The organism is Methanobrevibacter sp. (assembly GCF_036307625.1).
Lineage (GTDB): Archaea > Methanobacteriota > Methanobacteria > Methanobacteriales > Methanobacteriaceae > Methanocatella.
Genome location: NZ_JAXJXF010000141.1, coordinates 1 through 48,754 on the forward strand (window position 1 = coordinate 1; position 48,754 = coordinate 48,754).

Sequence of the window (48,754 nt, forward strand, 5' to 3'; positions counted from 1 at the left end):
AAAAGTATACTGAATAAAAATTCATGACATAAAATAGCCTCAAAAAAAACGCAAATAAAATAAAACACAATAAAATTAATTAAAAAAGACAGTACACCCCATAGTGCAATTCATCCACAACTTGCAGAAGTTGTGGTATTCTTGCATTTTAAAGATAAAATAGTTTCGATAAATACTATTATATATAATATTCAAAAATTATGAAAAAAATATTATCTATCAACCATAACTTAAATCACATTAACATACCATAAGTTAACTAAAACTTGCTTTTCAAACAGTTTTATGTATATTCCTATTTAAAAAACAAATTGAATTGTGAAATGGTCTGCGTTAATGTTAATTTTGACCAATAAAATTAAATTAAAAAAAGCAAGTATTGATTTTATAAACCCTACCTTTTCGAAAAACGCATCATGATGAAAACATTACAGACGATAGTTACGAATGTAAATCATTAGAGTGGTTAAAAAGAAAACTATCAGAGAAAATCTGATTAACATTACAAAAATTCGTAAATAACAGTTTGATATGAATCAAAAAAAGAAAATAAAAGGAATTTAAAATTACCCTTTATTTTTTAAACTTTATGGATTTTATCACCTTATCCTTAATGTAGATGACCTGGTAAGCGTATTTCTTGCCAACCTTAAGTTTACTGTAGACGTTTTTCTTAATGGTAAAAGTCACAACACCCTTCTTGTGGGTTTTAGCCTTGAAAGTCTTCTTGTTAAATTTCAGGTAAACCTTCTTGTTTTTCAGGTATTTCTTGTTAACATTTTTAAGAGTTACCTTGATTTTTCTCGATTAAATTATTGTCTTCTATTATATTAGCTGCTGATACGCATTAAATTCTCAAAAGCGCCAATACCAACAAAAATGAAATAAAATACTTCATTTTCCTAATTATATACATGAGACAAAATAGTGATACTTTGGCAAAAAAAAAACAGTTAAAATATAAAAATAGCTATCAAAGATTAGGAGAAATAACTTCAATAGCTATTGTAGACAGTGAATGAAACCTATATTTATATCATACAAATTTCGTCTTTTAATTAATTCTATATCGATGGAGAAATTAATAACTAAGAATTGTTATGCTCTCAATTAATAGTTATTGGCTAATGATGATTTAATCAACATAGAATAATTAATTTGAAAAATAATCAAATATCTCTATTCGACTATCTTTCTAACATTAGTAACGCATTACTAATCTTAGAAAGACAATTAGAAGAGAAGAATAGTTATTTAATAAATAACTATTCAACTATATGGCCAGATATTGATAATATTCGATGATTACAATTCTAATGGACCGAGTTTTGTTAAGGTATTATGAAATTCCTCCATTGTCTTTTGGAATTTTTCACCCTCAGAAGCTGAGATCCATTCATGGCGGAATCTTTCCTTTTCGATTCCGAACTCTTCAAGAATATCTTCAACGATTTTTGATCTTCTGGACCATTTGTAGTTACCCGCATCATAGTGGCAGTCTCCAATATGGCATCCTCCTACAAATACTCCGTCTGCTCCTTCCTGGAATGCTTTGAAAATCATTGAAGGGTTGATTCTTCCAGAGCACATTACACGAATAATTCTGATGTTTGGTGAGTATTGCATACGTGCGGTTCCTGCTGTATCTGCTCCACCGTAACAACACCAGTTACATAATAAACCTACTATTTTTAAATCATCAGACATCAAATCACCTCATAATTCGGTTTTTTCTGGACTGTATAATGGAGGTTTAATATCATCTGAAACTCCAGCTACATAACCAGTTCTATTGTAGTATTTTTTCTGTAATTTGTCAAAGATTAATGAAACAGGAATGTCCATTGGACATACGTCGTCGCATTGTCCACAGTCTACACAGCTGAAACTCATGTGAGACAGCCTGACACCCTGGAACGCTATTGGTGTTGGTGGAATGTTCTGTTCATCCTTGAAGTAAGGCTTGTTTAGTTCACAGTTTTCAAAGCACCAGCAAATCGGACAGACATCACGGCATGCATAACAGCTGATACAGCGACTCCATTCATCCATTTCACTGACTGTTGGATAAGTTGCATCCTGGACCTTTTTGGCCATTTTAATCATGATACCCTCTACTTTTTCCCTGCCGTCAATGGCTGGCTGAGCAGGATTTTTAGTTTCCAAAATTCCTGCTTTTTTAGCACCGTCGATCATTTCTTGGCCTTTTTCATCGTTGATTTCGATGAATGTCCAACCGTCTTCAGCACCCCAGTTTCCGCAAGCGATGTTTGCTTTTCTTGGGATTTTTACATCACATCTTTGACAGTTGGTACGACGTCCGTATCCTTCGTTTTCGAGGTCGTGGATTTTTACAGCTTCTTCGGAACCGTCTGCAAGTTCAATTATGAACTGTCCTTTATCTATTTCTTCGCTTACAACGTCGTCAGGGTCTGCTTCATAGAATAAGTCAATCATTTTTCTGCCTGCGACAGGTGGAACGGTTCCACCGCAGTTTAATCCGATGACATAAATATTGTCCTTATTGATTTTGTGTCTTGTAATGAGCTCTTCGATAGCCCTCATGTCACAAGGTTTTGCTGTTACTGCAACTTTTTTGTCAAACAAGTATTTTTGAACAAGGTCTCCAATCATTGTTGGAGCACAGTGATAGGAACCAGCGGTTTTCATTAAATCTTCTGAATTAGTTACATAAGTTGGTATTCCGTCATAGACGTCATCACAAGGACTTATCGCTAAAACTCCGTCAACTATTTCCTCATCAAGTAAATATTTAAGAATACTTGTTACAGCTCCCCCACATTCGCCTGCACTGTGAATATCATCATTTTGGGATTTTGCTAAAACATAACTCATTTAAATCACTATCCGTTTAATTTTTCAATTATCTCAATTTCACTTAATGCATCTGATTCGACTGCCGCTGTGAAAGATTGGGTTTCACCCATTGCATTTACAAATGATCCATCTTTTTCAAGCCATGTTTTGATTGGAACAACAATATCTGAAATCTCGGTTGTTTTGTTTGAACATGGAACGAAGCTGATAATTTTTGATATTCTTCCGAAATCAAATTCCAGTTCATCAGCAATATCATCGTTGAATACCAATAGAACTTTAGTATTTTCCAACAATTCAAGCATTTCATCTAATGATTTAGCTTCAATTATGCCAAAAGTGCCTTTTGAATTTGATTTGCTGAATACAGGCAAGCATTTACAATCCAATGCTTCGATTTTATCCAAGTCATCCTGTGAATCAACATAATTGAACACAATTACGGAAGCATCATCAATATTTCCCTTATTATTCTCTAAAAACTCCTGAACTGTAGAATTTGATGTTTCATCGGCAATATTGAATGTGACTGAGTTTTCGGTTTTTCCCAGCGCATAGATTTTTGCACCGTTTTGTTTTGCATGAACAATTCTTCTTCCGATTAATGGATTTTCATACAACAAATCCCCAATTACGAAGACTTTGTCTGCACCTGCAACTTCATCATATGAAGCAACATCACCAAAGTCTTTCAAATTATCTGCATAAAAAGCAATATTATAACCTTTAGATTCTCCAAATTTCTTTATTGCTTCAATTTCTCCAATATCATTATTACCAGAACAAATTATAGTTACGTCAGAACTATCAGCAGAGTTCAGCTCTTTTGATACCTCATCAATTGCTTTATCAATATCCACTTCTGATTTTGACACAATTGCCTTTTCAAATTTGTTTTGATAACAGTCAATTGAGTTCCTTCCATTTAGACAATTTTTTCCAGCATTTACCGGATGTCTTTTATATGGAAAGGTTCCCACAATTTCTCCATTGTTTATAATAACATTAAGTCCGCAGCCAACACTACATGACGGACATAATGTGTGCTTAATCTCCAACATATATTCATCACCACAATTTAGTTATAGAGAGTATTAGAAGTGTTTTCACTGCCTAAATTTGAATATTCTTTCTTTGAGATAATATGAACGGATTCCCGTGTTATAGAAATCATATCCATTAGAACATTAAATGCATGATAAAAGATTACTTGAGATAACTCCTCTTGATTGAATTCCTCAAATAAGTCCAATTTTACAATTCCTTCAACTTTAAAATTTAGATTAAAATTTCCGCATGATTTTAAAATAATGTTGAAATTTATCATCTTCTGATCCGTATTGGTATATTCAACAGACCAATCGATATCCAAATCCAAATTTGTATTTTTAGGATTTGTATCTTCTCTAATCAATCCAATTTTCTGCATATAAATTTCCATTATACTCCCCAACCATTTAATAACAATTATAAAACCAGGTACCCAATTAAATAATCTGATTCTTAGATTCTCCAAATAGTAATAACAATTATAAAAGGGGGCACCTAATCAAATAATCTAATTATCAATGGGAGTAATAACCATATAAATGTTTTTAAAGTATTAAACTCAATATTTGAAGTTGAATCAGAAAAATAAGCATTATCAGAAGTTTAATTTAGTATAAAATAAATCAGATTGTTGAAAATTAAATTTATTGAAATCTTATTAATTTTTTATAAAAAAGTATTACATTTTAAAAAATTTATAAAACTTAATAATTGATGCTCAAATTACCTATAGAGATATTTATTATGATTTAATTATAAAAATCAAATAATTATATAATTTTAAGATATAAAAATACCTTAAAAAAAGAATTGTAAAATATAAAACTTTTAACATTGATTTCTAAAAGTAATACTTTTTATAAAATTATTACTACCTAAAAACATAAGAAATTACAAAAAAGTAATATTATTGCCTGGATTTCATTTCATTCTTAAAGTTCAAAACCTTAAAAAAAACTTTCCATACCTAGATAATCCTTTGTCAGTTTATGATATAAATTTAACCAGTGATCAAAAAAGAAAAATTTCTTACCTGTATATTGAAGCATTAAACAAAATTAAAGATAGAGTAGTAAATAGCCTCCTACAGCTATTTACCGGAGCATATGATAAATTTTAAAATTGAGGTTTTTATCATATTAATTATCATGACCAATGATAATCTAATTACTAATCACCAGTAATAACATATATATAGTTTACTAAAGTAATACTTTATAATTTACTTAAAACGGATTAATAATTAATTAAATTCAAAAAACAATAAATTTCAATAATATTTACGAATAATTAAACTAAATATCTGAGATAAAAATGAAATTAAATAATTAGCGATTCCCAATTGTAATTTAAATCAAAAATCTAATAATTAAATAAAATTCAATGATTAAAAATTAAATCAAATCAAAATAGTAAAAAACTCCATTAAATTAAAAATGAAATAATTAAATTCAACAAAAGCATGAGAAAGATTATTACTACCCACTGATTAAAAAATAAAGATATAATCTATCTTCTTCATATTCAAATAACAACAATATGTTAAATGCATTGTATGCAAAATACATCTTAAATATTAAAATAAATAATTCAATAGCTCCCCATATGAAAATAAGAATAAAAAATCCATTTCATTAAAAATAAGCACAGATATACACAAAATTAAGCAAATAAATAAAAAGTCAATTAAGTAATACTTTTTTAAAAAATAATCCTATATAAATTCATAAAAAATAAAAAATAAGTATTACCAAAAAGTCATTATAAATATAAGAAAAAATACCTAAAATGCTCTAAACAATTGTTAAAGCATCAGGTACTTTCTTAAGAACATTTTCCTTAACAGTAATCATTGTAGAGGATGCTATTGAAAAGTCAGCACTCTCAGCTGCAATCTTATCATCGCTTTGGGGAATAATAGTCGCACTTAATGCATCCTGCAGATTATCAACCGTATTTTTCAATACCCATTCGTCAACATCGGAAATTATAATTTCATCAACATGCTTATCCAGCTCATTGGCAATTACCCATGATATGAATCTTCCGCCGTGAAGCGCGATAGTATTTCCTTCAGCCAGATTAACAATATCCTCCAAAGTGTGTTTTAATTCAATATTATGATACATTCTTGAGTTGACCAATGTTGCCCAATGCGCATCTCCAACGTGGAAAGCGCCTATTTTTCTTGGATATACATAATCTGGACCTGCAATTTTAACGGCAGTAGCCAGTGATAATAAGTCATGTTTTTGAACAGGAAGACCTCTGTTTGGGAATTCCTCATTGATGATTTGGATAATCCTTGGAAGTCCGAATTTACCTCTTCTTGCAGTACCAGGTTCATATCCGCACATGTATCCGTGATGATTTTTTGGAAAACCGGTAATTACCATATTTAAACCGGAACGCAATCCTGCACGAACCTCATGTTCATAAGCACCATTGGTTGCAACAACCTTTCCAGGAGACAATATCCTTGCAGCGGCAATTGTTTTTGCAAAGCTTTCAGTGGTGTTTTCACATCTGTTGAACGGACCCCCTTCAACCACAATGACATCAGCACCGATTTCAATGGACTTTTCAAAGCCTGTTATGACCTCATCATAACCGTCACCAACGAACATGATGGATTCCAAACCTCTGCCATATTTTTTAGCCAGCTGTGCAATGTCTTCAGCTTCCCTTAAAGGCGCTGCATGACCGTCCCCAGTCTGTTCAGAAGTAACATTGACTGCAACAGATGAAGATAGCTTAACCCATTCCTCCTTATCATCCTTCTGTTCCAGTTCCTTATCAATCAAACGTTCGTGAATCCTTTCTCTAGGACATTCAGTGAATGCAGGACCCTTATTATAACATTCACCACCACAACCACTGATATTTTTTGGAAGTCTCATTGCACCATTTTCTCCAAAGTGATCCAAATCAAGAGGAACGTCAACGATTTCATGGACCTTTTGCATCACTTCAAGACCTGTCATTCCGAATTTTTCTCCGATATCTGAAAATGCGTATGCACATATATGAATCGGGGCACCTATCATATCTGATAAACGACAGTTGCCAAGCAAATCCATTATCTCCAAATCGGATGCACATGTTCCAGCAACAACTTCAGTCAAGTCACAGCCTAAGGGAAATCTTTTAAACTGCATCCCCAATTTCATTGTCTCATCCGGGGAAAGTTCAGAAATTGCATCAACAACTGATGTCACATCCTTGTCCATTTTTGAAATTTGAATTGCAGCATCATCATCATAAACCGCTTTTCTTATTAAGTCATACATGAAATTTTACTCCAAAATTACTTTATCTAATAATATTTTCAGTGAAATCCTTAATAAATATCTTTCGATTTAGGCATACCTAAAATAGGTTTAAAATCGTTCATATAATAAAATAAAAAGTATTACAAAATGATAACATAATAAAGAAATAGTAATACCAGTATTACTAGAAATAAATATATACTAAAAAAATAATACCAAAAAAAGAGTAATAACAAGTTTTAAATAGTACTATAATTTAAATATAATTTATTACTGCATGGAATAATACTACCATAATTTGTAATACTGATGAGTCTCTCTCATTGAATCCATGCAGTAAAACTTTTAAAATAGATTAAGCTATTATAAAAGTTCATAAAATAAGGAGACAAAAAAAATGATTCTTTCTAAATTAAAGGAAAGATTCGAAAACGATAAAAAAGGAGACAAAAAAATGAAAGTAGCAATTTTAGGTGCAGGATGTTACAGAACACACGCTGCAAGTGGAATTACCAACTTCTCAAGAGCTTGTGAAGTTGCAGAAGCAACCGGAAAAGAAAACATTTCTATGACCCACTCCACCATCGAAATGGGTGCAGAATTATTAGAATTAGCAGGTGTAGACGAAGTAGTCGTATCCGACCCTGTATTTGACGGAGATTTTGTTGTAGTGGATGATTTTGATTACACAGAAGTGATTGCAGCACACAAAGCAGGAAACCCAGAAGATGTAATGCCTGCAATCAGAGCAAAAGTTAATGAATTAGCAGAAACTGTACCAAAACCAGCAAAAGGTGCAATTCACTTTACTCACCCAGAAGATTTAGGAATGAAATGTATTAACGATGACTCTGAAGCTGTAGCTGACGCTGACTGGGTAATGACCTGGTTACCAGAAGGAGGTATGCAACCGGACATCATCAAAAACTTCGCAGATGACATCAAAGAAGGTGCAATTGTAACTCACGCATGTACCATCCCAACCACAGGATTAAACAAAATCTTCGAAGACTTAGGAACCAATGTAAATGTAGCTTCCTACCACCCAGGTGCTGTACCTGAAATGAAAGGACAAGTATACATTGCTGAAGGTTTCGCTGACCAAGCTTCCATTGACACCTTAATGGAATTAGGTCAAAAAGCAAGAGGATCTGCATTCACATTACCTGCAAACATGGTAGGTCCTGTATGTGACATGTGTTCCGCAGTAACTGCTATTACTTACGCAGGTATTTTAGCTTACAGAGACACTGTTACTCAAATTTTAGGTGCTCCTGCCGGATTTGCACAAATGATGGCTAACGAAGCTTTAACCCAAGTAACCGCATTAATGCAAGATGAAGGTATCGACAAAATGGACGATGCTTTAAACCCAGCTGCATTATTAGGTACTGCTGACTCAATGAACTTCGGTTCCTTAGCAGAAATCGTACCTACCGTGCTCGATTACTTAGGTAAAGACAAATAAACACAAATAAGTTATAATTGTTGATTCTTATCAACAATTCTTTAACTTATTTTTTAATTGCTGTGAAAAATAGCCATTAAAAAATAAGTTAATGATTAAAGATAAAAAAAAAATTAAGGTTAGGTGTTAAATTGATTGATGAAATCTTAAATAAAGCAAAACAAGGACAAGAATTAAGCGATGAGGAATTTTTAGAATTGTTGAACATCGAAAACGATGAGGATTTGGAAAAGTTGTTCATGATAGCTTGCAATATAAGAGACAATCAATCAAAAGTAATCAAATTAACATCTACAGTCCATCTTACCAACAAATGTCAAATCCAACCTAGATGCGAATATTGTGGATTTGCAGAAGAGACTTCCAAAAAAGGATACTACAACGCATTTTACAAATCCAATGATGAAATATTGACCGCTGTAAAGTCTATTCAAAAGGCACATATTCCTCGCGTAAGCTGTTCTGGAGGATACGGATACAAAGGAAAGCAAGCAGTAAATGCATGCAGAATTGTGAAAGGACAATCAGATTTGGAAATTCTTGTAAATGTCGGTGGAGATTTGACCGAAAAATCCGTACAAGAATTGGCCGAACTGGGTGCCGATACCATTTGCTGCAATTTGGAAACAATTAACGAAGAAGTATTCTATAAAAGAAAACCTGGAGATTCACTGGATCAAAGAATAGAAACCTGTAAAAGAGTAAGCGAAGCGGGTGTGGGATTGTCTTCAGGACTGCTTTTAGGTCTTGGTGAAAGTAAAGAAGATAGGATAAAACACCTGCGTTACTTATCCAACTTCAAAACCTTGGAAGAAATTCCAATAATGGGATTCAATCCATATGAAGGCACACCAATGGAAAATCATCCCGCATTTCCATTGAAAGAACAGCTGAAAATGGTTGCGATTACAAGAATAATGTACCCCGAAATCACAATTACAATGCCTACACCGACAGTGGGTCCTGAAAATGTTGAATTTTCACTAAAAGCCGGTGCAAATAACCTTGCTACAGTAATAGCAGACAATTACCCTCACGAAGTTAAGGGCGTGGGCTCTCCGGAATACGGTAATTATACTGAAGTTGTTAATGTTATTGAAAAATTAGACTTGATACCTCAAACTATTTAATCACTTTTTTTAAAATATGATAACATGGCATTTGAAAAGATGATAAGAAATGCATTTGAACAGTCAAGAGATGACTGCAGATTTGGAGACACTATTGAAGAAATCAGAGAGATTCAGGATTACATGAAAAATGCTGAAAAGATATGCATTCCAAATAAAAACGGAATAAAGGTTGAAGTTTTAGACAGAGTTTTAAGCGAGTATGGGCTGCCTCAAGCTGAAATGCTTCAAATTGACACAAATACAGCAGACACTAGTAGAATTCCAGCCCTAGCAAAGGCATATATGGCACTTGACCAAAGTGATGCCGATTTGATAATAGCCAGGGGACGTTTAGGAATTCCCGGTTCAGGATCACTGCTTATTTTTATAGACAACAAGGGAAGAATATTGACTGCTGGAACCTCCCCATCACATGCAATTCACAAAAAGCCAATAGAGGAAGCAGTTTATGAAGAGGCATCTGAAGCCCTTGAAAAAATCGGATTTAAAAAAATTGAAGGTTAAAACATGGATATCGATACTGGAATCACACCCGAAGTGCTTACAATCAAATCTGAAACTAAACTGATTGATATCTTTAATGAAATCATTTCAAAAAAGTCAGAGGCTGTTTTAAACTATATTGAAGGTTTAAATCTTTCCGCAGATACAAAAATAATTGTTATCGGAACATATTTTACAGGAGTAGGAATCGTTAAGAGATTAAGCGAAAAATATGAAAACATACTACTGATTGACATTTATCCCCATTTGGAAGGTCTTCTCTATACTGATGTTGGAGGAAAGCTCAAAAACAGCGTTGATTTTTCTTCAAATCTTGATTTGATCTATTCGGGAGATGTTGTGATTGATACAACCGGATTTGGAGGCATAAATGTTGAGCAGTCCTCAAAATTTGATGTTGACGCATTCATAATAGAAGACCCGATAGCTGAAGACAATGACCCGCTTTTGAAAGATAAGAACAACATTGATGAAAGACTAAATGCAGTCAAATCCCCTAATAAGGCAATAATAAAAACCGAAGGCATCAATACGAAAACATCCGGAACAATGACATTGACAATCGGCCTTTTAAGCAGAGCTTTGAACATATGCCTTGAAAAGAAAGGCACACTCTACAGCGCATGTGAAATGGGATTTTTTGAAGAGGTAATCTTTAAAGAAAAAAATATCGATAAGTTCATTGAACTCGCAAATGCAAATGCCCTTAAAGTATCCACAATAAGCCCATTCAATTGTGACGGAGTCATCAGCGAAGAGATGAAAAAAATTACCGCAAGGGTGATTTAAATGAAGCTCGGTGAAATAATTGACTTTTTGGATGAAAGGATACCCAAGTCATTGGCCTTGGAAGGTGATGAAATCGGATTCAAAAAAGATTACGATTTATCGAAGGATATTGAATCAGTAAAGATTTACATGGATTTGCTGCCGGAAGATGATGTTAAAAGCGAAAATACTCTGATAATAACCCATCATCCGCCACTGTTCATTCCAGAAACACCGACTTACACAATACATTCAAATTGGGACATAATGGATGGTGGAGCAAATGAAGCATTGGCAAAAGCACTGGATTTAGATGTTATTGATTATTTCGATGAAAATACAAAAATCGGAAGAGTCTGCAAGGTGGATGAAAAGTTTACAGAACTGAAAAACAACATTCTAATGAAATTCAAAACCGCAAGAATCGTAAACGACATGGACGATGAAAGGACAATAGAAAAGGTCGCAACTATATCAGGTTTTGGATTAAAAAACCCCGATTATATAAAATTAGCCAAAACAAAAAATTTAGATGTTTTGATTTCGGGAGACCTGACTCAGAAAACGGCAATTCTTGCCAAAAATTTAAAAATTACATTGATTGACTTAACCCATCATGAAAGTGAAGTTCCAGGACTCTATGCCCTTGAAAACATCATGAAAGAACTTGACATCAATACTGAAGTTATCGACAAAAACCCTATAGAAGTGATAAAATGACAAATGACGAAATTAAAAAAATGGAAGACAGGCAAGTCCCACACGGAAGAATTGATTTGATTGGATGCGGAAGATTAGGTTTAAGAATTGGAATAAACCTAATGCAGGTTCACAGAGGCGGACCAAAGACAATAGGTGCATTTGACGGTCCAAAAGTAGATGGTGGAGATGTAATTTTCACACTACTTGGAGCCAAAACAGGTCAAAACAAACCTGATTTTATTAAACAGCTATGTACCCACAAAAAGGAATTCAGAGAAGTTTTAAGCCATTCAGAATACATCACAGACGAAAATCTCGATTTGATTGAAGGAGATGTTGTAATCATCGTCATTGCCGGAGGAAATACCATACCTACTGCAGCCAAAATAATAAAGCATGCCCACGAAAGAGGTGCAAAAACCATAGGAACTGCAGGAATATTCGGATATGAAAATGAAAATATCGAAATAAAAGACATTTCAGAATATGATGACACCAATCCCGCTATTGAAGAGTTAAGAAAACAGGGAATAACTAAAAATCATTTGGTTTTAACAACAAACAAGTTAATCAGAGACAATGAGCCCGTAACACCATATACTTTAGATGAAGTTGCAAAAATCATTACAATGAATGCATTGAAGTTATTGGATGACAGAATATGATTAAAATAGCTACAGCAGAATGCTTTACACAAGGAAAAATCGGAAGGGAATTGCATGCATTGGCTCAAAGTTATGAAGGAAACTTTGGAGCAGAGTACATTGAAACCCCAAAAGAATATGGTGATTTCGATTATAATGACATTAGCGTAACCTGCAGCTTATTTATTCCAACAATTGAAGCAGTAAAAAAGGTATTGAATGTTGAAAATCCACCAAAACCCAAAAAATTAATCAAAGGCATTAAAGTCTATGATGAAGCCGGAGATAAATCCATGAGTAAAATCATGGCAAAGGCTGTAAAAGAATTAAGCGGTTGTGACATAGCCATTGGAACAACTGCAGGTATCGGACGTGGAGGAATATCAATAATTACAGACACCTGCGAAATTACAACAACAACCAATGTTTATGCCGATTTATGTGAAAATAACAGCGAAGAATTATACCAGCGCAGCGAAAATGGAATTGAAAAAGCATTGAAGATAGTGCTATTGCTTCTAAATGATGATTTAGATAAGATTAACTCTTTTGAAAACATAGAAATAACCGCAATTGGGTTTAATATATGAAGATACTGTTAAAAAAAAAAACCGTGAAAGTTTTAAAATAAAGATAGATTCATTCTATCTCATTATTCTTTTTTTATTCAAACAAAAAAGCCGTAAAACAAAACTTTATTATGATTGGACAAAGACGGCTTTAGAATTATATGAATCCAATTTTAGAAAAATTTCCCCCTAACAGGTCCCACAAAAATCTAAAACTATTAATTTATTCAAGACCAAAAATAAATTATAAAAAGAATTAAAGAAATTGGAGGAATGAATTTTGAAACTATATAAAATAACTATTATTATATTGTTCGTGTTTATTTTCTCAATAGGCGCCGTTTCAAGCCATGATGCAAATCAAACTGCATATTTGGATATTGGAACAGATGTAGAATTGGAATCCGGGAATCCCGATTTAGTTTCAACTTCAACAGGCACATTTATTGATTTGAACACAAGCATATCACAAAGCAGCGAGAAGATAGATATCTCTCAGGATTACGCATATGACAGCGAAAAAGACAAAAATCTCTCAAGCATTGAAATAACTAATAAAAATTTATCAATTAATGGCAATAATCATATCATAGATGGTAATGGCCTAACAAGGATCTTCACAATCGATTCTTCAAACATTGTAATGAACAATCTGATTATCAAAAATGCAAACTTATCAGCTATTTTCATTCAAAATTCAACATTAAGAACATACAATGTTACCTTTGAAAACAATATTGCTAAAGGTGGCGGTGCAATTTGCGGAGTATCTTCCATTTACAACAGCAGCAGAGATAGGTTTATCAATAATTACGCTATGCAGGGCTCTTCAATTTACCTATCCGATAAAAGTGAATTATATCTTAACGATGGAACTTTTAAAAATGATGATTACTTCGATTGGGGTTTAATATATTTGAATTCTTGTACAGTTGATATACAGAACACTTCTTTTTATAATTCAACATCAAATTATTGTCCTGCAGTGTATATTGGAGAGTGTGAAGGCAGAATTAAAAATTCCAAATTTGTTAATTTGCATGCGAATAAGACAGCAGGTGCTGTAGCTTTAAAAAAGATTTACAAGGAATTTTCCATCGAGGATTGTGAATTTATAAATGCCACCAGCGAAAAGAATGGGGGTGCAATTTATTCCGACGTAAATGGAGATGGAGACTTGCCACGGGGAAACCTGAATATTGTCAATTCCCGTTTTGAAGATTGCTCTTCTGAATTTGGTGGTGCCGTTCTTCATTTAGGAGGACTTTTAAATATAAACAATACAAATTTCACTTCAAATATTGCTGATTATGATGGAGGAGCTGTTTATACTTCAAACTCTTATGTTAGTATCTATAATTCCAATTTTATTTCAAATAAAGCTTTAACAGATGGATTTTCCAATGGTGGTGCAATATTTAATGATAAAGGATCATTAGAATTAATTGGCTGTACTATTGAAAATAATGTGGCAAGCAATGCATCTTCAATTTACAGCTATGAATCAGAATTAACCCTGAATGAATGCTACTTTAACAACCCTACTGTAAACAGTACCAGCATCTGCATGGTATTTGGCAGAGGATATTCACAAAATGGAACCAATTTCAACAATGATGTCCTATCCTTAAACAACACATATTTTGATACAAATGTAAAGAGCTCTCAAAAACCGTTTGTGATTATCAACAATAAAATCCATTATGATGAACTGCCGGAAAGGTTTGATTTAAGGGATTACAATTGGGTATCTCCAGTTAAAAAACAAGGGGATATGGGTGCCTGTTGGGCATTCGGTAATGTTGCCGCATTAGAATCATCATTGATGCGATACCTGAATATCACCTATGACTTTTCCGAGAACAATGTGCAAAACTCAATGCTGAAATATTCAAAATATGGCGTTTCCACTATTACGGAAGGAGGAGACTTATATACTGCAGTGGGATATCTGATTAGTTGGCTTGGAATATCACCTACAGAATACGATAGCTATGATGAATTGGGTAAAATTTCACCAATTATAGCTTCATCTAATGATGTTCACATATTCGATGCGGTTTTTGTCCCTGCAAGAAATAATGTAACAGATAATTATTTAATCAAAAAGGCAATTATTGATTATGGTGCTTTAGCCGTTTCATGCTTTGCAGTTGAGGATGGAATTTATTTCAATACAAACACTTCTGCACAGTACATAAATGAATCCTCAACCGAAAATCATAAAGTCTGTGTGGTCGGTTGGGATGACAATTACTCCAAGGATAATTTTGCAATCACACCGCCAGGTGACGGCGCATGGATTATCAAAAACAGTTGGGGTAGCGAATGGGGAGACAAAGGTTACTTCTACATATCCTATTATGATGGAAGCTTTGCATCCAAAAAAGAACTTACAGGATATGTTATTAAGAATGACGTCAATTATGACATGATTTATCAGCACGATATCGGCGGAGATTTAGTGTTGCTAGATGCGAAATATTATATGAACAAGTATATTGCAGAAGAAGATGCCCTAATTGCTGCTGTTGGAACTTATTTCGACAGCTCTAACTTAAACTATGAATTCACGGTTTTTGTCAATGATGTTGAAGTATATAATCATAAGGGCGCAAGTGAATTCAGGGGATATTCCACAATACCATTAAACAAATACATAAAAATCAAAAAAGGAGATGCCTTTAAAGTTATATTCAAAAATAAGCCCCCTGCATTAACTGACGGCAGGACACCTATTGACAAAGGTGTGACATTCCAAAGTGATGATGGAAAAACCTGGGATGATTTATCCAGCACCCAACGCGTAGCGGTTTTAAAAGTTTACACAATTCCTGATTTGAATATTGCTGATGATTTGGTGAAATATTATGGTGACGATACTCCATATACTGCTAATGTCCAGCCTGGAGATAAAGTGACCTTTGAGATTAACGGCATTACTGCAACAGTAATAGCGGATGAAAACGGAACTGCAAAGCTTGGCGTTGATTTGAAACCTGACACATACTATATAAAAGTGAATTACAATGGAACTAAGTATCCTTTCAATGTTATAATCAAAAGCACAATCGCATCCCAGGATGTGACCAGAGGATATAACAGTAACTATGACTATCAAATCCAATTGTTTGATAAAAAAGGCAATGCTTTAAACAATACTGCAGTCAGTGTGACCGTCAATGATAAGACTAGCAAATATACAACTGACAGCAACGGTTTTATCACCATTAAATTTAGCAAATTAACCACAAGTCAGAAAATTAGCATCATTAATCCATCCACTCATGAAACAGATGCCAATACAATCAAGGTAGTATCAAGATTCAGCGGAAATTCAAACATCAACATGTACTACTTTGACGGATCAAGTTATAAGTTCAAGGTTTATGGTAATGATGGAAAATTGGTTGGAGCAAACAAAGTTGTTAGCGTTAAACTTAACAAGAAGACATATAAAGTTAAAACAAATAACAAAGGTGTTGCATCATTAAAAATACCAAATACCATTAATCCAGGTACTTACACAATAACTGCGACTTATGCCGGTCAAACTGTTAAAAATACTGTAAAAGTAAAACAGGTACTTAAAACAGCTAAAAAGACAGTTAAAAAATCAGCTAAAAAATTAGTGCTTAAAGCAATGCTGAAAAACCAGCTTAAAGGTAAAGTTATTAAATTCAAATTCAATGGAAAAACCTATAAAGCAAAAACCAACAAAAAGGGAATTGCTCAAGTAACCATTAAGAAAAATGTCATTAACAAACTCAAAAAAGGAAAAACATATGCCTTTAAGGTAACTTATGTTAAAGACACAATAAAATCAACTGTTAAAGTCAGATAATAAGGAAATAATTATTTTCCTTATTTTAATTTTTTATACAGCCGTCCACCAAATTCATGCAAAATTAAGAAAATTCAATGTTTTATATAATTTTTTGTAGTTATTTACTTAGTTGGATGCCAATATTTTCATCAACCTCATACTGTACGTATCTCCTGAAGTGGTTAATGACATGTTTTCTAAAAAAAAAGAGGTAGATGCTGTTGCATCTACTGAAAATATTAATGAACTCCAGCCTGAATTGCTGATACAATAAAACCAGAAAAATCTATCATTAAATGAACAATATATGATACAAATACGTTTTTTGTTTTCATATAAGCATTCAAATTAAATATAGAACCTAGCCCCTGAATTAATAGTATTTCAACTGTCCGATATTTTCGGACGATCAATAATTTACAAACGAAATTTTATTGCTGTACTTTTTTCACCCATATATCAAACATAAAACATTTTAACACTTCAAAAGCAATTTTTACTTGAGTATAAGCCAAATAGAAATTATTTATACTATTTTATCTAATATTATAAGTAATCAAACTCTTGATCCAAAAGGAGGCGATATTATTAGGAACAAAATAATATTTCCGATGAGAGAATTTAGAACAACTGTTCTATTGAACTCTCCTCTTGGTAAATCTATCTATTTGAATGGAGGAACCCTTATGAGTGTCCAAAGGAAATTTTGGATTGGAGTGCTCATATACACCATAATCACGTGGTGTTTGGCATTCTACATCATATGGGTTACATATAACTAATCCGATGACTTAATTGATTTCTCCTTTAAACTGCAGAAAACATCAAATATTATAATTATTGTTTAGCGATAGCCTTAACGGGTTATTTTTGGGTTTGTTGGATTATAATCGACACTCTCTGCAGTTTATAAATTAAAAACAGTAAACTTTATATAAAATATATTTCATAATATTCAGTAGAGTTTAAAATCCACATTGGATACAATTAAATTCTAAACTATTTGAATAGATAGATTTTAATTCAATGTCTACTTGTTCCAACATGTGAAAACATGTTGTAGACATTGATTTGACTAATTTTTATTTGCTTTGTTCTTTTCTATTAGGGATTTTAATTCTTTTAATCTCCAGTCATGTTCATTTATCTCAGATGCTTTTATAAAATAGTATAACACCCCATCATAATCATTTAAATCAATTAATGTGTACGAAATGTTTATTAAATATTCGATATTATTGGGGTTGCCATCAACAGCCAATTTAAAGTAATGATATGCTTTTTCGTATTCTTCCAGGTTAACCTATGAACAACCTAAAGAATTATAAATAAATGGATCAGTGTTTCCTAATTCCTCAGATTCATTCAGATAAATCAATGATTCTTCAAATTGATTTAATAAACTTAAAATAGTACCTTTAGCAGATAAGATTTCTGGGTTTTTACTAAAAGGAATATGCGATAATCAACTAGTTTTAAAGATGCTTTCAAGTAATTATTTTCCAAACAAAAACTAGTCAATCTAGTCAACATCCATTCAAAAGGAAATATTAATAACAGAATAACAGCAAAAGAACATGCCAATAAAAATAGATTGGAATTTACCAGTCCTTCATAAATATTTAAAAGACAGCATCCAAACAAAGCAGCAAATAAAAACAAAAGAAGTTTATCGTGCCCCACATCTACAAATCTAAAAAATATAACGAGTATTAATAGAGAAACAAAGAAAATATCTCTTAGATAAAAATTATAATATGCACCAATCAACAAATTGACAAATAATATAATCAGAACAATGAAATACTTCCCTTGTTATTCATGTTAACATATTATTTAAAAAAAAATCATATAAATAGTTGATGATAACATTAAAAACCAAAATCTAAAATGTTACATTATGTTAATGTGCCCTAATTGAATCAAATCTAAAAAAGCGCCTGATTTTATCAATATTAACTAATTGGAATCATAGATTATTTTTTTAACATTAACATTGAAAATTTAACAATAATTCAATCAGAATTACTTGAATAAATACGAACAATTCGTATAAAACTTATAAAAAAGTTCTGATACTTATCGATTTCAAGCACTAAAACTCTAGTAAAAAATTAATTTTTTGATAATTACAAAATTTTTTGAAGTAGTGAATCATGCTCTAAATACTCATTAATAATTATATCTAGCTTATCCAAAAAAAACTATTTATTTGTTTGTCTAATAATGTTTCTTAATTTTTTAAATAAACTGATGTTTTTATTATTTTTATTGTTGAACTTATATTTTTAAAAAATATTTATATGATTATGTTTATTAATGAGATTTTTTTTCAATAGGATTTCCCATAATTTAAATTTTTTATATTTTATTATAACTATTTTTAATTATTTTAATAAATTTATTATTTTAATAGTAATTTAATTAATATTTTTATTAATTATAGAATATTATTCAAAAAAATCAACATATTTATATAATATTGTTTTCAAAATTCTATTCAATGGAGAGAAATCCGGATATGCTGACTATGAAGGATTTAGATGTGGAACACACATTCTAAAAGCCACATTGATAATGAAACAAACAAGATTGCAAGAAATGGTGCTGTATTCAATGTTGCAAAAGATACTCTTATCATCAGTTCAGAAATGTAATTGTAGTTAGGGAAGATGCAAATATGCTATTTAATGTATCTAACCACTAAAACAATCCTATTTCAAGTGATGCAATCGTGACAATATTTTGGTAGGGAAAAATTATACATAAACCTGCAAAAATTGTCAATGAAAACTGTGAAGAAACTAGATGTTAGATTAGATTTGAAATACTTTGATTCAAGTTTTGGATTATCTATTAACCTTTATGTTAGGAGCAATATCATTATTAATTATTTATATAATAACTAGGATTGAATTCTTCATTTTTATTTAATATTGAGGGATTAAAATGAAAAAATATATGATGTGCACAATATTTCTTTTGATATTTATTTTATCGATGGGATTTATCAGTGCGCAGGATTTAAATGATACAAGTCAATCGATTATTGATGATGTAAATGATGTCGCCATTGAGGATTCAGATTTACTTTCAGCTTCTCCCAAATCATTTACAGAATTAGAAAAAGATTTGCCAACATATTAATGTCATCTAGCTGAACCTGAAAAAGATTGATGTTAAATGACACTAGGAAAAATCAATTGTCATATTTGCCACCCTTACTTTTTTTAGCCCATTTCGGCGCAATGCGCTTGAAGAATCTTACGGTATTTTCATTAGGAACATGGTCATATCTGAATTTGCTGTAGAAAAGCAAAATTGCCGCAGATAAATTTAACAATAGACATATAAACATCATTAAGTTAGCTGATTGAATAAATAAATAATCAATATGTTCAGATCCCAATTGCTGGCCTCCAATGAAAATGGACAATATGACTGTGAAAATTCCAGAACTTAAAATTTTACCTAATTCTTTACTGGTGGATAAAACTGAACTTGCATCAGGCAGATCTTCCTCATCCACAAGAGTTAAAACATATTTATTATTTGGAGCTGAAAACAATCCATTGCCTATTCCTTGTAATGCGCATCCAACAAGAATAATATTAAATGGTATAAAATCAACAAAGAAAAATACGACTGATGATGCGAATATGAACATCATTGCAACGCCTGATATTATTCTTGAGTCAATCCTATTTGAAAGCCTGCCTGAAAAACCGGATGTTCCTATCATGATAATAGGTGCAATAAGAAGAATAAAGCTCACAATAATCTCTTCAACATCTAAAATATATTGCAAATGCAGTGACAGCACAGTAATGGTAATTGTTGTAGTGAAATAAGTTATCATAGCAGCATAATTTCCAATCACATATTTAGTATCCTTAAGCAACTGGAAGTTAAATATTGGTTCGGGGACATTTTTTTCAACTTTAACCAATATTATTAATAAAATAACGCTTATTACTACAAAAACAATTCCAAACTCATCCAGTATTGTCATTCCATAAGTAAATAGACACATCATAACAACGTAGATTAGTGAACCTTTATTGTCTACATGTTTCTTTTCGGTGGCCCATTCATAGTCAATCCCATTCAATAATATCAGCAGAATAGCTAATATTGGAAGTACCATTAAAAATGCCCATTTCCAATCTAATGCAACAATTGCCAATCCCATTACTACTGGAGCAATTAACAATCCAATATATCCTGCAGATGAAACTACCCCTAATGCAGAACCTATTTCACTATCCTCAAATTCTTCAACTACAATAACATATAAGCTAATGGCCAATATAGCAGCTGAAAATCCTTGCATTAATCTAGATAAAAGAAACATAATATCATTTATCGAAAATACTGAGATTAAAATAGAAAAAAACAGTAATAAAAGACTTACTTTAGTGGATTTTTTAACCCCATACTGTGAAGTGATTTTAGCAAAAGGCAGACTGAAAGCTACAAAACTCATCAGATAAATTATATTTACCCACAAAATTGCTTCAGCAGAAAAATTTAAATCAACAGCAATATTTGGCAGAGCAATAACAGTCATGTTAGCAATTAACTGTATGATTAATTGAGTTATCGCCACAACAATTAAAGTTGATTTTTTCTGTGAAATTTTAAAAATAATATCCCCACCATGGAATAATATATTTTATATTGCATATTCTTATTATATTTGCCTAACTCATCTCTAAGATAACAATATAAACACAAACAATCATATAAAACGTATGATATTGTTCGCATGCTTCGATTTGAATCACAAAACCTACTAAAAGATTTATTTATAAATTGAAGCTCCTCGAATAAGTCCATTAGACTCTTCAAAAACTTTGTGAAAACCTTGATTTTGTTTGAATTGAATCTTTTTTTGAAATATACGTTACCAAATATGAATTTAAGCAAAATAAACTACTTAAGACCTATTTACTCTTAAAAAATTAAAAAAAACAAGAAATAGACGTGGTGGGACTCGAACCCACGAAGCAACTAATGCATAAGACCCTGAATCTTACTCCTTTGACCACTCGGATACACGTCTAAAAGAAATATCTGAAAAAGTAATCCAAGTAATGGATTTTAACCATATTATAATAATATTTTTTTTAGTATAAATATGTAATCTTATTCGACCCATTGATTGTTAGGCCAACCGCCTTATATTCTTAACTTTCACCAATTTTTTAAGTAATGACACCTATGAAAACAACATTTACCTGATGAAGAAATATATTAAGAAGCATTCCAAAAAGGTGTAAAACTAGCTAAATCAATTAAAGGAGAGTATAAAATGGTTAATTTAGATGGAAGTATTGAAAAAGAAATTGAATCCATTATAGGCAAATATCAAAAAGAGAAGTAAAACATTTGCAGCATTATGATAAAGAACCCTCAAAAGAATACAATCAATTCGTATAAAACGTATGAAAAAGTTGCGATACTTATCGTTTCAAGCACTAAAACTACAGTATTAAAATAATTTTCTAATAAAATAAGAACTTAATAATAGGATAGAGTTAAAAATAACTCTAAACCATTATTAAAAATTGGAACCATAAAATGAATTCCAACGAATATCCAATAATACTACTTGCCTTTTTTAATATATAAAATTTTGTAAAAAAATAAAAAGTAATACTTTATATAATAAAAGTAATAAATAATAGTACTCTGGAACAGATAAAAATTCTATATAAAATTAGGAGTCATAGAATGATAAAGCGAATATCCAAAATATTTTATCCTCCTAAGGAAGGTGAGTTGATGGTAGAAATGCTTCTTGACTGCATTATTTTTTTAACAGTCACTTATATTCCTACCTTCATTGGTTAAGAATATAACAAGCATTTTTTCTGATTGACGATTGATAGGAATCAAAGCTAGGTTAACAGTTTTCAAGGTGAGGATTCTAAAAAACGAACTTCGATGAAGTGGAATTTTAATTTGTGACATTATTTGACAAATTGATTGAATTGATTAGTGTGGATTACCAATCCACTCTACCATCACCTCAAATATATCAAAAAATCATTAACTTTAATCAATCACATATTTACGAACATTTCGTATAAAACTTATAAAAAAGTTCCGATGCTTATCATTTCGGCACTGAAACTCCAATACAAAGTTTAATATCTACAATTAAATATTGGAAATGATTCCACACCTTGATATAATCATATATGAAAATCTAAAAACATTTTTTTTTTGCACTCTGAAAAAATACATTTTAAGGCAAGTATTGCACCAATATTAGAAAAAACTACTTTGGAAAGTAGATTTTAAAATTTTTTACAGCAAAAATTTAAAAAAATAAAAGAATAGCTTAAAATAATTTAAGCTATATCAGAATATAATAATCCCATTACTCTATTTTCATAGAATAACAACCATGCATCTAAAATTGCTGCAACGATTGAAACTACAGGAGTTATTAAATCCGCTGGAGCAAAATTAAGAATTATCGTGAGAATAATGGTTAATATAAATACTATTATAAATCCCACAATTGTTGCTGCGATTATGGTTATAATTACTTTACCTATTCCAATTGCTTTTAAATCAGCAACGACCCCTCCAATATCCAATGCACTTCCTAAATTGTCTGTTTTAGATAACCTGCATACTGCCATTGTTAGGGCAAATGCAAAGATTATAGCAACTATTAATCCGAGTATTGTAGCAATCCAATGCTGGAATATGGCTCCTAAAACCACTATGATAATTATTGGAATTATCATATAGACAATAGAAATGATAATGTATTTTAATCCGTTTGATATCTGTCTTGCCAGATCAATTTCTGGTGCATCTGCACTCCTTTTGATTGCAAATTTAATAACATCAAGGGAAAATCCTAACATTAATAATGCTATAGCAATTACTATAATTACACCTATTATTCCTAAAACTATTCCGGAATCAAAATTAAGAGACAATTTTGTAATGCTTGTTATTCCTGTTAATACTTCAACTACACCAATAAGAAGACCTAATACTAAATAAAGCAATAATGCCTTAATATTGGAAGTTGGATATTTTACTGCATCTTTGATTATTTCGCCTAACTCCATTTCATCACCTTTGAGATAATTAAACTCTATTACCCATATTATCTGTTGATTTATTTAAAAAAAGTATAATTTAAATAAATTAAGCCGATAATATAAATTCTAATTCTGAAGAAAGGATTTTAATTGTGGAATTATTACTATAGCAATAATCCGAACTAGGAAGATAACCAATACTAAGTCCACAACCAAACAATATTTTAAATCCTCATTCTTTTTTCTTAGACCATGCCCCAGCAACTATTGCAGCAATAGCAACTAATGCTATACAAATCCAAAATATATCACTCATATTTCCACATCCTAACGTTAATTATTTATAAATCTATCCAAGGGTATATATAAATGTTAAAGATTAAATATTTTTTTTAGAAATTTTATAATAAACTATATAACATATAGAAAAATATAACATATTTTATACAATTAAAAATTACATAATTTTAATGAATATTAAAAATCAACAATGAAAAAAAGTTTATTTTATACTAAAACAAAATCCATATGAATACGAACATTTCATATAAAACATTTGATAATTATAAAATTTTTGAAAGTTATCCCAAACCTTATCTATAGGTAATTTTCAGTTATTTTAGTTGCAGATTCAACCATTATTGGACAAAACTTTGAATAGATTATTATCCAATGCGTATTTAACCTTCTTCGGTTCTAATGTCACAATTAAGTAACTGTCTATAGATATTAATCCATTTCCTTTTCAAATTCATCTAAAATTTTTCACATACTTCATTACTTTTAATTTTACTTTCACCATATTTAAGGCCTAATGCCATTAGTGCACCTGTGCAAGCAGATACTTATCTATCATACACCACTAAAAACTCTTTATTTTATATAAAGAACCCCTATAAAAATACGAACATTTCGTATAAAACGTATGATATAGTTCGCATGCTTATCTTTTAACACCTCTGAACTCTAGGATACTTTATTTTGTAATAATTAAAAAACTTTTGAAAGCAAATCCAAAACTAATGCTAATTAAATACTTCTAAATGGATATATTCCATTCTTTTCATGACTATTTTGAAGCCAGTAGGTGAGTATTGGGTCAGTAATTTGGTATTTGTCATTTACATATTCAATTAAGTCAAAATCAAGCAGGCGATTCAATGGCCTATTAAGTGATCCGCTAGTAACCTCTAAAGTGTTTGCTATTTCAATTCTCCTTTTAGGGTTTCCAAGTAAAGAAATGATTATTTTTTGTTCTTGAAATGTTAATTTAGACCACATGAATATAAAATGTACTGCAAGATAATCAATCGAATCCTTAAATAACTCAATAATGTTATTTTCTGTTAAGGTTATGTTTTCTGGAAGAATTTTTGCAAATATGTTGATGTAATAAGGTATTCCTCGAGTGCATTTGTAAAATCTTTCAAATCCCCCATCATCCAGCAATATGTTTCTTGGAATTGATTCGATGTATTCCCTTGTTGTTTGTTTTGAAAATGGATGGATTTCAATTGTTAGCATTCTTCCTCCAAATGCACCTTCCTTTCCATTTAAATCATTGATTAAACTGTCTTTCAAACTCATACTTCCACAAAATAGGTATGCAACATTTTTTTGGTTTTGAATGAAACTACGCATATACCATAAAAATTTGTCTACATTGTCTAAATCTTTAATCAATTGGATTTCATCAATGAAAATGAATACTCCTTTTAATTTGTCACTATTGTCTTCGTAAATTTTTTGGGGCAATTCCATTACAAAATCAGCTAATCTTGCATAATTCTCCTCACTTTCAAATACCGGTACTGGAATGTGTTCATAAGATAAAATCTTATCTATCTTGAATTTATTTGTTTTAAAGTATTTTTCTATTTTCTTGTCAAGTGTTCTTAAGCCGAATTCTTTCGAAGCTTTTATTATTGCATCATAGATTATTTTGATTATGCTGCCTCGACTTAGCTTTTTTTGTTGGTATGCATTACTTCTTGACAGATCAATATCTACTACCAGATATTCCTTATCAAATTTATGTTTAATTTTTTTGATGAGTGCTGTCTTTCCTACTCCCCTAATTCCAGTCAATAGTATAGTGGGGGATGAATTGAATTCCGTGGTTCCTAATAGACTTGACAGCATATTAATTTCATCTGCCCTGTTGTAGAATTGTGTTTCAGTTAAATTTGTATCTGTAATGCTTGCAATTTCATCCATGTTTAACCCTCATGTAATGTAATTTGCATTATGTATTGTAACATAATGTAGTTTTAATTATATAATTAATTTTTCATTATATATTGTAATATAATGTATTTTTCATTACATTTAATCTTTATGTTATTGAAATCTTGTTTGATAATACTCATTGTGGATTGTGTAAGAATGTTTCAAAGATTAAGTCAAAATCTCCAATTCTTTGAATATTCTTAACACCAAAATGTTTAGTATCAGGCACAAAGAATTCACCACAGGAATTAATTATTTCAATTGAATAATCAATCATTTTAAAACATTAGACCAAATTTCATGAAACTATTTTAATTGCAGATATCTTTAAAAAAAAAAATGATGATTAATCACTATATTCTATCAAACAAACACTCTGTTTTTTCCAATAGCAGTTGTTACAAGTTTTACATTCAGATTTGCCATATCCATCAATTTTCCATTGAGTTAAAAAAGTAGGATCTTTTACAAAGGGTCTTTGCATTGAAATAAAGTCAATATCAGTATTATTTAACAATTCGATGATTTTATCCATATCTGACCTTCCCCCACCTAAAACAACGGGGATGGAAACATTCTTTGCAACTTTATCCGCAAAGCTCACTAACATGTCTTGATTTGATTGACCTTTTCTAAAGTATTGTGGAGATAAGAATTTAGTAATCTGTAAGCTATCTGCACCGTTTTCAGCAAGAATTTTGCAAATTTCCAGAGAATCCTCTTCATCCTGATACAAATTAACCTTACAGTGAACATGCAATCCTGTTGTTTTTTTAATCAATTTAATTATCTCCAAAACCATTCTCACACGATTGTAAGTATTTCCACCATAATTGTCACTGCGTGTATTTTCAAAAGGATTCATGACACGTGATAAATAAAAATTATTGCCTATGCATAATTCTATTCCATCAAATCCTGCAAACATTATCTTTTTTGCTGCAACAATATAATCCGCCTGAATTGTCCTTATATCCTCCAAAGTCAAATCATTGACTTCCATCATCTGTTTCCCATTTACATTACAGTTGACAAAGCCTATTTGGGCAAGAATTGGAGTATTATTTTCATGGGCTATGCTGGTAACCTCTTTAAAGTCCCGTATGAATGAAGGAGCATTAATATAATCAGTAAAATCACTGAATCTGTCATGACTATATAATGAAATCAACTCGGAGACTATTACGCCAACATTATTTTTTGATAATTTTTCATATCTGTCAAATACATCCTGAGACAGATTTTTACTGGAATCGTTTTGGGATTCCCACAACCCATTTCTTATTATACGACTGGAAACCTCAAGACTGCCGAATTTAGTGTTGTCAAATATACTTTTCATAGTTACATATTAGATAAAAGGAATATAAAAAGGAGAAAGTAATTCACAAATTACCTAAAATTAACTGATTCAATAATTAATCTCAACTTTTGCTTCCTTAAATTACCCTAATAATGGTAACATGTGCTGGTCTTTGTCCTATAACAATTATTGCATTTCAAACATTTGGATTTACCTTCACCATTGATTTTCCAATTATTTAAAAAATCTTCCTTCGCAACAAAAGGCCTGTACATTGACATGAATTCAATATTAGTACTGTTCAGCAATTCATTCATATGAATCATATCATTAAATCCCCCACCAACAATGACCGGAATGTCAACAGAATCTATTAGTTTAGAAGTATAATCTATTAGTTCATCTTCTCCAGATACTTTGTTGGTGAAATACAAAGGTGAAAGAGGTCGTGTTAACTGAAGACTGTCAACTCCAACTTTTTCAAGTAATTTACAAGCTTTAAAACTTTCAGTTGAATTAAATCCATTTTTCCTCTCATCAAACGTGTTGATTTTGCAGGAAATATGTAAATCCAAGTTATCTTTCATTACTTTAACCAATTCCAAAACCAAACGTGACCTATTAAATAAATTTCCACCATAATTATCTTCCCTTTGATTATAATATGGATTGATGAATTTAGATAGGTAAAAATTATTACCTATTGACAATTGAATCCCGTCAAATCCTGCAAATTGCAACTGTTGAGCTGCAGAAATAATATCCGCCTGTATTTTACGAATATCTTCAACAGTTAAATCATTGACTGAAATATCCAAGTCAATTCCACGGTTGAATTTGATGAATTCAACTTGCCCTAAAATTGCAACCCCATAACTATGGCAAATTTCAGCCAATTTTCTTGCCACAGTCATGAAATTCCGATTGCTCATTTTAAAGGAATGTTCACTAAACTTATCATTAGGATATATTGAATACAGCTCAGAAGTAATTAGACCAACCCCGCTTGAGGCTATTTTTTCATATCTATCATAAATTGCGTTTAAATCATCTTGTTGGGATTCCCATAAACCTGTTCTGATGATTCTGCTGTTAAGTATTAAGTCACCGAATTTACATTTATCAAATATGGATTTCATAAAAAGTAATTAGTAAAAAATAGTATAAAAAGAAATAAGTAATTATAAACTTACCTGATATTGTAAATTTTGCGGTATTCACCCAAAAGTTCTTCAATTTCCACATCATCAGAATTGGAATAATTCAATTCATCAAAATAATACTCAGTGATTTCATATAGTATCCTATTAGCCCTAAGGCCTTTAGGAGTTAAAGCATATTCTGTCTTATTATGGTGCTCATCAACAACTGTCTTGGTGATTAGTTCCTGTTCTTCCATATACTTCAGAGTCTGTGCCAACACATGATTACTGATTGTGGGATTTGCATCCTTAAACTCGTTGAAATGTGTCATTCCCCTGAATATATTTGACATGATACAAAAAATCCATTTCCTGTTAAACAAATCTAAAGTATTTCCAATCGGGCAAATATCATTGCTAATCATATTATCTACCAAGTAATTATACAGTTACTTACTTATTTATTAATTAAATCTTTTAAATATTTCTTTGAGGAATATTATGAAAATTACATACTGGAGCGACTTTGCCTGTCCATACTGTTACATTGGCAATAGCAGATTAAAAAGAGCAATCAATGATTTAAATTTGGATGTTGAATTTGATATCCGTGCTTTTGAGCTTGATCAAAACGCACCAAAGGATGTCAAATCCACAACTGTTGAAAGGTTTGCCATCAAATATGGCCTATCAATTGAAGACGCTAGAAAGCAGGTTGCACAAATTTCAGGGCTTGGCCGTGATGAGGGCATTGATTTTAAATATGAATCAACACTTTACACTAACACCCGTGATGCCCACAGACTGATGAAACTGGCACAGGACAAATATCCTGAAAATGTGGAAAAACTGGCCAGATTACTATTTGATGCTTATTTTGTTGAAAACCTTAAGCTGGCAGATAAGGAAGTGCTACTTAAAATCGCTTTAGATGCAGGTTTGGATGAAAATCAAATAAATGACGTGCTGAACAGTAATTTATACAACAGTCAAGTTGAAGAAGACGAGGATATTGCATTATCCGGAGGAATACACGGTGTTCCATTTTATTTATTTGACAATAAATACTCAATTCCAGGCGCATTATCATATGATGACTTTAAAAGTGTCCTGTCACAAATTGTTGCAGAAAATGAAGTTGATGATGATAAGGACGCAGACAGTTGTGCTGATGGGGTCTGTAAAATATGAAACTTAAATGGTTAGGTCATTCGGCATTTGAATTAACCTCAAATAGAGGATTAAATATTTTAATCGACCCATTCATTCAGGCAAATCCTGTATGCCCTCTAAAAATTAGCGATTTGCATCCTGACATTATCTGCATCACCCACGGCCATGCAGACCACTTCGGAGATGTCATTGAAATATCAAGAAACAATACAAATTTGATTGTTATAACAAATTATGAAATTTCCATATATCTTCAAAGAAAAGGAGTAAATGCCATTGGAATTAACTATGGTTCATCCGTTAAATTTGAGGATGTTGAAATCAGAATGCTTGAAGCCAGACACAGCTCAACATTTGACTTTGAAATTGATACAAAATATGCAGGGAATCCTGGAAGCTTTTTATTGACTTTCGACAACAATTTGAAAGTTTTTCATGCTGGAGATACTGGACTTTTCTCTGATATGAAATTTGTAATTGGAGAAATTTACAAACCGGATATTGCAATATTACCTATTGGAAACATTTTTACAATGGACATCAAAGAAGCATCAATTGCAGCTAGCTGGATTAAACCCAAATTTGTTATTCCAATGCACTACAATACATTTCCTTCAATTGCACAGAACCCTGAGGAATTTGAAAAATTGGTTCCAAACTCTAAAACATTAATTCCAAATGTCATGGAAAGCATTGAATTTTAAAGAGTGTGTTTAACTTACATCATTGCGCAAATAGAATTAAGTTAAAATTAGAAAAAAATACGAATAATTCGTATAAAACATATGATATAGTTCGCAACCTTATCGATTTGAACCACAAAACTCCAATATGAAATTTATTTTATTTCATTATCATTAAGAATCAATTAAAATTATTAACTCTTCTAATTTTATTTTTAAATCAGCCATTTCTTTTTCACCAATTTGGAGATTTAATTTATTTTCGATTTCTTCATTTGTTTTGAATGCAAATTTTTGTATTTCTTTTCCTTTAGAGGTTATCTTGATAATTTTTTTTCGGTTATCGTCAGGATCTATTTCCTTTGTTAGGAATTCCTTTTTCTCTAAAATCTTTACGGATTTGGTAATGCTGCTTTTTCCTATATTTGTTTTGTTTGCCAAAAAGTCAATTGAAACACCATCGTTTTTAGCCAAAACCAGCAAAACTCTTGCCTGACTTATGGTTATGTCCATTTCCTTTAATGCATTGTTAAGGTAGTTGGTATAGGTATAAAAAAGGTCTCCGATTAGAAATCCCAATTTTTTCTCTGACATAGTAACATTTATATACGATGCTTTTAAAATAGTTTTCTATGAAATAGTTTCATAGGCAATAATTTTATATGAAATAAATTTAGCGAGTGGACAACATGAAAACTGCAATAATATACGTATCTTCCCATCATGGAAATACAAAAAAGGTCATTGATGAAATGGCAACAGTAAAAGACATGGATTTATTCAAGATATCACAAGCCAAAGCTACAGACTTTTCAAGCTATGATGCAATAGGATTTGCTTCAGGAGTTTACTATCACAAGCTTCACAAAGGAATAGAAAAACTAGCTTCAGAAATTGATTTGACAGGAAAGAAAGTATTTACTGTCTATACCTGTGGCATAAACTACATCAATTATGCAAGAGGCATCCAAAAGATTATCAAAGCACAAAATTGTGATTTTATTGGTGGTTTTTCCTGCAGAGGCTATGATACATTCGGATTTTTTGAAAAAATTGGCGGAATAGCTAAAGGCCATCCCAATGAAAAGGATTTTAAGAAAGCTCGTGAATTCATAAAGAATATATAGGTGATAATATGGCAAAATTATTCAAACCGAAAATGCCGAAAATAGGCGTTGAAGGACACTGGTCAAGCATGAAATTCAGTGAAAACATCCTGCAGGATGCGCTGATAAGACATGTTTTAGGATTGACATATCTGCAGATGGCGGATATCGGAGAAGTATTTGAGATTACAGAAAAGTTCAAGTCAGGCACTGAATGGATTGATGCATGGTCTCAAATGGCAATAACCTTGGAAAAAAGGGCAGATGAATCAAACAGCAATGCAACAAAAGAAAGCGCATATCTTAGAGCATCAACATACTGGAGAGTATCCCTGATGTATTTCAACTCAACAGATGATGAGCGTTTAGCCGAATACTCTCAAAATAGCCTAGACTGCTATCATAAATATCTGGAAGTTTCAGACATTGACGCAACATATGTGGAACTGCCTTATGAAAATACATTCATGCCAGCACATTTCTATAAGTCTCCAGCTGCAGGTGATAAGGCTCCATTGATGATATTGACTCCCGGCCGTGACACATTTGCGGAAGACACCGCATGGATATACAGACAGGCCCTAAAAAGAGGAATCCACTGTCTTGTTTATGATGGTCCAGGACAGGGATTTGCCTTAAGAATGAATGGAATAACATTCAGGCATGATATAGAAAACGTGATAACTCCAATCATCGATTATTGTCTGGAGAATTATGACTGTATTGATGAAGACAACATAATATTGTTCGGCATCAGCTTTGGGGGATTTCTGGTTCCGCGTGCTGCCATTAATGATGAACGTGTCAGTATGTGCATTGTAGATCCTGGCAACATTAACTGGGGAGGAGCATTTGCTGAGCGATTGGCAGTGATTGAGAAAATGCCGAAAAGGATTCGTCCTGCACAACTGGACTTCATGCTTGAAGACTACATTTACAAACATGGCGCAACAGCCGATACAATATGCGACGAACTTAGAAAATTCGACAATACAGACATCATTGATGATTTGGACTGCATGACAATCGTGATGGATGGAACTTCCGAGATGACTCAAGGCGAAGCAAAGGTATTTTATGACATGCTTGATTGCGAAAAGGAGTATTTACTGTTTGATGAGGATTCAGGTTCCCAGATGCACGCACAAATGGGAGGCTATGCAACAGCCAGTGAATTATTGCTGGATTTGGTTGAAAAACACTTATAATTTCGATTACATTATACTCCAAAAATCCACAAAAGGGTTCATATGAAACACATGAAAAAGTTCCGATACTTATCGATTTTTCATCACTAAAAACTCTTTATTTTATATAAAGAAATCCTATAAAAATACGAACATTTCGTATAAAACAAAATTATATATAATAACAAATTAAATAATAATATCAATTCATAGATAACAGTATCCATGAATAAAAACTTTAATAAAAGGTTGAAATTATGAAAGCAAATGCACAAAAAATAGCTGATGGAGTATACTGGATTGGTGTACTCGATTGGGACTTAAGAACCTACCACGGTTACACCTTAGACGGAACCACTTACAATGCATACATTGTATTTGGAGAAGATGAAGTAGCAATCATTGATAATGCTTATCCTGGAAAAACAAAAGAAATGATGGCACGTATCGATGACGCTTTTGCTCAAGAAGGAAGAGAAGTCAAAGTTGACTACATCATTCAAAACCACGTGGAAAAAGACCATTCTGGAGTTTTAGTGGACTTACACAAAAGATTCCCTGAAGCACCTATCTACTGTACCAAAATTGCAGTAAATGGATTGTTAAAACACTACCCTGCACTTGAAGGTGCTGAATTTATCACTGTAGGAACCGGTGACTCTTTAGATGTCGGTGGAAGAACATTAGCATTCCTCGATGCTTTCTTATTACACTGGCCTGACAGCATGTTCACATTACTTGCAGATGAAACTGGAATCTTATTCCCTAACGACGCATTCGGTCAACACCTCTGTTTCACCCAAAGATTCTCAGACGAAATCCCTGAATATGTCTTAATGGATGCAGCACAAAAATTCTATGCAAACTTAATTACACCACTTTCCAAATTAGTACTTAAAAAATTAAACGAAGTTGTGGAATTAGGATTACTCGACTCCATTAAAATGATTGCACCATCTCACGGTCAAATATGGACTGATCCAATGCAAATTATCGGAGCTTACCAAAACTGGGCAACCGGTGTATGTGAAGATAAAATCACAATCATCTACGATACCATGCACTACTCAACCCAACAAATGGCTCATGAAATTGCAGAAGGTGCAATGTCTGAAGGTTATGATGTAGAAATCTTCTTCTTACACGAAGACGAAAGGTCCGAAATCGTCAAAAGTATCCTAACCAGTAAAGGAATTGCTGTCGGTGACCCTACCATCAACGATGTACCATACCCAAGTATCGGAGACATCATGTACTACCTCAAAGGATTATTATTCAACAGAACCGGCATTGTAAGAAAAGCAGTTACCTTCGGTTCAATGGGTGGAAAAGGTGGAACACCGGCTATGCTTGCTGAAGAATTAAATAACTGCGGATTCGATGTAGTAGACACTCAAGAAATTACATTCGTTCCAACTGCAGAAGAAGAAGAAACAAGTTACGAATTAGGTAAAAAATTAGCCCAAGCATGTAAAGAACTATAAATTCGGAAATTATATAAAATGTAAAAAATAATATACCTAATGGAGATTGATATTTATGGTAAAATACGAACATGAAATTGGAATTACTAAAGGAACTCCTGTAGAAAAATTTGTCGCAGGAAACTTTGAAGGAGAAACCAACGAAGTAGGTATTTACTTAGCTATGTCTAGACAAGCTTCTAGAGAAGGTTATGGGGAATTAGCTGAAGTATTCAAAAGATTAGCATGGGAAGAAGCTGAACACGCTGCAAGATTCTGTGAAATGAACGGAATCATCAAACCTACCCTCAAAGAAAACATCGAATGGATGATGGGTGGAGAAAAAATGGCTAACGCAGAAAAAAGAGAAGCTTCAGAAAAAGCTGAAGAAGCTGGAATCGAAACTGCTGCTGATTTCTTCCGTGAAAGTTCCAAAGACGAAGGTCGTCACTACAAAATCTTAGAAGGAATCTTAGAAAGATACTTCTAAGTGAAAGAATTTAATTATTCTTTCCTTATTTCTTTTTTTTATAAAATACTGTTTTTTCAAAAGATTTAGTAATAATAAAAAGATGATTATAATTAATTTTATTAAACAACCTTGTTTTATAGAATTTGGTAATGAATCTATAGCAAGGAAAAACAAGCGGCGAGAACAAAATTCTCTAAAACCTTACTAATCATTGATTTATTACCTGTTTACTCGTTTTTTAACATGTAGTATAACAGATAGCAATTTTCATAAAAATCCTGCAACAAGACTGAATACTATTATCATCGCCATCACAATAGATAATGCATTAACAATCGGTTTATACTGCTCTTCTGGCAACTTATAGCTTAATAAAATCTCAAGCATATGTCCGCCATCAAGAGGTTTTATTGGAAGTAAATTAAACAAGCCTATTCCCAGATTCAATGTGAAAATCCATTGGAACAGCTCTGCAATGCTGAACAATACCCATGGAAGAGAACCCATTGAAGCATCTTTTATCTCAAAATGCTTTGAAGCCTGAATTCCAAAAAATCCAACAGATTCGTTGTTTGGATTTTTGCCAAGTTCTACATTATACGTGCCCTGATCTGTTTTTACCGATACATTATCTCCGGGTTTGAATGAAGACACGACATTCACATATTCATTAGAATTATTAATTTGTTTACCATCAATAGCCTGTAAAACCATTCCTTCCTTCAATATGCCCTGTGAAGGAGAATCTGTAACAATCCTATTTATTTCAATTCCATTTTCATCAAATAGCTGCGGAATCTCATAGGAAACTCCTGAAACTACCAAAAGCGCTATTAATGCCAATGTCATGTTGGCCATTGACCCTGCACCATATACCCTTAAACGGGAAATTCTGCTGGCTTCCTTTAACTTATCTTCATCAGGTTCAACGAATGCTCCCGGAAGAATTGCAACCAACAAAAGACCTATTGATTTAATTGGAATTTTTTCACAGATTGATTGGACACCATGAGAAAACTCATGCACAATTAAAACTGTAGCTAATGCAACAAATCCTGATAGGAAAGGAACATATATCGGAGAACCCGGCATTTCCACACCAGGCAAAATGATAGAAACACTAGGAGTATCGAAAACCGTTTGAAGCGAGCTAATCAACATCCATGTCATGGCCACCATAGCCACATAACATGCAACAATCCCAAAATTCATGTACCATTTCCAGAATTTGGGAGAAAAATTAGAAATTTTTGAAATAAATCCTCTCAGCCTATCGGTTTTCCACATGATGACTGGAAAATTAATTTCAAAGCCATGATTGGTTAATTTACTTTTCAATGTTAAAGCCAATATCCAGATGATAAAGAAAGCTATCAAATAATAGTAAATACCATTCATTAAAATGCACCTTTAACTACCAAAGTAGTGAATCAAAGAAGACAACATCAACTATATCGTCCTTTTGGTATCCTTCATCATTTTCGTCAATTATGATATAGCTGTTCGCCTCAACCATTGACCTAATAATGCCTGAACCTCGATTCAACACATGCTTTGCATTATCCTCATCGGAAACCGCACGTATAAAATCAGTCCTTCCAAGCTGTGAAGGTATTTTAAGCTGAGATACTCTTTTAACTACATTAAAATCAAATGCCCTTCCCTGCATCTCAAATAGATACTTCCTTGCAAACATATCAAACTGACTCATTGCAGCAACTGGCTGGCCTGAAAACGTGAATACAATAGTATCATTGATAATTCCAGCACCTGCAGGTTTGCCTGGCCTAATGGCTACACCATGGAACAATATCTCACCAAGCTCGTCAACCGCATCAAGAACAACATCCCCTTTACTGATAGCTGTTCCACCAGTAGTCATTACGACATCATAATCTTCAGTCGCTTTCAAAATTGCTGAACAGACTTCCTCAAAGGAATCTCCAGCATGAGTCAGGTCTGCAATGGCACCTGAATCCTCAACCATTGCTTTAATTGTAAACTGATTAGAATTAATAATTTTAGCCTTGTCAATCTCTTCTTTAGTAGGTTCAACCAATTCATTACCTGTTATGATAATCATGACTTTTGGCTTTTTGAATACCTTGACAGTATCATAACCTGCAGATGCAATCAAACCCATTTCCTGATATCTGATAAAAGTATTTTTAGAAAGGATTTTATCTCCTTTCTTGATATCTTCTGATTTTGGACTGACGTTTTCACCAGGAGTGACCTGAGAATAAATGGTTAAATCATCACCATCAGTGGTTGTATACTCCTTCATGATAACCGCATCGGCACCATCAGGAATAGGAGCTCCAGTAGCTATCACAATAGCTTCATTTTCTCCTACACTTTTGGAAGAGAAATCTCCGGCACCAATCGCATCAATTATTTTAAATTCTTTGGGAGCTGATTGGGATGCTCCAAAAGTATTTTGTCCAATTACTGCAAAACCATCCATTGCAGATTTATCAAAAGGTGGAGAATCATGAAATGCCATGACATCTTCAGCTAAAACTCTCTTATGGGCATCACGAATAGGAATTTCTTCGACATCTGTGAACTTTTGATTATCATTTATTAATTTTGATGCATTATTTAGAGACTCCAATTTAGATAAAAACATGTCAAAACTCCCCCGAATTATTTAAGCCATGTATTTTTCAATTACTCCACGGTATGCATCATTCAAATCATCAAAGCTGAATTCATGGTCATTAATGTTTAGGGAATTGCCTTTTACCTCACCAATTACCTGAACATCAACATCTATTTTAGCCAATATATCATCAAGAGCATCAGCCTTTACTGTTAATATGTATCTACCATGACTTTCTGAATATAACAATTGAATCTTATCCAATTCGTCATCTTTTAATGTGACTTCACATCCAAGACCTGATTTGATAACCATTTCGGAAATTGCAACGGCAATACCCCCTGCTGAAACGTCATGAACAGCAGTAATGTTTTTATCTGCATCCTCATCGATTAATTTCAATACAGTCTGACCATTGGCAAATTCCTCTTCAATTCTGATTCTTGGAGCTGTTCCTTTTTCGAGATTATGAATGGTTCTGTGATATTCAGATCCTGTCAATTCATCATAGGTTTTACCAATTAAAAGGATTTTATCTCCTTCATTTTTAAAGTCCATGGTTCTGATGTTTTCAATTTTTTCCACACCGATTACACCGACTGCAGGAGTTGGATTGATTTTAATTCCTTCAGTTTCATTGTAAAAACTTACGTTTCCACTGATTACAGGCGCATCAAACTTATCTGCTACAAGACTCATTCCTTCAATAGCTGTTTTGAATTGCCATAGTATCTCAGGTTTTTCCGGATTTCCAAAGTTAAGACAGTCAACAACAGCATAAGGAGTTGCACCCATTGAAATTACGTTTCTTATTGCTTCTGCAACACATCCTGCTGCTCCATCAAATGGAGATAGCTTAGTGTGAATTGTGTTTGAGTCTGTTGTAAGTGCAATAGCTGTATCTTCATCTATTCTTAAAACAGCCGCATCATCACCAGGTTTTATGACAGTTCTTACCTGAACTTCATGGTCATATTGTTTGTAAACCCATTCCTTTGAAGCTATGTTTGGAGAAGATAATAATTTTGGCAAGGATTCATAAACTCCAGGTTCTTTAAGTTCGATTTTTTCAGTATCTTCTGGAATTTCTTCAACAGGACGTTCAATTGAAGGTGGGTCAGCTAAAAGAATTGTAGGCAAGTCTGCGATTTCATCACCTTCATCTGAAATAATCATGTTGTTTCCTTCACGCACTTCTCCTATTACGGCACATACGATTTCATGCTTATTACAGATTTCGGTTGCAAGTTCTACATCGTTTGGATTTAATACAAATACCATCCTTTCCTGAGATTCTGAAAGCATGATTTCATATGGAGTCATTCCGGTTTCCCTTAACGGAATGGAGCGTAAGTTAACCAATGCAGCATTATTGGACTCATCCACTAATTCTGAAATACAGCAGGTTAAACCTCCACCACCTAAATCTTTTACACCACTAACATCTATTTTTTCCAAAATTTCCAAAGATGCTTCAAGCACTCTCTTTTTGGTGAATGGATCGGCTACCTGTACTGCTGGCCTATCTTCAGTTTCTGAATCAGAAGTCAATTCCTCTGATGCAAAGGTTACTCCATGAATACCGTCACGACCTGTGGTTCCACCCATCAGGAAGAACACATCACCAACATTAGGTGCCTGACCACGTACAATGTTTTCTTTTTCAACAAGTCCCACACACATTACGTTAACTAAAGGATTTGTTCTGAATGATTCATCAAATTCTATTTCACCAGCAACTGTTGGAACCCCTACACGGTTTCCATAGTCAGAAATTCCCTTTACAACATGTTCAAAAAGATATCTGGATTTTTCATCTTCCATTGGTCCAAATCTAAGTGAATCTAAAAGTGCTATCGGCATTGCACCCATAGAAATAATATCCCTTAAAATTCCGCCAATTCCAGTTCCTGCACCGCCGTACGGTTCAATAGCTGATGGATGGTTATGAGATTCCATACCTACAGCCAACGCATACTTATCAGTTACTGATACAAGTCCAGCATCGTCTCCCGGACCTAAAATAATATTTTCCCCTTCGGTAGGGAATGCTCCAAGAAAACGTCTACTACTTTTGTAGGAACAATGTTCTGAAAACATTACATCCAACATTCCTTCTTCAAGCTCATTCATTTTCCTACCAAGGATTCCTTCAATATATTCAATTTCAGAATCGGTTAAAGTCATTTTAACACCCTTAATCTTTTATGGAGATTACAACTTTTTCTCCTTCAATATCCCATTCTTTGGTATAAATTTCAGAATCTTTCATACATTCTTCAGTGTCAGAAATAATCAGGCTTCTAGCTCTGATTTCATGAGAAATGAATTCTGATTGCGGTACAATTAAGTCTTTAAATTCTTGTGATGTTTCGACACTAACATCAATGTTTGCCTCTACATCCAAGTCTAACTCTTTTCTCATGTTTTGAACTCTTCTTATAAGTTCACGAGCCATAGCTTCCTGTTTGATTTCAGGAGTAATATTTGTATTTACAAATACATTTCCACCATCAAATTCAGAGGAAACGAAATCATCCGGAAGTTCTGAATCAAACAATACTTCTTCAGCGGACAATTCAATTCCTTCAATAGTGACACTACCATTAGCATCTAAATCTGCTTTGATTTGATTACCGTCAGCTTCTTTTAAACCTTTAACAACCTTGCCCATGTCCCCCTTGAGTTTAGGGCCTAAAATCTTAAGGTTAGGTTTAGCATTAAATGATAACTTTTCAAATTCACTAGCGCATAATACCTCTTTAGTATTGGATTGATCTTTAATAATTTCATTTAATTCTTCAATAGCTTTTAAGACTTTTTCATCTTGAGATACAACAGTAATGTCAGAAACCGGCCATCTTAGTTTGTATTGAGCAATATCACGTGCTTTGATGGATGCTTCGATTACTTCACGCACAACATCCATTTTAGCTTCAAGTTCCTCATCAATTAACTCTTCGTCATATCCCCAATCATTCATGTGAATACTTTCCGGAGCTTCTGGGTTTATGCCTTTGACAAGGTTTTCATAGATTTCTTCAGATACGTGCGGTGCAATCGGACATAATACTGAGATTAATTTAACAATTGCAGTGTATAAACTGTAATATGCACCTAGCTTGTCGGGATCATCGCTTTCAACCCAGGTTCTTCCACGAATAAGTCTCACATACCAGCGGCTTAAATCTTCAAGTATGAAATTATTGATTTTTCTTGTTGCCTTATGGAAGAATAAGTTATCCAAATCTTTAGCCACTTCTTTTACCAATGTATTTGCTTTTGAGATAATCCATTTATCTTCAGATCTTAAAATCATACTATCTTCGGTTAATTCCATTGGATTGAAGTTATCCAGTGACATATAAGTTGTTGAAAATACATATACGTTCCATAAGATGTTGAACATTTTGTTGATGTTTAGGATTTCTTCCCATACGAATTTTAAGTCATCCCATGGTTTTGAAGCCCATAATAAGTAGAATCTTAAAACATCCGCACCATATTTTTCTATTACTTCTTCAGGAGATACGACATTGCCTAATGACTTGGACATTTTGTTTCCATTTTCATCCAATACAAATCCGTGCATCAATACTTTTTGGTATGGACTTTTGCCCATTGAAATTACTCCGGTTCCCAATTGTGAATAGAACCATCCTCTTGTCTGGTCATGACCTTCTGTAATGAAGTCATAAGGGAACCAGTCTTCGAATTTTTCTTTTTCTTCAGGATAGTATAGAGATGCCCATCCGGCCACACCGGAATCAATCCAAACGTCCAACACATCAGGGATTCTTCTGATAGCTTTTCCACAGCTGTCACATTTTACTTCAACTTCATCAACATATGGCCTGTGGATAAGGTCAGCATCATTTACATTGATTTCATTTAATGATTCGGATTTTAACTCATCAAGAGAACCAATTACTTTAAGTTCTCCACAATCAGGACATTCCCATATAGGAATTGGAATACCCCAGTATCTTTGTCTTGAAATTGTCCAGTCACGGGCGTTGTCTACCCAATCATGGAATCTACCTTCTCCAGCCCATTTAGGTACCCATTCAACTTCTGCAATTTCATCCAACATTTTCTGTTTTATTTCTGTTACTTTCAAGAACCATTGTTTGGTAGCACGATAAATGATAGGAGTTTTACATCTCCAGCATACCCCATATCTGTGTTCAATAGTTTCAACACGATACATTAAGTTTTTATTCTGTAAATCTTCAATAATTTGTTGGTTTTCTTCTTTTGTGAATTTGCTTGCATATTTTCCGGCATCTTCTGTGAAGCATCCATCTTCACCAACAGGACAGAAAATTGGAAGTCCGTTGGCTTGACCTACTTCAAAATCGTCCGGACCGTGTCCTGGTGCTGTGTGAACCAAACCGGTACCTTCACCAAGTTCCACGTGGTCTCCAGGTAGGATTGTGTGTACCTTTTCTATTTGTGAGTCAAATTCCATTTGTTTTGGGATTTCATCGGCCAAAATATAATCATAAGTCATGCCAATTAGGTCTTGGCCTTTGACTGTTTTGATGATTTCATACATCACTTCTTTTTCTTCAATGATTTGGTCTTCCCCATCCTCATTTTCAGCAGGTATTTTGGTTCTGTGGATTTTAATACGTTTTCCTAAAACATCTTCCATCAGGTTTTCAGCTAAAATGTAGGTTTCGCCATCTTTTGAAACATAAACATAATCAAATTCAGGATTTGCACAGATTGCAAGGTTTGCAGGAAGTGTCCATGGAGTAGTTGTCCAAACTAAAAAATAAGTGTCCTTTTCACCAGTTACAGGGAATTTAATATAGATTGACGGGTCAACTTTTTCCTCATATTCAATCTCTGCTGCAGCAAGTGCTGTTCCACAATGCGGACACCAACTGATAACCCTTTGATCGTTTACAAGCAAATTCTGTTCGTTTGCTCTTTTAAGTGTCCACCAGGAAGATTCCATATATTTAGGGTCAAGTGTCATGTAGGGGTCTTCCCAATCCATCCAAACACCCAACTGGTCAAATTGCTGTTCCATTGCCACCTTGTTTTCAAGAGCAAATTCCCTACATTTGTCGACAAATTTATCGATACCTATTTCTTCAATTTCCTGCTTTGATTGAATATCCATCAGATGCTCTACCTTATTTTCAATTGGAAGACCGTGCATATCCCATCCAGCCTGACGTCTTAAGCTGAATCCATTCATAGATTTGTATCTAAGGTATGAATCCTTAATAACCTTGTTCCAGGCTGTACCTAAATGTATTTTACCACTACAATATGGAGGTCCATCCAAAAATGAATATCTGGGACCTTTTTCTCTAAGTTCATTGACTTTTTTGAAAGTTTCTTCCTGTTTCCAGAATTTTTGAACTTTCTTTTCTATTTTATCGTGATCGTATGATTTATCTGCCTCTTTTATTGGCATTTTAACTCCTCAAAAGTAATAGTTTATAATATGTATCTTTTTGTTTTAGATAATAAATAAAGGTTATTGTAATTATTGAATATTTTAAAAATCTAAAAGATTTAAAAATAAATTAAAGGAGAAATCATGAATTTGAACTGAAGTTTTGTGAAAATCAGGCAATATTATGTTAAAATAAATAAAGTTGATATAAAATAATAACCTAACTAATAACATGGGATTTTATAGAAAGTACAATACAATAATTAGAACTGTCGATAATTTCATTAAATTATACAAGATTTCTAAAAAAAGCAAATCTAAGAAAAAAGATGATAAAAAATGAGAATAATTTATTTGATTGATTTCAACTGTCCGTATTCATATATTGGACTTGAAAGAATTAAGAAAGCTTGTAATAGTCTTGATTTGGATGTTGAATGGGAAATGAAACCTTTTGAACTTGAACCTGAAGCAGGAAAAAGGCATACCATAAGCATTACCGAAAGATATTCAGATAAATATAATCTGTCAGTTGAGCAAGCATCAGACAGAATCTCAGAAATTGAAAAGATTGCACTTGATGACGGATTGAAAATCAATTTCAAAGACATTAAGCTTACAAGCTCAAAGGATGCTCTCAGATTAACAAAATTTGTGCAAAGCAACCATCCTGAAATAACTTTAGACATTGTAGATAAAATATTTTATTCCAATTTGGTTAAAAACGAAAATATTGCCGATATAAACATTTTAGCCGATATTGCAGTTTCATGTGGATTGGATGAAAGTGAAGCTCGAAAAATACTTGAAAATAATTATTACAACATAGAAGTTTTCCTTGATATGGAGGATGCTATTTCAAATGGAATTACATCAACACCCTGCTTTATTTTAAATGAAAAAGAAGAAAGACTAATAATTCCAGGAGTATTTTCAGCCGAAGAGTTTGAAGTTGCCATTAAAGATTTTGCTGAGGGCAATATTGAATCCAAAACCTATGGATTTGGAACATTGTGAAAAAACACATGAAAATTTAAAAAAAAGAATTAAATTACTTAGATAATGTTTGGTTAACAAAATCCAAACTGACTTTAGCAATCCTTGCAATATCATTAACCGCATAACCTTCCTTATCCAACTCAATTACAATTTCTTCAGTTTTTTCATCAACTTTCCTCTGTGCTACTCTTTGAGCATAATCCTCAACTATCTTCATATTACCACCAACCAATTTGAAATAGACATATTCAGATATTCATCCACAACAAACTTATCACACAACATCAACACCACCCCTTAACCTTGTTTTTCAAATGGTCAAATAATGCACTGTACAGTATGAATCTCTTTTTGTCTGAAATGTCCACATATGTGCTTTGAAATTCAAGTATGATTATTCTGTCTTCGAGTTCGAATACCATGTCCGGCTTGTACATCTTCGGATCTATGATGCCGTATTCAGTCTGGTGGACTTCAACGATTTTTCCTTCAATATTAATAATACCCATAAGTTCCTGTCCATATACTTGACCCTGACTTTTGAAGATAACATCCTCATGAAATTCCATAAAAATACCCGCCTCCTTAAAATTTAATTTTTAGAATTTATTATAAAATTTAAAAAGATATAAATCTTTTGTTATAGAATTAAAGCAATATTATTAGTTTAAATAAAAAAAATAATAGCAAATCAATATTAACATGAAAAAACAATTTATTTTATGTGGTTTTTTATGAGACGAATGCAAAAATAATCTTAAGCCATTAAATCTTTAAATAGTTAAAAAGAAAAAAATTAACCCATGATTTTAAATAAAACAACCAATGAATTAATTAATATCAAAATAACATATGCAGATAAATTTTTCAAGCGATTTAAAGGATTGATGGGAAAAAAAGATATTGACTTTGCAATATTATTCATAAACTTTAAAGACTCTTCAATACACACCCATTTCATGAGATTTGAAATTGACGTATATTTTTTAGACAAAAATAAAGTAGTATTTGAAAAAACAAGTTTAAAACCTTGGAAATATTATAAACCTGAAAAACAAGCCAAATATATTTTAGAAACAAAAAAAGATTTGTTAAAAATAAAAATAGGAGATAAACTAGAGTTTATCTAGTATTTCGTCCGGAGTTTCAAATATCTGAATATTGTCAATGCTTTCCAATTTGCGGGTATTTTCAATGTCAATGTCCCTCATATATATTGTAATAATTTTTCCTTCTGAAATTGCATCATAAGGACATGAGTTTCTGCACAATCCGCAGCCGATGCATTTTGTAAGGTCAATTTCTGAATGGGGGATAATAGCTCCCTGTTCACATGAAAGAGCAGCTACACAATCATCGCAATCCTGACATTTAGACAGTTCAATTTTAGAAGGCAGAACTGTATCAATCGGACCAGGATGAATGTCTACAGGTACCATATAGACTGGAACAGCACCTTTTCCAGATTGTGCAACGGCATTTGTAACCAATGTGTCAGCAATTCCATAAACAATCTTTGAAACTGTATTTGCTGTAGCCGGTGAAACTATTGTTAGGTCATATTTGCCCAAAGATAGGCGACCAGTAATTGGATATGAAAATTTTTGGTTTGAATCAGTGGCTAATTCACGATATTTACCGCCTGTTAAACGTTCAACACGTTCATAAAGCCCATACATCTTAAGAACTTCTTCTGCAGCACCTGACAAAAATATTGTGACTTCATGTTCACCGGCCAATTTTTCGGCCAACTGAACAGATTCACGAAGTAAATGACCAGCTCCAGTAAATGCAAATGCGATTCTCATTTTAATCTAATCTATGATATTGATAAGCTTCTCTGTCTGAAAATGCATAATCAAGTTTTGTGTATTGGCTCATAAATTCAGCTACTTCATCAGCAATATTTTCCTTATCTACAGCTACACGTTTAATGAATTCAGCAACTTCATCCATTTCTTTTTCTTTTAAACCTCTTCTGGTAATTTCCTGAGTACCGATACGGATACCTGATGGGTCATCGGAATTGTCACGGTTATCACCAGGCAAGAGATTTTTGTTAAGAATTACATTATTGTCTGCCAATTCTTTTGCAATATCAGAAGCAGATCTGATGTTGGTTAAGTCTACAGCAATCTGGTGGGATTTTGTGAATCCCAAGTCTTCGCATAATACGTTGAATCCTCTTTCATACATTGCCTGACCTAATGCCTGTGCATTTTTAATGATTTGTTTTGCGTAAGCTTCACCGAATTCCAACATTTCTGCGGTTGCAATACCCAAACCGAGCAAATGGTGTAAATGGTGGTTACTTACAACACCCGGAAATACCGCATTATCAATGATTTCCTCATTTTCTTTGTGTGAGAGAATAATTCCTCCTTGAGGGCCAGGGAATGTCTTGTGGGTACTTCCCATCATCAGGTCTGCCCCTTCTTTTAAAGGTTGCTGGAATTGTCCTCCTGCAATAAGACCTAAAACGTGAGCCCCATCATACATTATAGTAGCTCCAACTTCATCAGCAGCTTCACGAGCTTCCTTAATAGGATGAGGGAATAAGAATAAGCTTCCGCCGAATAAAACGATTTTTGGTTTTTCTTCCAATATCTTTTTGTTCATTGCATCGATGTCTATGTTCATGATATTGTGATCTAAAGGATGGAAAACTGTTTTTAGACCATGAATACCAGCAGCACTTACATCAGCGTGGGAAATGTGTCCTCCAGACGGTACTTCCAAAGCCATTACTTTGTCACCAGGTTTTGAAAATCCAAAGAAAGCAGCAAGATTTGCTGTTACTCCTGAAACTGGTTGAACATTTGCATAATCACAGTCATAGACTTCACAAGAAAGTTTTTTGGTTTTATCTTCAATCAAATCTATGTATTGACATCCTTCGTAAAATCTTTGGAAAGGTTGTCCTTCAGCATATCTGTGAGCAAAATCGGTTGCAACAGCTTCAGTTACTTCCAAACTGGTTACATTTTCAGAAGCAATCATATTAATACTGTTTCTCATATATTCAGTATGTTCTTTTGCAATTTTTTCAAAGTTTAAAATTTCGTCATGATAATTAGCCATTTACTACACCTAATATCCAATTAAATAACTATGATTTAATTTTTGTTTATCTTATAATATAAGAGTTATGAAAATCAGCTATATTTCAAACGGATTTTCAATACCGAGATAACATATAGAATCATGACAAGTGCAAAGATTAAAAATAGGAATCCACCGACAAATATGGACATTACACCGAAACCATCTACCAAAAATCCGCCTATTGCTATACCCACGGCTATTCCACCATTTAAAACACTTAAAAATATTCCGTTTGCAAGTTCGGGACTTTTAGGAAGTAGTGATGTTTCGATATACTGAATAAGATTATAGCCCATTCCGTCCAGAATTCCAAAAATCAATATTAAGATTAAAACAGCGATCAAATAATTTGAAAAGAAATACAATAATGCAAATACAACGGCACATAGAATTTGAAAAACGATTAATGTAGCCTTGTCCCTAATGACAATTAGTTTTCCTCCAAGCCAGGTTCCAAAAATTGAAAATATTCCATATGTTAACAGCACAATGCTTAATTTGTATGTGTAAATTTGACTGACTGTCTGCAGGAAATATGGAATATAGTTGTAAACCATGCTTGCACCAATTGGCATCATTACTATCCCAATTGTCGATAGAATGAACTCTCTTGATTTCAAACTTGAAAAAGGCACTTCATAGCTTTTCGATTTGCCTGGAATTTTTGGAAAAAATATTAAAATCAGAAGCAATGTCAAAAAGTTTATTGCAAAAATCCAAGCCATTGCAGCATTATATCCTAATATCGTACCGAAACCTGTTGTTATTGGAAGACCAACAATGCTTCCAACAGAAATTCCAAGTAAAATCTTAGTTATATAGTCTTGTTTTTGATTGTTAGGGGCAATTTCTTCACAAACTGTTAAGGCAAGTGAAATAAAAGCGGGATATACGACAGCTGAAAGAATTCTGAATATTGAAGCTATTAAAATACTGTCTGTAAATATAATAGTGAAATTGGATATTGCAAAGATTCCCAATATAAAGGCAAATGTTTTCTTTCTTTCATACTTTGAAAATAAGATGGGTATGAACAATCCGCTTACTGCAATCGTGAATGTAAATGAACTGACATATAATCCAGAAATAGAAATTGATGTGTTAAAATACTCAGATATTTGTGAAATGATACCTATAATACTCAAAGGAGTATTTATACCAAAGGTAGACAACATCAAGATATATAAAAGCAATTTTGGATTATATTTCATATTTTCAATTCCATTAATAACAATAGTTATGTAGAAAATAGCATATAACCTTTAACAAAAATCAAGGAAATTAAAAAGACGAACCGTAATTGTAATGGTTTCAACCATAGTTTTCATAATTTCATTAGGTAATCTCATTAACGTGAATGATTTGAAAAATAGAAGCCGAAATAAAAATAGAATGTATATTGTCAATGTTAAAAAAAATAAAAAAAAGAAATAGAGAAATTAATCTCTAAATCTATTTACCTATGTCTTCAAGAGCAGCACTGATTTGTGCCATAATTTGCTCGGTTTTGAAGTGTTGTTGGTTCATAGCACCAGATGGACATGCACCTACACAAGTTCCACATCCTTTACATAATGCGGAGTTAATTTGTGCAAATTCTTTTCCACCTACACCGGTTGCAATAGTAATTGCAGCGAATGGGCATAATTCAACACATACTTGACAAGCACCACAAACAGCGTCGTCGTTGGATGCAATAATAGGTTCGATTTCTACTTCTCCTTTAGCCATTGGGATTGCTGCTCTGGATGCTGCAGCTGAACCTTGTGCTACGGAGTCAGGAATATCTTTAGGACCTTGTGCTACACCAGCAATGTAAACACCATCAGTTAAGGTGTCAACAGGTCTGAGTTTAGGGTGAGCTTCCATGTAGAATCCATCTGCAGATCTGGAGAGACCTAAGGTTTGTCTGAGTTCGTCAGATCCTGCAGAGTGTTCGAGACCTACACTTAATACAACGAGGTCGTAAGTGTATTCGGTTACTTTACCGAGTAAAGTGTCTTCTGCTCTGATAGTTAAGGTTAAGT

At 32.8% G+C, this 48,754-nt stretch carries 42 protein-coding genes; 18 read left to right on the top strand and 24 right to left on the bottom strand.

The window, feature by feature from the left end; all coding sequences use genetic code 11:
• Positions 1-1,305: 1,305 nt before the first annotated feature.
• The 5 genes from UIB65_RS09015 to hmdC all read right to left on the bottom strand — a co-directional run bounded on the left by UIB65_RS09015 (position 1,306) and on the right by hmdC (position 7,178).
• Positions 1,306-1,707, bottom strand: coding sequence for a hydrogenase iron-sulfur subunit (locus tag UIB65_RS09015; RefSeq protein ID WP_330041055.1), 402 nt, complete (start codon positions 1,705-1,707; stop codon positions 1,306-1,308).
• 9 nt (positions 1,708-1,716) lie between these two features.
• Complete coding sequence (locus tag UIB65_RS09020; protein WP_330041057.1) at positions 1,717-2,856, bottom strand: Coenzyme F420 hydrogenase/dehydrogenase, beta subunit C-terminal domain; 1,140 nt, start codon at positions 2,854-2,856, stop codon at positions 1,717-1,719.
• An 8-nt stretch (positions 2,857-2,864) separates the two neighbouring features.
• On the bottom strand, positions 2,865-3,899 hold the full coding sequence (locus UIB65_RS09025; RefSeq protein ID WP_330041058.1) for a molybdopterin-dependent oxidoreductase: 1,035 nt from the start codon (positions 3,897-3,899) through the stop codon (positions 2,865-2,867).
• A gap of 17 nt (positions 3,900-3,916) precedes the next feature.
• Positions 3,917-4,279, bottom strand: coding sequence for a pilus assembly protein (locus tag UIB65_RS09030; RefSeq protein ID WP_330041059.1), 363 nt, complete (start codon positions 4,277-4,279; stop codon positions 3,917-3,919).
• 1,402 nt (positions 4,280-5,681) lie between these two features.
• Entirely contained in the window at positions 5,682-7,178 is a 1,497-nt protein-coding gene (hmdC, locus tag UIB65_RS09035) for a 5,10-methenyltetrahydromethanopterin hydrogenase cofactor biosynthesis protein HmdC (RefSeq protein ID WP_330041061.1), read from the bottom strand.
• A 436-nt stretch (positions 7,179-7,614) separates the two neighbouring features.
• Between hmdC and hmd the strand changes: the two genes are divergently transcribed.
• The 9 genes from hmd to UIB65_RS09080 all read left to right on the top strand — a co-directional run bounded on the left by hmd (position 7,615) and on the right by UIB65_RS09080 (position 17,048).
• The gene (gene hmd, locus UIB65_RS09040; RefSeq protein ID WP_330041104.1) at positions 7,615-8,628 is read left to right on the top strand and encodes a 5,10-methenyltetrahydromethanopterin hydrogenase; all 1,014 of its coding nucleotides are present in this window, start codon (positions 7,615-7,617) and stop codon (positions 8,626-8,628) included.
• Positions 8,629-8,759: 131 nt separating this feature from the next.
• Positions 8,760-9,758: a 5,10-methenyltetrahydromethanopterin hydrogenase cofactor biosynthesis protein HmdB gene (hmdB, locus tag UIB65_RS09045; protein ID WP_330041062.1), complete on the top strand. Its 999-nt coding sequence runs from the start codon at positions 8,760-8,762 to the stop codon at positions 9,756-9,758.
• 24 nt (positions 9,759-9,782) lie between these two features.
• On the top strand, positions 9,783-10,265 hold the full coding sequence (locus UIB65_RS09050) for a DUF3236 domain-containing protein (RefSeq protein ID WP_330041064.1): 483 nt from the start codon (positions 9,783-9,785) through the stop codon (positions 10,263-10,265).
• A 3-nt stretch (positions 10,266-10,268) separates the two neighbouring features.
• Positions 10,269-11,054, top strand: coding sequence for an SAM-dependent methyltransferase HcgC family protein (locus UIB65_RS09055; protein ID WP_330041065.1), 786 nt, complete (start codon positions 10,269-10,271; stop codon positions 11,052-11,054).
• Positions 11,055-11,753, top strand: a complete 699-nt coding sequence (locus UIB65_RS09060) for a Nif3-like dinuclear metal center hexameric protein (RefSeq protein WP_330041067.1) — start codon at positions 11,055-11,057, stop codon at positions 11,751-11,753.
• On the top strand, positions 11,750-12,400 hold the full coding sequence (locus UIB65_RS09065) for a hypothetical protein (RefSeq protein WP_330041068.1): 651 nt from the start codon (positions 11,750-11,752) through the stop codon (positions 12,398-12,400). The genes UIB65_RS09060 and UIB65_RS09065 overlap by 4 nt, the downstream gene beginning before the upstream one ends.
• Positions 12,397-12,969, top strand: coding sequence for a FeGP cofactor biosynthesis protein HcgF family protein (locus UIB65_RS09070; RefSeq protein WP_330041069.1), 573 nt, complete (start codon positions 12,397-12,399; stop codon positions 12,967-12,969). The genes UIB65_RS09065 and UIB65_RS09070 overlap by 4 nt, the downstream gene beginning before the upstream one ends.
• 259 nt (positions 12,970-13,228) lie before the next feature.
• Positions 13,229-16,792, top strand: a complete 3,564-nt coding sequence (locus UIB65_RS09075; RefSeq protein ID WP_330041070.1) for a C1 family peptidase — start codon at positions 13,229-13,231, stop codon at positions 16,790-16,792.
• A 112-nt stretch (positions 16,793-16,904) separates the two neighbouring features.
• Positions 16,905-17,048, top strand: coding sequence for a hypothetical protein (locus UIB65_RS09080; RefSeq protein WP_330041071.1), 144 nt, complete (start codon positions 16,905-16,907; stop codon positions 17,046-17,048).
• 801 nt (positions 17,049-17,849) lie between these two features.
• On the opposite strand, the gene UIB65_RS09085 is transcribed toward UIB65_RS09080, so the two are convergent.
• Positions 17,850-18,035 carry a hypothetical protein gene (locus tag UIB65_RS09085; RefSeq protein ID WP_330041072.1) on the bottom strand — a complete coding sequence of 62 codons (186 nt, stop codon included), beginning with the start codon at positions 18,033-18,035 and terminating at the stop codon, positions 17,850-17,852.
• A gap of 1,688 nt (positions 18,036-19,723) precedes the next feature.
• Here UIB65_RS09085 and UIB65_RS09090 point away from each other — a divergent pair.
• The gene (locus UIB65_RS09090; RefSeq protein WP_330041073.1) at positions 19,724-19,921 is read left to right on the top strand and encodes a hypothetical protein; all 198 of its coding nucleotides are present in this window, start codon (positions 19,724-19,726) and stop codon (positions 19,919-19,921) included.
• A gap of 52 nt (positions 19,922-19,973) precedes the next feature.
• Here the strand turns inward: UIB65_RS09090 and UIB65_RS09095 are convergent, their stop codons facing one another.
• From UIB65_RS09095 to UIB65_RS09125, 7 genes are all read right to left on the bottom strand, one after another.
• The gene (locus tag UIB65_RS09095) at positions 19,974-21,383 is read right to left on the bottom strand and encodes an MFS transporter (protein WP_330041074.1); all 1,410 of its coding nucleotides are present in this window, start codon (positions 21,381-21,383) and stop codon (positions 19,974-19,976) included.
• A 1,750-nt stretch (positions 21,384-23,133) separates the two neighbouring features.
• Positions 23,134-23,871, bottom strand: coding sequence for a DUF4013 domain-containing protein (locus tag UIB65_RS09100; protein WP_330041075.1), 738 nt, complete (start codon positions 23,869-23,871; stop codon positions 23,134-23,136).
• A 1,002-nt stretch (positions 23,872-24,873) separates the two neighbouring features.
• Positions 24,874-26,061 (bottom strand): ATP-binding protein, encoded by a 1,188-nt coding sequence (locus UIB65_RS09105; RefSeq protein WP_149732404.1) that lies wholly within the window; start codon positions 26,059-26,061, stop codon positions 24,874-24,876.
• 148 nt (positions 26,062-26,209) lie between these two features.
• Positions 26,210-26,350, bottom strand: a complete 141-nt coding sequence (locus UIB65_RS09110) for a hypothetical protein (protein WP_223166056.1) — start codon at positions 26,348-26,350, stop codon at positions 26,210-26,212.
• Positions 26,351-26,419: 69 nt separating this feature from the next.
• Positions 26,420-27,415, bottom strand: a complete 996-nt coding sequence (locus UIB65_RS09115; protein ID WP_295726969.1) for a tRNA-dihydrouridine synthase — start codon at positions 27,413-27,415, stop codon at positions 26,420-26,422.
• A 107-nt stretch (positions 27,416-27,522) separates the two neighbouring features.
• On the bottom strand, positions 27,523-28,515 hold the full coding sequence (locus tag UIB65_RS09120; RefSeq protein WP_149732400.1) for a tRNA-dihydrouridine synthase: 993 nt from the start codon (positions 28,513-28,515) through the stop codon (positions 27,523-27,525).
• 50 nt (positions 28,516-28,565) lie between these two features.
• Positions 28,566-28,943 carry a helix-turn-helix domain-containing protein gene (locus tag UIB65_RS09125; protein ID WP_149732399.1) on the bottom strand — a complete coding sequence of 126 codons (378 nt, stop codon included), beginning with the start codon at positions 28,941-28,943 and terminating at the stop codon, positions 28,566-28,568.
• A gap of 76 nt (positions 28,944-29,019) precedes the next feature.
• Here UIB65_RS09125 and UIB65_RS09130 point away from each other — a divergent pair, with 76 nt between their 5' ends.
• Entirely contained in the window at positions 29,020-29,709 is a 690-nt protein-coding gene (locus tag UIB65_RS09130; RefSeq protein WP_149732398.1) for a DsbA family oxidoreductase, read from the top strand.
• On the top strand, positions 29,706-30,395 hold the full coding sequence (locus tag UIB65_RS09135) for a metal-dependent hydrolase (RefSeq protein ID WP_330041078.1): 690 nt from the start codon (positions 29,706-29,708) through the stop codon (positions 30,393-30,395). The genes UIB65_RS09130 and UIB65_RS09135 overlap by 4 nt, the downstream gene beginning before the upstream one ends.
• Positions 30,396-30,548: 153 nt before the next feature.
• Here the strand turns inward: UIB65_RS09135 and UIB65_RS09140 are convergent, their stop codons facing one another.
• On the bottom strand, positions 30,549-30,968 hold the full coding sequence (locus UIB65_RS09140) for a MarR family transcriptional regulator (RefSeq protein ID WP_297828508.1): 420 nt from the start codon (positions 30,966-30,968) through the stop codon (positions 30,549-30,551).
• A 95-nt stretch (positions 30,969-31,063) separates the two neighbouring features.
• Between UIB65_RS09140 and UIB65_RS09145 the strand changes: the two genes are divergently transcribed.
• The 4 genes from UIB65_RS09145 (at position 31,064) to UIB65_RS09160 (ending at position 34,620) form a co-directional block, all read left to right on the top strand.
• Positions 31,064-31,501 (top strand): flavodoxin family protein, encoded by a 438-nt coding sequence (locus UIB65_RS09145; RefSeq protein ID WP_296872253.1) that lies wholly within the window; start codon positions 31,064-31,066, stop codon positions 31,499-31,501.
• Between the two features lie 8 nt (positions 31,502-31,509).
• Positions 31,510-32,688, top strand: coding sequence for an alpha/beta hydrolase family protein (locus UIB65_RS09150; protein ID WP_297828504.1), 1,179 nt, complete (start codon positions 31,510-31,512; stop codon positions 32,686-32,688).
• A gap of 236 nt (positions 32,689-32,924) precedes the next feature.
• Positions 32,925-34,151: an FprA family A-type flavoprotein gene (locus UIB65_RS09155; protein ID WP_330041082.1), complete on the top strand. Its 1,227-nt coding sequence runs from the start codon at positions 32,925-32,927 to the stop codon at positions 34,149-34,151.
• A gap of 55 nt (positions 34,152-34,206) precedes the next feature.
• Positions 34,207-34,620, top strand: coding sequence for a ferritin family protein (locus tag UIB65_RS09160; RefSeq protein WP_292607738.1), 414 nt, complete (start codon positions 34,207-34,209; stop codon positions 34,618-34,620).
• 249 nt (positions 34,621-34,869) lie between these two features.
• On the opposite strand, the gene UIB65_RS09165 is transcribed toward UIB65_RS09160, so the two are convergent.
• Genes UIB65_RS09165 through ileS form a run of 4 tightly spaced genes read right to left on the bottom strand, consistent with a single transcriptional unit; the run spans position 34,870 to position 42,641 of the window.
• Positions 34,870-36,000, bottom strand: a complete 1,131-nt coding sequence (locus tag UIB65_RS09165; protein ID WP_330041084.1) for a site-2 protease family protein — start codon at positions 35,998-36,000, stop codon at positions 34,870-34,872.
• Positions 36,001-36,016: 16 nt separating this feature from the next.
• Positions 36,017-37,234, bottom strand: a complete 1,218-nt coding sequence (gene glp, locus UIB65_RS09170; protein ID WP_296893259.1) for a gephyrin-like molybdotransferase Glp — start codon at positions 37,232-37,234, stop codon at positions 36,017-36,019.
• Positions 37,235-37,255: 21 nt separating this feature from the next.
• Entirely contained in the window at positions 37,256-39,394 is a 2,139-nt protein-coding gene (gene purL / locus UIB65_RS09175; RefSeq protein WP_330041087.1) for a phosphoribosylformylglycinamidine synthase subunit PurL, read from the bottom strand.
• Positions 39,395-39,404: 10 nt separating this feature from the next.
• Positions 39,405-42,641 (bottom strand): isoleucine--tRNA ligase, encoded by a 3,237-nt coding sequence (gene ileS, locus UIB65_RS09180; protein WP_330041090.1) that lies wholly within the window; start codon positions 42,639-42,641, stop codon positions 39,405-39,407.
• Positions 42,642-42,962: 321 nt separating this feature from the next.
• On the opposite strand from ileS, the gene UIB65_RS09185 reads away from it, so the two are divergent.
• Positions 42,963-43,640, top strand: coding sequence for a DsbA family protein (locus UIB65_RS09185; protein WP_330041092.1), 678 nt, complete (start codon positions 42,963-42,965; stop codon positions 43,638-43,640).
• 34 nt (positions 43,641-43,674) lie between these two features.
• On the opposite strand, the gene UIB65_RS09190 is transcribed toward UIB65_RS09185, so the two are convergent.
• Positions 43,675-43,839: a hypothetical protein gene (locus tag UIB65_RS09190; protein ID WP_330041094.1), complete on the bottom strand. Its 165-nt coding sequence runs from the start codon at positions 43,837-43,839 to the stop codon at positions 43,675-43,677.
• Between the two features lie 67 nt (positions 43,840-43,906).
• Complete coding sequence (locus UIB65_RS09195) at positions 43,907-44,191, bottom strand: hypothetical protein (protein ID WP_330041096.1); 285 nt, start codon at positions 44,189-44,191, stop codon at positions 43,907-43,909.
• 234 nt (positions 44,192-44,425) lie between these two features.
• On the opposite strand from UIB65_RS09195, the gene UIB65_RS09200 reads away from it, so the two are divergent.
• Entirely contained in the window at positions 44,426-44,752 is a 327-nt protein-coding gene (locus tag UIB65_RS09200) for a DUF192 domain-containing protein (RefSeq protein ID WP_330041098.1), read from the top strand.
• On the opposite strand, the gene UIB65_RS09205 is transcribed toward UIB65_RS09200, so the two are convergent.
• The 4 genes from UIB65_RS09205 to UIB65_RS09220 all read right to left on the bottom strand — a co-directional run.
• On the bottom strand, positions 44,738-45,430 hold the full coding sequence (locus UIB65_RS09205; RefSeq protein ID WP_330041099.1) for a dihydromethanopterin reductase (acceptor): 693 nt from the start codon (positions 45,428-45,430) through the stop codon (positions 44,738-44,740). The genes UIB65_RS09200 and UIB65_RS09205 overlap by 15 nt on opposite strands.
• Before the next feature lies 1 nt (position 45,431).
• Complete coding sequence (gene glyA, locus UIB65_RS09210; RefSeq protein WP_330041100.1) at positions 45,432-46,703, bottom strand: serine hydroxymethyltransferase; 1,272 nt, start codon at positions 46,701-46,703, stop codon at positions 45,432-45,434.
• A 74-nt stretch (positions 46,704-46,777) separates the two neighbouring features.
• Complete coding sequence (locus tag UIB65_RS09215) at positions 46,778-47,938, bottom strand: MFS transporter (RefSeq protein ID WP_330041101.1); 1,161 nt, start codon at positions 47,936-47,938, stop codon at positions 46,778-46,780.
• Between the two features lie 241 nt (positions 47,939-48,179).
• Positions 48,180-48,754, bottom strand: a 575-nt coding sequence (locus UIB65_RS09220; protein WP_330041102.1) for a 4Fe-4S binding protein, incomplete at its 5' end; no start/stop codon positions are given.

Coding starts and splice junctions, on each gene's coding strand:
- UIB65_RS09015 (WP_330041055.1), bottom strand. CDS start 1,707: ATGTCTGATGATTTAAAAATAGTAGGTTTATTATGTAACTGGTGTTGT.
- UIB65_RS09020 (WP_330041057.1), bottom strand. CDS start 2,856: ATGAGTTATGTTTTAGCAAAATCCCAAAATGATGATATTCACAGTGCA.
- UIB65_RS09025 (WP_330041058.1), bottom strand. CDS start 3,899: ATGTTGGAGATTAAGCACACATTATGTCCGTCATGTAGTGTTGGCTGC.
- UIB65_RS09030 (WP_330041059.1), bottom strand. CDS start 4,279: ATGGAAATTTATATGCAGAAAATTGGATTGATTAGAGAAGATACAAAT.
- hmdC (WP_330041061.1), bottom strand. CDS start 7,178: ATGTATGACTTAATAAGAAAAGCGGTTTATGATGATGATGCTGCAATT.
- hmd (WP_330041104.1), top strand. CDS start 7,615: ATGAAAGTAGCAATTTTAGGTGCAGGATGTTACAGAACACACGCTGCA.
- UIB65_RS09050 (WP_330041064.1), top strand. CDS start 9,783: ATGGCATTTGAAAAGATGATAAGAAATGCATTTGAACAGTCAAGAGAT.
- UIB65_RS09055 (WP_330041065.1), top strand. CDS start 10,269: ATGGATATCGATACTGGAATCACACCCGAAGTGCTTACAATCAAATCT.
- UIB65_RS09060 (WP_330041067.1), top strand. CDS start 11,055: ATGAAGCTCGGTGAAATAATTGACTTTTTGGATGAAAGGATACCCAAG.
- UIB65_RS09065 (WP_330041068.1), top strand. CDS start 11,750: ATGACAAATGACGAAATTAAAAAAATGGAAGACAGGCAAGTCCCACAC.
- UIB65_RS09070 (WP_330041069.1), top strand. CDS start 12,397: ATGATTAAAATAGCTACAGCAGAATGCTTTACACAAGGAAAAATCGGA.
- UIB65_RS09090 (WP_330041073.1), top strand. CDS start 19,724: ATGAAAAAATATATGATGTGCACAATATTTCTTTTGATATTTATTTTA.
- UIB65_RS09100 (WP_330041075.1), bottom strand. CDS start 23,871: ATGGAGTTAGGCGAAATAATCAAAGATGCAGTAAAATATCCAACTTCC.
- UIB65_RS09105 (WP_149732404.1), bottom strand. CDS start 26,061: ATGGATGAAATTGCAAGCATTACAGATACAAATTTAACTGAAACACAA.
- UIB65_RS09110 (WP_223166056.1), bottom strand. CDS start 26,350: ATGATTGATTATTCAATTGAAATAATTAATTCCTGTGGTGAATTCTTT.
- UIB65_RS09115 (WP_295726969.1), bottom strand. CDS start 27,415: ATGAAAAGTATATTTGACAACACTAAATTCGGCAGTCTTGAGGTTTCC.
- UIB65_RS09120 (WP_149732400.1), bottom strand. CDS start 28,515: ATGAAATCCATATTTGATAAATGTAAATTCGGTGACTTAATACTTAAC.
- UIB65_RS09125 (WP_149732399.1), bottom strand. CDS start 28,943: ATGATTAGCAATGATATTTGCCCGATTGGAAATACTTTAGATTTGTTT.
- UIB65_RS09130 (WP_149732398.1), top strand. CDS start 29,020: ATGAAAATTACATACTGGAGCGACTTTGCCTGTCCATACTGTTACATT.
- UIB65_RS09135 (WP_330041078.1), top strand. CDS start 29,706: ATGAAACTTAAATGGTTAGGTCATTCGGCATTTGAATTAACCTCAAAT.
- UIB65_RS09140 (WP_297828508.1), bottom strand. CDS start 30,968: ATGTCAGAGAAAAAATTGGGATTTCTAATCGGAGACCTTTTTTATACC.
- UIB65_RS09145 (WP_296872253.1), top strand. CDS start 31,064: ATGAAAACTGCAATAATATACGTATCTTCCCATCATGGAAATACAAAA.
- UIB65_RS09150 (WP_297828504.1), top strand. CDS start 31,510: ATGGCAAAATTATTCAAACCGAAAATGCCGAAAATAGGCGTTGAAGGA.
- UIB65_RS09155 (WP_330041082.1), top strand. CDS start 32,925: ATGAAAGCAAATGCACAAAAAATAGCTGATGGAGTATACTGGATTGGT.
- UIB65_RS09160 (WP_292607738.1), top strand. CDS start 34,207: ATGGTAAAATACGAACATGAAATTGGAATTACTAAAGGAACTCCTGTA.
- UIB65_RS09165 (WP_330041084.1), bottom strand. CDS start 36,000: ATGAATGGTATTTACTATTATTTGATAGCTTTCTTTATCATCTGGATA.
- glp (WP_296893259.1), bottom strand. CDS start 37,234: ATGTTTTTATCTAAATTGGAGTCTCTAAATAATGCATCAAAATTAATA.
- purL (WP_330041087.1), bottom strand. CDS start 39,394: ATGACTTTAACCGATTCTGAAATTGAATATATTGAAGGAATCCTTGGT.
- ileS (WP_330041090.1), bottom strand. CDS start 42,641: ATGCCAATAAAAGAGGCAGATAAATCATACGATCACGATAAAATAGAA.
- UIB65_RS09185 (WP_330041092.1), top strand. CDS start 42,963: ATGAGAATAATTTATTTGATTGATTTCAACTGTCCGTATTCATATATT.
- UIB65_RS09190 (WP_330041094.1), bottom strand. CDS start 43,839: ATGAAGATAGTTGAGGATTATGCTCAAAGAGTAGCACAGAGGAAAGTT.
- UIB65_RS09195 (WP_330041096.1), bottom strand. CDS start 44,191: ATGGAATTTCATGAGGATGTTATCTTCAAAAGTCAGGGTCAAGTATAT.
- UIB65_RS09200 (WP_330041098.1), top strand. CDS start 44,426: ATGATTTTAAATAAAACAACCAATGAATTAATTAATATCAAAATAACA.
- UIB65_RS09205 (WP_330041099.1), bottom strand. CDS start 45,430: ATGAGAATCGCATTTGCATTTACTGGAGCTGGTCATTTACTTCGTGAA.
- glyA (WP_330041100.1), bottom strand. CDS start 46,703: ATGGCTAATTATCATGACGAAATTTTAAACTTTGAAAAAATTGCAAAA.
- UIB65_RS09215 (WP_330041101.1), bottom strand. CDS start 47,938: ATGAAATATAATCCAAAATTGCTTTTATATATCTTGATGTTGTCTACC.